The 57,298-nt window shown below is 54.4% G+C and carries 53 protein-coding genes (1 of these 53 cut by a window edge); 19 read left to right on the forward strand and 34 right to left on the reverse strand.

What is annotated here, in order from left to right; genetic code table 11:
• The first annotated feature begins 260 nt into the window (after positions 1 to 260).
• Complete coding sequence (locus HZU72_RS14140) at positions 261 to 1,244, forward strand: DNA cytosine methyltransferase (protein WP_022519921.1); 984 nt, start codon at positions 261 to 263, stop codon at positions 1,242 to 1,244.
• Between the two features lie 80 nt (positions 1,245 to 1,324).
• Here the strand turns inward: HZU72_RS14140 and HZU72_RS14145 are convergent, their stop codons facing one another.
• The 4 genes from HZU72_RS14145 to guaB all read right to left on the reverse strand — a co-directional run bounded on the left by HZU72_RS14145 (position 1,325) and on the right by guaB (position 8,140).
• A complete protein-coding gene (locus HZU72_RS14145) occupies positions 1,325 to 2,467 on the reverse strand; it encodes a response regulator (RefSeq protein WP_022519922.1) in 1,143 nt (380 codons plus the stop codon).
• A gap of 7 nt (positions 2,468 to 2,474) precedes the next feature.
• Positions 2,475 to 4,715 (reverse strand): sensor histidine kinase, encoded by a 2,241-nt coding sequence (locus HZU72_RS14150; RefSeq protein ID WP_089691621.1) that lies wholly within the window; start codon positions 4,713 to 4,715, stop codon positions 2,475 to 2,477.
• 280 nt (positions 4,716 to 4,995) lie between these two features.
• Positions 4,996 to 6,573 (reverse strand): glutamine-hydrolyzing GMP synthase, encoded by a 1,578-nt coding sequence (guaA, locus tag HZU72_RS14155; protein ID WP_022519925.1) that lies wholly within the window; start codon positions 6,571 to 6,573, stop codon positions 4,996 to 4,998.
• A 97-nt stretch (positions 6,574 to 6,670) separates the two neighbouring features.
• Positions 6,671 to 8,140, reverse strand: coding sequence for an IMP dehydrogenase (guaB, locus tag HZU72_RS14160; RefSeq protein WP_180093173.1), 1,470 nt, complete (start codon positions 8,138 to 8,140; stop codon positions 6,671 to 6,673).
• 169 nt (positions 8,141 to 8,309) lie between these two features.
• Between guaB and HZU72_RS14165 the strand changes: the two genes are divergently transcribed.
• Positions 8,310 to 8,723, forward strand: a complete 414-nt coding sequence (locus HZU72_RS14165; RefSeq protein WP_235976123.1) for a DsbA family oxidoreductase — start codon at positions 8,310 to 8,312, stop codon at positions 8,721 to 8,723.
• 3 nt (positions 8,724 to 8,726) lie between these two features.
• Complete coding sequence (locus tag HZU72_RS23870; RefSeq protein ID WP_328737266.1) at positions 8,727 to 8,900, forward strand: thioredoxin domain-containing protein; 174 nt, start codon at positions 8,727 to 8,729, stop codon at positions 8,898 to 8,900.
• A gap of 58 nt (positions 8,901 to 8,958) precedes the next feature.
• Here HZU72_RS23870 and HZU72_RS14170 read toward each other — a convergent pair whose 3' ends face one another.
• The gene (locus tag HZU72_RS14170) at positions 8,959 to 9,876 is read right to left on the reverse strand and encodes a LysR family transcriptional regulator (protein ID WP_180093175.1); all 918 of its coding nucleotides are present in this window, start codon (positions 9,874 to 9,876) and stop codon (positions 8,959 to 8,961) included.
• Positions 9,877 to 9,971: 95 nt separating this feature from the next.
• On the opposite strand from HZU72_RS14170, the gene HZU72_RS14175 reads away from it, so the two are divergent.
• From HZU72_RS14175 to pepE, 4 genes are read left to right on the forward strand one after another with little or no spacing between them, the layout of a single operon-like run.
• Positions 9,972 to 10,913, forward strand: coding sequence for a DUF1177 domain-containing protein (locus HZU72_RS14175; protein ID WP_180093177.1), 942 nt, complete (start codon positions 9,972 to 9,974; stop codon positions 10,911 to 10,913).
• Entirely contained in the window at positions 10,910 to 11,599 is a 690-nt protein-coding gene (locus HZU72_RS14180; RefSeq protein ID WP_180093179.1) for an AroM family protein, read from the forward strand. The genes HZU72_RS14175 and HZU72_RS14180 overlap by 4 nt, the downstream gene beginning before the upstream one ends.
• 49 nt (positions 11,600 to 11,648) lie before the next feature.
• Entirely contained in the window at positions 11,649 to 13,274 is a 1,626-nt protein-coding gene (locus HZU72_RS14185; protein WP_180093181.1) for an OPT/YSL family transporter, read from the forward strand.
• Between the two features lie 50 nt (positions 13,275 to 13,324).
• On the forward strand, positions 13,325 to 14,047 hold the full coding sequence (pepE, locus tag HZU72_RS14190; protein ID WP_180093183.1) for a dipeptidase PepE: 723 nt from the start codon (positions 13,325 to 13,327) through the stop codon (positions 14,045 to 14,047).
• Between the two features lie 150 nt (positions 14,048 to 14,197).
• Here the strand turns inward: pepE and HZU72_RS14195 are convergent, their stop codons facing one another.
• Both HZU72_RS14195 and HZU72_RS14200 read right to left on the reverse strand, forming a co-directional pair.
• Entirely contained in the window at positions 14,198 to 15,013 is an 816-nt protein-coding gene (locus HZU72_RS14195; protein WP_180093191.1) for an HNH endonuclease, read from the reverse strand.
• 48 nt (positions 15,014 to 15,061) lie between these two features.
• A complete protein-coding gene (locus tag HZU72_RS14200; protein WP_180093193.1) occupies positions 15,062 to 15,586 on the reverse strand; it encodes an opioid growth factor receptor-related protein in 525 nt (174 codons plus the stop codon).
• Positions 15,587 to 15,695: 109 nt separating this feature from the next.
• Between HZU72_RS14200 and xseA the strand changes: the two genes are divergently transcribed.
• Together xseA and HZU72_RS14210 are read left to right on the forward strand one after the other, a co-directional pair.
• Positions 15,696 to 17,045, forward strand: coding sequence for an exodeoxyribonuclease VII large subunit (gene xseA, locus HZU72_RS14205; RefSeq protein ID WP_180093195.1), 1,350 nt, complete (start codon positions 15,696 to 15,698; stop codon positions 17,043 to 17,045).
• A gap of 66 nt (positions 17,046 to 17,111) precedes the next feature.
• Positions 17,112 to 18,095: a hypothetical protein gene (locus HZU72_RS14210; protein ID WP_180093197.1), complete on the forward strand. Its 984-nt coding sequence runs from the start codon at positions 17,112 to 17,114 to the stop codon at positions 18,093 to 18,095.
• 73 nt (positions 18,096 to 18,168) lie between these two features.
• On the opposite strand, the gene HZU72_RS14215 is transcribed toward HZU72_RS14210, so the two are convergent.
• The 4 genes from HZU72_RS14215 to HZU72_RS14230 form a co-directional block, all read right to left on the reverse strand.
• Positions 18,169 to 18,312, reverse strand: a complete 144-nt coding sequence (locus HZU72_RS14215; protein ID WP_180093199.1) for a hypothetical protein — start codon at positions 18,310 to 18,312, stop codon at positions 18,169 to 18,171.
• Positions 18,313 to 18,660: 348 nt separating this feature from the next.
• Complete coding sequence (locus HZU72_RS14220; protein ID WP_180093201.1) at positions 18,661 to 19,716, reverse strand: DUF3618 domain-containing protein; 1,056 nt, start codon at positions 19,714 to 19,716, stop codon at positions 18,661 to 18,663.
• Complete coding sequence (locus HZU72_RS14225; protein WP_180093203.1) at positions 19,713 to 20,150, reverse strand: phage holin family protein; 438 nt, start codon at positions 20,148 to 20,150, stop codon at positions 19,713 to 19,715. The genes HZU72_RS14220 and HZU72_RS14225 overlap by 4 nt, the downstream gene beginning before the upstream one ends.
• A gap of 21 nt (positions 20,151 to 20,171) precedes the next feature.
• Positions 20,172 to 20,768, reverse strand: a complete 597-nt coding sequence (locus HZU72_RS14230; RefSeq protein ID WP_180093205.1) for a hypothetical protein — start codon at positions 20,766 to 20,768, stop codon at positions 20,172 to 20,174.
• A 496-nt stretch (positions 20,769 to 21,264) separates the two neighbouring features.
• Here HZU72_RS14230 and HZU72_RS14235 point away from each other — a divergent pair, with 496 nt between their 5' ends.
• Complete coding sequence (locus HZU72_RS14235) at positions 21,265 to 22,119, forward strand: SDR family oxidoreductase (RefSeq protein ID WP_022519933.1); 855 nt, start codon at positions 21,265 to 21,267, stop codon at positions 22,117 to 22,119.
• A 160-nt stretch (positions 22,120 to 22,279) separates the two neighbouring features.
• On the opposite strand, the gene HZU72_RS14240 is transcribed toward HZU72_RS14235, so the two are convergent.
• Positions 22,280 to 23,167 (reverse strand): MurR/RpiR family transcriptional regulator, encoded by an 888-nt coding sequence (locus tag HZU72_RS14240; RefSeq protein WP_180093207.1) that lies wholly within the window; start codon positions 23,165 to 23,167, stop codon positions 22,280 to 22,282.
• Between the two features lie 140 nt (positions 23,168 to 23,307).
• Between HZU72_RS14240 and HZU72_RS14245 the strand changes: the two genes are divergently transcribed.
• On the forward strand, positions 23,308 to 24,633 hold the full coding sequence (locus HZU72_RS14245) for an aspartate aminotransferase family protein (protein ID WP_180093210.1): 1,326 nt from the start codon (positions 23,308 to 23,310) through the stop codon (positions 24,631 to 24,633).
• Positions 24,634 to 24,682: 49 nt separating this feature from the next.
• Positions 24,683 to 25,249, forward strand: coding sequence for a carboxymuconolactone decarboxylase family protein (locus HZU72_RS14250; RefSeq protein ID WP_180093212.1), 567 nt, complete (start codon positions 24,683 to 24,685; stop codon positions 25,247 to 25,249).
• Between the two features lie 41 nt (positions 25,250 to 25,290).
• On the opposite strand, the gene argA is transcribed toward HZU72_RS14250, so the two are convergent.
• From argA to HZU72_RS14265, 3 genes are all read right to left on the reverse strand, one after another.
• Positions 25,291 to 26,604, reverse strand: coding sequence for an amino-acid N-acetyltransferase (argA, locus tag HZU72_RS14255; protein WP_180093214.1), 1,314 nt, complete (start codon positions 26,602 to 26,604; stop codon positions 25,291 to 25,293).
• Between the two features lie 224 nt (positions 26,605 to 26,828).
• Positions 26,829 to 28,094 carry an inorganic phosphate transporter gene (locus tag HZU72_RS14260; RefSeq protein WP_180093216.1) on the reverse strand — a complete coding sequence of 422 codons (1,266 nt, stop codon included), beginning with the start codon at positions 28,092 to 28,094 and terminating at the stop codon, positions 26,829 to 26,831.
• Positions 28,095 to 28,104: 10 nt separating this feature from the next.
• The gene (locus HZU72_RS14265) at positions 28,105 to 28,785 is read right to left on the reverse strand and encodes a TIGR00153 family protein (protein WP_180093217.1); all 681 of its coding nucleotides are present in this window, start codon (positions 28,783 to 28,785) and stop codon (positions 28,105 to 28,107) included.
• Between the two features lie 137 nt (positions 28,786 to 28,922).
• On the opposite strand from HZU72_RS14265, the gene HZU72_RS14270 reads away from it, so the two are divergent.
• A complete protein-coding gene (locus HZU72_RS14270) occupies positions 28,923 to 29,828 on the forward strand; it encodes a CYTH domain-containing protein (protein WP_180093219.1) in 906 nt (301 codons plus the stop codon).
• Positions 29,829 to 29,860: 32 nt separating this feature from the next.
• Positions 29,861 to 30,769 carry an ion transporter gene (locus HZU72_RS14275; protein ID WP_180093221.1) on the forward strand — a complete coding sequence of 303 codons (909 nt, stop codon included), beginning with the start codon at positions 29,861 to 29,863 and terminating at the stop codon, positions 30,767 to 30,769.
• A gap of 81 nt (positions 30,770 to 30,850) precedes the next feature.
• On the opposite strand, the gene HZU72_RS14280 is transcribed toward HZU72_RS14275, so the two are convergent.
• From HZU72_RS14280 to HZU72_RS14290, 3 genes are all read right to left on the reverse strand, one after another.
• Positions 30,851 to 31,627 (reverse strand): HAD family acid phosphatase, encoded by a 777-nt coding sequence (locus HZU72_RS14280; RefSeq protein WP_180093223.1) that lies wholly within the window; start codon positions 31,625 to 31,627, stop codon positions 30,851 to 30,853.
• 188 nt (positions 31,628 to 31,815) lie between these two features.
• Entirely contained in the window at positions 31,816 to 32,439 is a 624-nt protein-coding gene (locus tag HZU72_RS14285) for an L-threonylcarbamoyladenylate synthase (protein WP_022519943.1), read from the reverse strand.
• An 87-nt stretch (positions 32,440 to 32,526) separates the two neighbouring features.
• Positions 32,527 to 33,447 carry a PHP domain-containing protein gene (locus HZU72_RS14290; RefSeq protein WP_180093225.1) on the reverse strand — a complete coding sequence of 307 codons (921 nt, stop codon included), beginning with the start codon at positions 33,445 to 33,447 and terminating at the stop codon, positions 32,527 to 32,529.
• A gap of 144 nt (positions 33,448 to 33,591) precedes the next feature.
• On the opposite strand from HZU72_RS14290, the gene HZU72_RS14295 reads away from it, so the two are divergent.
• Positions 33,592 to 33,891, forward strand: a complete 300-nt coding sequence (locus HZU72_RS14295; protein ID WP_180093227.1) for a YciI family protein — start codon at positions 33,592 to 33,594, stop codon at positions 33,889 to 33,891.
• 158 nt (positions 33,892 to 34,049) lie between these two features.
• Positions 34,050 to 36,074: a bifunctional tRNA (5-methylaminomethyl-2-thiouridine)(34)-methyltransferase MnmC2/FAD-dependent 5-carboxymethylaminomethyl-2-thiouridine(34) oxidoreductase MnmC1 gene (mnmC, locus tag HZU72_RS14300; protein WP_180093229.1), complete on the forward strand. Its 2,025-nt coding sequence runs from the start codon at positions 34,050 to 34,052 to the stop codon at positions 36,072 to 36,074.
• Here the strand turns inward: mnmC and HZU72_RS14305 are convergent.
• The 13 genes from HZU72_RS14305 to ccmA all read right to left on the reverse strand — a co-directional run bounded on the left by HZU72_RS14305 (position 36,071) and on the right by ccmA (position 51,784).
• A complete protein-coding gene (locus tag HZU72_RS14305; protein WP_180093231.1) occupies positions 36,071 to 36,346 on the reverse strand; it encodes a YheU family protein in 276 nt (91 codons plus the stop codon). The two genes, mnmC and HZU72_RS14305, sit on opposite strands and share 4 nt — an antisense overlap.
• Entirely contained in the window at positions 36,343 to 38,391 is a 2,049-nt protein-coding gene (gene ligA / locus HZU72_RS14310) for an NAD-dependent DNA ligase LigA (protein WP_180093232.1), read from the reverse strand. The genes HZU72_RS14305 and ligA overlap by 4 nt, the downstream gene beginning before the upstream one ends.
• 167 nt (positions 38,392 to 38,558) lie before the next feature.
• A complete protein-coding gene (zipA, locus tag HZU72_RS14315) occupies positions 38,559 to 40,409 on the reverse strand; it encodes a cell division protein ZipA (protein ID WP_180093234.1) in 1,851 nt (616 codons plus the stop codon).
• A 640-nt stretch (positions 40,410 to 41,049) separates the two neighbouring features.
• The gene (gene smc, locus HZU72_RS14320; RefSeq protein ID WP_180093236.1) at positions 41,050 to 44,544 is read right to left on the reverse strand and encodes a chromosome segregation protein SMC; all 3,495 of its coding nucleotides are present in this window, start codon (positions 44,542 to 44,544) and stop codon (positions 41,050 to 41,052) included.
• Positions 44,545 to 44,568: 24 nt separating this feature from the next.
• Positions 44,569 to 45,807: a c-type cytochrome biogenesis protein CcmI gene (ccmI, locus tag HZU72_RS14325; RefSeq protein ID WP_180093238.1), complete on the reverse strand. Its 1,239-nt coding sequence runs from the start codon at positions 45,805 to 45,807 to the stop codon at positions 44,569 to 44,571.
• Positions 45,804 to 46,274 (reverse strand): cytochrome c-type biogenesis protein, encoded by a 471-nt coding sequence (locus HZU72_RS14330; RefSeq protein ID WP_180093240.1) that lies wholly within the window; start codon positions 46,272 to 46,274, stop codon positions 45,804 to 45,806. The genes ccmI and HZU72_RS14330 overlap by 4 nt, the downstream gene beginning before the upstream one ends.
• Positions 46,265 to 46,792, reverse strand: coding sequence for a DsbE family thiol:disulfide interchange protein (locus HZU72_RS14335; protein ID WP_180093242.1), 528 nt, complete (start codon positions 46,790 to 46,792; stop codon positions 46,265 to 46,267). The genes HZU72_RS14330 and HZU72_RS14335 overlap by 10 nt, the downstream gene beginning before the upstream one ends.
• Positions 46,789 to 48,822 (reverse strand): heme lyase CcmF/NrfE family subunit, encoded by a 2,034-nt coding sequence (locus tag HZU72_RS14340; protein WP_180093244.1) that lies wholly within the window; start codon positions 48,820 to 48,822, stop codon positions 46,789 to 46,791. The genes HZU72_RS14335 and HZU72_RS14340 overlap by 4 nt, the downstream gene beginning before the upstream one ends.
• Before the next feature lie 77 nt (positions 48,823 to 48,899).
• The gene (gene ccmE, locus HZU72_RS14345; protein WP_133730773.1) at positions 48,900 to 49,409 is read right to left on the reverse strand and encodes a cytochrome c maturation protein CcmE; all 510 of its coding nucleotides are present in this window, start codon (positions 49,407 to 49,409) and stop codon (positions 48,900 to 48,902) included.
• The gene (gene ccmD / locus HZU72_RS14350; RefSeq protein ID WP_022519956.1) at positions 49,406 to 49,597 is read right to left on the reverse strand and encodes a heme exporter protein CcmD; all 192 of its coding nucleotides are present in this window, start codon (positions 49,595 to 49,597) and stop codon (positions 49,406 to 49,408) included. Before ccmD ends, ccmE begins: the two co-directional genes overlap by 4 nt.
• Positions 49,597 to 50,364 carry a heme ABC transporter permease gene (locus HZU72_RS14355; RefSeq protein WP_180093246.1) on the reverse strand — a complete coding sequence of 256 codons (768 nt, stop codon included), beginning with the start codon at positions 50,362 to 50,364 and terminating at the stop codon, positions 49,597 to 49,599. Before HZU72_RS14355 ends, ccmD begins: the two co-directional genes overlap by 1 nt.
• A gap of 14 nt (positions 50,365 to 50,378) precedes the next feature.
• The gene (ccmB, locus tag HZU72_RS14360; protein ID WP_235976133.1) at positions 50,379 to 51,047 is read right to left on the reverse strand and encodes a heme exporter protein CcmB; all 669 of its coding nucleotides are present in this window, start codon (positions 51,045 to 51,047) and stop codon (positions 50,379 to 50,381) included.
• 116 nt (positions 51,048 to 51,163) lie between these two features.
• Positions 51,164 to 51,784 (reverse strand): cytochrome c biogenesis heme-transporting ATPase CcmA, encoded by a 621-nt coding sequence (gene ccmA / locus HZU72_RS14365; protein WP_180093248.1) that lies wholly within the window; start codon positions 51,782 to 51,784, stop codon positions 51,164 to 51,166.
• 197 nt (positions 51,785 to 51,981) lie between these two features.
• On the opposite strand from ccmA, the gene HZU72_RS14370 reads away from it, so the two are divergent.
• Together HZU72_RS14370 and HZU72_RS14375 are read left to right on the forward strand one after the other, a co-directional pair.
• Positions 51,982 to 52,362, forward strand: coding sequence for a LexA family protein (locus HZU72_RS14370; protein ID WP_235976124.1), 381 nt, complete (start codon positions 51,982 to 51,984; stop codon positions 52,360 to 52,362).
• Positions 52,362 to 52,979 carry an IMPACT family protein gene (locus tag HZU72_RS14375; protein WP_180093250.1) on the forward strand — a complete coding sequence of 206 codons (618 nt, stop codon included), beginning with the start codon at positions 52,362 to 52,364 and terminating at the stop codon, positions 52,977 to 52,979. Before HZU72_RS14370 ends, HZU72_RS14375 begins: the two co-directional genes overlap by 1 nt.
• Before the next feature lie 100 nt (positions 52,980 to 53,079).
• Here the strand turns inward: HZU72_RS14375 and HZU72_RS14380 are convergent, their stop codons facing one another.
• The 3 genes from HZU72_RS14380 to HZU72_RS14390 form a co-directional block, all read right to left on the reverse strand.
• Positions 53,080 to 54,402 carry a sodium ion-translocating decarboxylase subunit beta gene (locus tag HZU72_RS14380; protein WP_180093252.1) on the reverse strand — a complete coding sequence of 441 codons (1,323 nt, stop codon included), beginning with the start codon at positions 54,400 to 54,402 and terminating at the stop codon, positions 53,080 to 53,082.
• 26 nt (positions 54,403 to 54,428) lie between these two features.
• Positions 54,429 to 56,249 (reverse strand): sodium-extruding oxaloacetate decarboxylase subunit alpha, encoded by a 1,821-nt coding sequence (oadA, locus tag HZU72_RS14385; protein WP_180093254.1) that lies wholly within the window; start codon positions 56,247 to 56,249, stop codon positions 54,429 to 54,431.
• A 91-nt stretch (positions 56,250 to 56,340) separates the two neighbouring features.
• Positions 56,341 to 56,598, reverse strand: a complete 258-nt coding sequence (locus tag HZU72_RS14390) for an OadG family protein (RefSeq protein ID WP_180093256.1) — start codon at positions 56,596 to 56,598, stop codon at positions 56,341 to 56,343.
• Positions 56,599 to 56,757: 159 nt separating this feature from the next.
• Here HZU72_RS14390 and HZU72_RS14395 point away from each other — a divergent pair, with 159 nt between their 5' ends.
• Positions 56,758 to 57,298, forward strand: partial view of a tRNA dihydrouridine synthase gene (locus HZU72_RS14395; RefSeq protein ID WP_235976125.1) — the 5' portion only. 455 nt of this gene lie beyond the right edge of the window; 541 of the gene's 996 nt are visible here — the first part of the coding sequence; its start codon is at positions 56,758 to 56,760; its stop codon lies off the right edge, out of view.

The following is a 57,298-nucleotide window of genomic DNA, read 5'->3' on the forward strand; positions in this document are numbered from 1 at the left end:
ATGGCCATGGATGCTTCCTCCGTGAATAACAATTGTTGATAGTAAAGCGCGTAGCGGCTGGGGGGGATGCCCTCTTTTGCACCAAGAGCTGTGTTGTTTCAGTCTCCATTCAGTCGAAATCACTCTGCCTCAGAAGGCAAGGTCTACGGGCTTAAAATATACCTTTCATCCGAAATATATCCACGACAAAATAGGCAGGACAAATTTAAACCTGGTAACATGGCTCATCGTACAAAAACGTCTCAATTGAAGAAGGCTGTATGCTCAAGTTCGTGGATCTATTTTGTGGTGGTGGCTTTGGTGCCAGGGGAGCTGTCAAGGCAGGAGCTACTCCAATTCTTGCCGTTGATGCTTGGCAGCTTGCCGCATCCACATATAAGAGCAATTTTCCTTCTGCAGAAGTCATCTGCTCACCTATCGAAGACTTAGATCCAATTGAGCTGGCAAAAAAATACAAGCCTGATGTGCTATTAACTTCACCCGAGTGCACTTCTCACTCGATCGCTCGGGGAGCCAAGCCAGGTTGTGAGCTAAGCAAAGAAACAGCTATTGGCATAATTCCCTGGATCGAAACAATGAAGCCACGCTGGCTGATTGTGGAAAATGTGAACAGGATGAAAAAGTGGGGGCGGCATCAAGAGCTGGTTAGCGCTATTGAGTCATATGGCTATACCGTAAATGACTTGTTCCTTAATTCAGCCGATTTTGGAGTTCCTCAAGCACGCAAACGTATGTTTTTGGTTTGCGACCTGCAAGGGTCTGTTATTACTCAGGAAGATCTATTCGCGTTACGCCCTAAAAGTGTTAATTCTGCTCGTTCAATTATTGACTGGTCTGGCATTTACAAAAGCCGTCCTCTTTATAGGGAAAAGAGAGCACAAGCAACGATCGATAGGGCAGAGAGGGCTATTGAAGCTCTGGGAAGAGGAAAAGATTTTATTATCGTTTATTACGGGTCAGATTACGCTGGAGGCTGGCAATCGCTTGATGCACCACTTCGCACAGTAACTACCATAGACCGATTTGGCTTGGTTACATGGGAAAATGACACTCCATACCTTCGTATGCTACAACCACCAGAGCTGCTGCAAGCTATGGGTGCAGGCTCTAAACATCTCCTCTCACACGGCAGCCGACGGGACAAGGTTAAACTTTGTGGCAACGGCGTTTGCTCGCCGGTTATGGAAACTATTTTTAAAAAAATAACATCAATTGAAACTAAAAGAATAAAACTTGCTTCTTAATAAGAAGCGTTTATTTCATGAGCCATATAAATGGCTCACGATTTATATTCAATCTAAAGCTCATCCTAGTTAAAAATATTTTAAAAAATAAACTTTTCATCTATCTTATTCCACACTTCATCTTTTGCATAATCTGGGGTGCCAATTCTACCGTAATAGTTAGAAAAAATTTGCAAAAATTCTTCTCTATATGGATTGTCAAGCGAACAAATTGGTCTATACCCATCCTCCTCAACCATCGGCATATGTAATAAGTTCTGAAAATCAACAATGCAATCATCAATAAAGAAAGTTCCGGCTAAAAACCTATATCTCGCTTTGTGCTTATTGTTAACTATATCTTTAACCTTACTTCTTGCCTGATTTACAGGAACTTTACTACTTTTCCCTCTTTGAGCCTCTGGTATTTCATGATACATTTTCAACTCATTTTCCCAATTAATATAAAGCTCATGTTCTGTAAGAGGCGTAACTCGTGCCAACAAAACATTCTCAGCATTTTCTTGCACAAAATCGCAAGCAGGAGTAAGCACCATCCATAAAGTGTTGTCGTCTTTACGACAAATAATATCAGCAGGATTGCACCCACCTTTCTCGGGGGGAAATAAATACATTTCAAGAGGGTTAATTCGACTAGTATCACAACCTAATAATTCTTTTATACTATTTTGTGACAAATTTTTAGCGAGGTTTCTTGCAACTAAAAGAGCAATATCGGACTCTATCTTACCAGTAGTAGTTTCGTTAAGAGATTTTTCAAGATTCTCCCAAATGTAAGCGCGACTTTTATCTTCAATATACCGAGTCAAATGTGGTAAACGAGTTTCAAGTATAGATTTAACTGCGTCTCTAATATCCTGTGGAGGCGATCCTTTTTCGACCACTTTAACAACATGACTTTTTAAATGCTCTACTTTAGATGGATAACCAGTATAAAATATGACAGGAACGAAGATAGTTTCCTTCAGTGCCACTAATAGCTGCTCACCTCGCTGATCTTCTTCCTCAAGATTATCCATAGGATCAGGGTCGCTAAGATCTTCATGAACATCCAAAAAAACAAAATCAAATTTGCTCTCCTGTATAAGCTTTAAACCAGCACTAAATGATGTTTCAAAAATAAATTCAAATTCATCATCGTCCATTCTGGTAGATAATATCCTAGAAAGATCTTCATGCATTTCTGAATTATCATCTACGGAAAGCACTTTCCACTTAGGCATAGTCAGTTCACACTCTTTTATTCAATAAAATTCTAAACGTGGCACCACCAGAAACTCCAGTATCTAGCAGCTCAACAGAACCATTATAATATCCATGTATTATCTCACCTACCAAACTAAGGCCAAGACCGTCACCATTAGGTTTCTTTGAGAAGTATGGCTCAAAAACCCTATCCTTATACTTCACATCAATACCAGGCCCAGTATCAGAGAAGATAATTTCTAGAGCCCCCGTTTTTTTTCTTTCAACTAACACATGTATGCTACGACGATCTTTAGGCACTGATTTTAACCAATAAAGGCTATTAGTAATAAGGTTTATGAAAATTTCAGACAGTTCAGTGGTATCAACACTAACAAGCGTACTTGTTTCAGGAAGATGTATTGACACATTTGCTTCTTTAAGCTCTTGCTCATAATTTGAAAAATTTTCCTGAATAAGGCTTTCAATATAATATTTTTTTGGCCTACCCCGTTTTCTTCCGCCAAATGGTTCCGCTCTCTGAAAGACATCTCTTAGGATTGTAGAGTGGCTAACTATTTTCCCAAAGCTTTTTTCAAAAATTTTGAACTGAGCGTCGTCAGGATTATTTTTTATAAAATCCTCTGAAGCCTCTAAACCAAGACCTGCTTCAGTTTGAATTTTTGCTAAAGGTTGACGACCATCATGAAGTATTTTATCAACAATACCACCTAAAGTTGCCAAAGCATGGTACTGCGATAATACACTTTGCAACTTTTTAATTTGCTTTTTCCAATCATCTTCAGCTTTACTAATTAGCTGAAGAGTTTCTTCTTTGTTACTTTTATCGTCCTTCAAAGAAGCTGATATTTTTTCAAAATCAGGAGACTGAAATAACCCATTTTTATTTTGATCGTCATCATCTGACTTTTTTAAAGTTTCACGTTTCGATACATACCTAAGATTTTCGGTCTCATTCAACAAAAATCTCATAATATTTTGCAAATCAAAATATGCCGAATTATTATCCAAACCTTCTCTGTTACTTCGATCATGCAAATTAGGATTTTTATCTGCTGTAATAGTTATATAGCCAGTTATTTGATTATTTGACAATCTCTTTGTAGGTGCTTGAACACGACGTATATCTAACCTAAGCCAGTCATTATTAGGTTCGCCATATGGTAAAACTCGAAAGCCGTCCCGGTAAATATTTACTCCGGCTATTGCATCTAAATCTTTTCTGACACTCCTTATACCACCACCCAATTTCTGAACTAAATTTTCAAGCTCATCGCGATCCCAAATTCTTAATTCAAACTCAAATGGACCGCTATCAACTAACCTTTCATATTCTGTAAACTCTGATTTCACTGGCGTTTCCTTAGAAGTATGTAACTCCCATTCGCCAGCCGTTAAAACATTATAGAAAAATCCACTATACTCATGAGTATTACCTTCAGCCTCAATACTCACAGAAAAATAATATTCTCCATTATCATTTACCCATCCTTTGAGAATATAATGGGGATACTTAATTATCTCTGGAGGAGCTATTTTAGAATTGAAATCAGAATACGCTTCGGGTAGCTCTAGAAATATATTAAAATCTTGTTTTGCAAAGAAAGGAGAAAGAAGTCTTGAAAGTCCACGCTGAAGTGTTTCTATGTCATGCCTTTCCCAGGTGTGCTTTAACCCATTCATTTTTAAATAAGTACCGTGTGGAGAAGCATCACAACTTTCTTCCAAAAACTTTGACAAACACCAATCATGTGTAACTACAGTAGCAACTTGCTCTTCCGCAAGAAAAAGAATATCACTTAAAAATTTTTCATCATCATCAAATTGAGTCCAATCAAAAACGGCATATGATTCGTTAAAGGATTGGCTACTGGTTCTAGTAAAAAGCTCTAGCTCATCTGCAATTCGAGCAGTAGCAAATCTACCGATTCCCTTTTCACCAAGAACCCTTCTTCTTCCATTCTGGCTTTTCTTATAATCTTTCTTTGAGGAAGTCGCAATTACCATCCAAGATGTAATAATTGTATCCATATCCATACCATGGCCATCATCTACAACATGAATCGATCCTTCTCCCTTCTCAAGGGAGTCAGAGAACGATATTAATACGTTTTCAGCATCAGCATCGTAAGCATTTTTAACAAGCTCTATTAACGCCACAGTTTCACTACTAATTAACTCTTCGCCCAAAGTTTTTAATATACGAGCTTTAGGCCGTAAAGCAATTGCTGATTCTCTATTTTTATCTTTCGACGACCCACTCATATCACACACTCCTGAGAGAAAATAAATCAAAGCATATCAAATTATGATGATTTAAATTTAAAACCATTAAGAAATCATTAATAAAAAAGAAACAATTAAAATTTATCAAAAATAACCTAGCTTAATTTGATTTGCAAACTTTAGACTCATGATAATTAAAAAAATATCTAATATTGCCAAGAGCTGGTGCCGAGTAATGATGAAACCATAACCTGAAGTTACAAAAAAGCCACTCTATTTTGAGTGGCTTATGTTCACCTAACAGCGTTCACGAACAAACTCACTCCCACTCAATAGTAGCAGGCGGCTTGCTGCTCACGTCATAAGTTACCCGAGAAACCCCTTCCAACTCATTGATAATCCGGTTGGAAACCTTCTCCAACAGCTCGTAAGGCAGGTGCGCCCAGCGAGCGGTCATGAAGTCGATGGTTTCTACCGCGCGTAGCGCGATGACCCATTCGTAGCGGCGTCCGTCGCCGACCACGCCTACCGATTTCACCGGTAGGAATACGGCGAAGGCTTGGCTGGTTTTTTCGTACCAGCCAGAGGCGCGTAGCTCTTCGATGAAGATGGCGTCGGCATCGCGGAGGATGTCGGCGTAGTCCTTCTTCACTTCGCCCAGAATACGCACGCCCAGGCCGGGGCCAGGGAACGGGTGGCGGTAGACCATATCGTAGGGCAGGCCGAGTTCAAGGCCGAGTTTGCGCACTTCGTCTTTAAATAGTTCGCGCAGCGGCTCGACCAGCTTGAGCTTCATGGTTTCCGGCAGGCCACCTACGTTGTGGTGGGATTTGATCACGTGCGCTTTGCCGGTTTTAGACGCGGCGGATTCGATCACGTCCGGGTAGATGGTGCCCTGGGCCAGGAACTCGACGCCTTCAATCTTGCTGGCCTCTTCATCGAACACGTCGATGAAGGTATTGCCGATGATCTTGCGCTTGGCTTCCGGGTCTTTCTCGCCCTTTAGCTTGCCGAGGAACAGGTCTTCGGCGTCTACGCGGATCACCTTAACGCCCATGTGCTTGGCGAAGGTTTCCATGACCTGGTCGCCTTCCGCTTTACGCAGCAGGCCGTTGTCGACGAAGACGCAGGTCAGCTGGGTACCAATCGCTTTGTGCAGCAGCGCGGCAACTACGGAAGAATCCACACCCCCGGAGAGGCCAAGCAGTACGTGGCGGTCGCCCACTTGCTCGCGCACGCGCTGAACCTGGTCTTCGATGATTTGCGCGGGTGTCCACAGCTTTTCGGCTTTACAGATATCCAGCACGAAGTGCTCAAGAATGCGCTGGCCCTGCAGGGTGTGGGTCACTTCCGGGTGGAACTGAACGCCGTAGAACTGCTTCTCTTCCCAGGACATGGCGGCAATCGGGCAGCTCGGTGTAGAGGCGGTCACGGTGAACTGGGCGGGCGCTTCGGCGACCTTGTCGCCGTGGCTCATCCATACGTCCAGCAGGGTTTTGCCGCTTTTAGCGTCTACGTGGTCTTTGATGTCTTTAAACAGCGCGTTATCTTCGTCGATCTGAATCTGCGCGTAGCCGAATTCACGCTGGTTAGAGCCTTCTACCTTACCGCCCAGCTGCTCGGCCATGGTCTGCATGCCGTAGCAGATACCAAACACCGGCAGGCCCATTTCAAACACGCACTGGGGCGCACGCGGGGAGTCCAGTTCCGTCACGGATTCCGGGCCACCGGCCATGATAATGCCGTTGGGGTTGTACTCGCGGATCTCCTCTTCGGTGATATCAAACGCGCGGACTTCGGAATAGACGCCGATCTCGCGTACGCGGCGGGCGATCAGTTGGGTGTACTGCGAGCCGAAGTCGAGAATCAAAATCTTATGGGCGTGAATGTCACTCATGGCAGGGTCTCGGTTAAGCGGTGTGGGTGCCGCTGGTAAGGCCAAAAAGCAAGCGGCGAGCTGTTGTGCCCGCCGCCGTTTTAACTAACTACGCTGGTTAGCTCACCCGATAGTTGGGAGCTTCTTTGGTGATCTGCACGTTGTGGACGTGGGATTCGTTAAAGCCAGCGCCGGTAATTTGTACGAACTCCGGCTTGGTGCGCATTTCCTGAATATCGCGGCAGCCGGTGTAGCCCATGGAGGCGCGCAGCCCGCCCATCAGCTGGTGGACGATGGCGCTCATCATGCCTTTATAGGGAACGCGGCCTTCGATGCCTTCCGGCACCAGCTTCTCGGCGCCTTCGCTCTTATCCTGGAAGTAGCGGTCGGCGCTGCCCTGGCTCTGCGACATGGCACCCATGGAGCCCATGCCCCGGTAGGCTTTGTAGGTACGGCCCTGGTAGAGCTCGACTTCGCCGGGGGCTTCTTCGGTACCGGCCAGCAGGCCGCCGACCATTACGGCGCTGGCACCAGCGGCAATTGCCTTGGCCAAATCACCGGAGTAGCGCACGCCGCCATCGGCAATCAGCGGAATGTCGTACTCTTTGAGCGCTTCGGCCACGTTGGAAACCGCGGTGATTTGCGGTACGCCAACGCCGGCTACAATGCGCGTGGTGCAAATCGAGCCAGGGCCGATACCGACTTTAACGGCATCCGCACCCGCTTCGGCCAGCGCACGAGCAGCACCGGCAGTGGCGATGTTGCCGCCAATCACTTGAATCTGCGGGAAGTGCTCTTTGATCCAGCGAACGCGGTCGAGAACGCCTTGGGAGTGGCCGTGGGCGGTATCGACAATGATCACGTCCACGCCTGCTTCAGCCAGGGCTGCCACGCGATCCGGGGTTTCCGGGCCGGTGCCTACCGCTGCGCCGACTAACAAACGGCCATCGCTGTCTTTGGCGGCCATTGGGTAGGTGCGGGCTTTTTCGATATCCTGGAAGGTGACCAGGCCGCGCAGGTGGAACTCGTCATCAACGATCAGCATTTTCTCGATGCGGTGTTCGCGCATTTTGGCTTTGCTGGTTTCGAGGTCGGTACCTTCTTTAACGGTAACCAGCCGGTCGCGCGGCGTCATGATCGCTTCAACGCTGTCGCCGTGGTTAGGCTGGAAGCGCATGTCACGTTCAGTCACGATACCCACTAGGGTCTCGCCTTCTACCACGGGGAAACCGGAGAAGCCGTATTCACGGGCCATGGCGAGCAGGTCTTCGAGCTTGGCTTTCGGGCTAACGGTGACCGGGTCTTTCACAATCACGCTTTCGTGCTTTTTGACCTTGCGCACCTCAGCAGCTTGCTGGGTCATGGCCATGCTCTTATGGATGATGCCGATGCCGCCTTCCTGGGCCATCGCAATCGCTAGACGCGCTTCGGTAACGGTGTCCATCGCAGCAGAGAGGAGCGGAATATTGAGCGAGAGATTGCGGGTCAAGCGGGTTTTGAGGCTGACATCCTTGGGGAGAATATCGGAGAAGCCGGGAACGAGGAGTACGTCATCGAACGTTAGTGCTTCTTGGGCCATACGTAGCATAGCGGCAACACCCTGATTGAGAGGAAGTGGGGCGTGAAAGGTTAATCCCCCATTATAGCGTTTTGAGGGCCTTCCCAGCAATGCAGTCAGGCTGTTGTGCTTATACCAATTGCTAATGACGTATGCTGGTAGGCTGACAATGAGTTATTTTTTATTTAAAGGGGGCTTTTTGTCTCAACAGATTATTGTCTACACCGATTACGTTTGCCCCTTCTGCCTGCTAGCCGAAGAGGCCATTGTTCAGGCAACCGAGGGTATGGATGTGGAAATCCGCTGGCGGCCCTTCGAGCTGCGCCCTGCCCCGGTGCCCACGCTGAAGGTGGAAGACCCTTACTTGCCTAAGATATGGCAGGATTCGGTTTATCCCATGGCCAAAAAGCTCGGCGTGCCGATTAAGCTGCCCAATATTTCGCCGCAGCCACGCACCGACAAAGCCTTTGAAGTGTTCGCCATGGCCGAAGAGCTGGGCTTGGGCCACGCCTACTCCATGGCCGCGCTGAAAGCGTTCTTCCAGCAGGAGCGCGATATCGGCAACCCGGAAGTGCTGGCGGATATTGGCGAGTCGGTGGGCCTGGAGCGCTAGGCAGTGCTGGATGTGCTGGCCGAAGGCCGCTACCGCGAGCAGCATCAAACAGCTCAGCGGCATGCGGTGGAAGAAGCGCTGATTCAGTCGGTGCCTACCCTGGTCATCGATGGCGAAGTGATTCAGGGTGTACCTGATCCCGCCGCCCTCAAACGTTTTCTATTGGAGCGGGCGTAATCCTATGGCCTCCCTGCGATTTAGAGTTACTGACGACTCGTGGGGATACAAGACGTTATCATTCTGGGCTTGGAAGCAACGAACGATTCGCTTCTACCAGTTCCATCAGCACTTCGATGAACCCGGTGGCTGCAGGGGTAAGCTCTCGACGACGGGAGGTAAGCACGCCTATGTCGCGATAGAGCCTTTCCGTAATCGGCACAAGGCGAACATCGTCTCGACGAAACATGAGCTTAAGCGATGAAGGTAAGGCGCTCACTCCAATATTGTTAGCTACCATGCCCAGGATAGTTGACTGATACCCCGCTACCTGTACAGGCTCCATCGGCTTACCGGTGATCGCAAACCCTTGCTCGGTAAGCCTTCGCATACTGGTACGTGCCTTCATGGCGATAAACGGCCACTCCACGATCTGATGCCAACTCACCTCGCCTTCATCTGCTAAGGGGTGCTCCGGCGAACAGACAAAATAGAGGTAGTCTTTGTAGAGCGGATGGAAATTCACATCGTCCGAATTCACAGGAGCGACACTGACACCGAAATCGACATCCCCCGCCATCACCTGTTGATAGATAGGCTCATCACTCTCTTCCAAATACTCCAATCCTATCGTGGGGTAGCGCTTTTGGAACTCTGCCATGGCTGCAGGAATCAAGCTTCCCCCGACGGTTAACAGGGCCGCGAAACTGATCTGACCCTGCTGGCCCTTGGCAAAGGCACGCATGTTCTGCATGCCTCGCTCCAAGCGCAAAAGTACCCGCTCCGCTACGGGTAAAAACGCCTGCCCCGCCGCTGACAAGCTCACCCTTCGCGTGGTGCGTTCGAACAATCGCACGCCCAGCGTCTCTTCAAGTTGGCGCACAAGCTGACTCAACGAAGGTTGGGAAAGATGAAGCTTTTCGGCAGCTTCAGTAAAGCTGCCCAAATCGGCAACGGCGATTATTGCCTCCAACTGCCTGGCGGTCACGTTATTCATCGGCAATTCCAATTAATCCATCTTTAATTCAAATTTATCCAATCAATCCTCAAGCGTACTCTACTTATGTCTATTACCCCACCGAGGTAGCGTAAATGCTTAAGCAAGTTATCGATCTTCATGAAATTCTGGATACCCCGAGTGCGTCAGGTGAGCGAGTTCGGGAATACTTGATAGGTTGCGGAGCAGCGCCGGAAAGTATTCAGGTCACTCGCGTTACTTCCGATAAAGGCGCCAGCGATTTTCTGCACATCACCGTGGCAGGACACAGCGGCAAGCAAGCAGGCAAAGAGGCGCCCACCCTGGGGGTGATTGGCCGTTTGGGCGGTATCGGTGCCCGCCCGGACATTACCGGCTATGTCTCGGACGGCGATGGTGCCTTAGCGGCCCTGGCCGCCGCCGCCAAGCTGATTGGCATGGCGGCCCACGGTGATCGTTTGGCGGGCGACGTTATTATCACCACGCATATCTGCCCCGATGCCCCCACCCGTGAACACCATCCGGTACCGTTCATGGATTCGCCGATCAGCTTTGAAGATACCTGGGAGCACGAGATCGATGCTCAGATGGATGCCATCGTTTCGATCGACACCACTAAAGGTAATCGCGTCATCAATGTGCGCGGTGTGTCGATGTCGCCGACCGTCAAGCAAGGCTATATCTTGCGCACCAGCGAAGATCTAATGGATGTAATGTCCCGCGTAACGGGCCGTTTGCCACACATTTTTGCGCTGACTCAACAAGACATTACACCTTACGGCAATGGTCTCCATCACCTGAATAGTATTCTACAACCGGCGGTTGCCACCTCGGCTCCCGTGATTGGCGTGGCTTTGTCCACCGAAACCGCCGTAGCCGGTTGTGCGACGGGGGCAAGTCATGAAGTCGATATTGAACAGGCGGCTCGTTTTGCCGTTGAGGTGGCGAAGGACTTTACGGCGGGTATTTGCCAATTCTACGACGCTGAAGAATTCAGCCGTTTGATCGCACTGTATGGAGAACACACTCACTTCCAGCACAGGGGCGCTCGCAAATGAGTGCCGATACCTCGCGCTTGGGCATAGTGACGATTGGTCAAGCGCCGCGCACCGACCTCCATGAAGACCTCTCTACGCTGCTCGTTCCACACATAGACGTGGTCGAGCGCGGCGCGCTAGATGAATTGACGCTTGAAGAGATAGAGCAACGTTATCCCACCGGCAAACAGTCTCAGGTGCTGGTTTCGCGCATGCGCGATGGCCGCCAAGTCATCATTGCCGAACCAGACCTGGAACCACTACTCGATTTGGCAGTGCACTCCATGGCGAAGGAAGATGACGTCGACGCCATCGTGGTGCTCTGTACTGGTGAACTTCCCGACTATCGTGACCTTCCCATGCCAGTGCTGTCACCCAAAAGGCTGGTACGCCACGGCATTCAGTCTCTTTTTCCCCAAGGGAGACTCCTCATCATGAGCCCTGAGTCACGCCAAATGCAGAATGCGCGTACCCGCTGGGAAACAGCTGGATTCAATGTTGAAACACTTTATGCCTCGCCCTATGGGGCTTCGCGGGAGCTGGAACAAGCCGCTCATGAAGCCGCCTCGCTCAAGGGGGATCTGCTCTATTTAGACTGCATGGGGTACACGCTGGCGCAACGCCAGCGCATTGCCAAGCTTTCCGGTCATCGCACTCTCACGCCTCGTCAAATCGTATTCAGCGCCGCCAACCTGCTGCTGACGTGAATCGGCGAACCGATAAAACACTTTTCACAATAACGCGGATTGCTTTGAGATGAACAAAACAACCTTACCGGGAACGCCCGGTACAGATAGCACTCAGGAAACGCATCAACACCCACGCTTCTTTTCTCCGGGGCAAATGGTGGTCAACATCATTGTTTGTGTTCTAGGTGCCATCATCGGCATGGAACTGATCACTCGCGTGGGTATTACCCCTAACACCTCAATCATCGGCGCGCTGATCGCCATTTTACTCTCCTATATTCCTCTACAACTGTTCCGCCGCTACCGTTCGCTGGAGCGGCAAACACTGGTGCAGACAACCATTTCTGGCGCTACCTTTTCAGCCGCTAATGGGTTGTTGTTACCGCTGGCGATTCCTTTTCTTATGGGCGAGTCTCAAATGCTGGTTCCCATGCTGATTGGTGCCTCGCTGGCGGTGATTACCGATGCTTCCATTCTTTATTTCTCGTTCGACAGTAAGGTATTCTCGGCCCGGGCCGCTTGGCCGCCAGGACTAGCGACCGCAGAGGCACTTAAAGCAGCGGCCCAAAAAGGACATAGTGCCTTACTGCTATTGGTAGGCATGATCGGTGGTGGCGTAGGCAAAGCATTCGGCATCCCCGCCGAAATGTTCGGTATCGCCTGGATCGCTAACGTGTTTGCCATGTGTGCGTTAGCACTGGGGTTAATCATTCGCGGCTATTCTGAATCACTTTTTGGCTTCGATATCAGCGCCGCCTATATTCCTCATGGCATCATGATCGGCGCGGGCTTGATCGCGCTGCTGCAGATATTACGAGTGATGTACCTTGAGCGCCGTCAGGGCGAACACGACACGTCACCACAACGCCCCACCCGATCAGCGCTGCAGTTGCGCCGGGCAATGATTAGTGGCTTGACTGCCTATCTTATCGTGGCGTTGATTCTCGCCTTGGGAACTGGCATCTACACTGGCATGTCCTTGGGCATGTTAATCGGCTGGCTGGTGTTCGCTGCAATGGCTGCAATGGCATCTGAACTAATCGTAGGCATCGCGGCCATGCATTCTGGCTGGTTCCCTTCCTTTGCTACCGCATTGATTTTTTTGGTTATCGGCATGTTGATTGGCTTCCCCACCACCGCTCTGGGTGTGCTGGTAGCGTTCACCGTTGCGACGGGACCGGCGTTCGCTGACATGGCTTACGACCTAAAGGCGGGCTGGGTTATCCGTGGAGAAGGGAGTGATCGGGACTATGAGGTTGATGGCCGTCGCCAGCAATACTTCGCTGAACTGTTCAGTTTTGGTGTCGCGATCGTGATCGTCGCCTTCGCCTTCAATGCCTACTTCGCGGCTGACTTGGTACCACCGGTTGCGCGCGTCTACGTGGCGACCATCGATGCTGGCGCCAGCGCTGAAATCGCTAAACAGCTAGCGATCTGGGCAAGCGTTGGCGCTGTCGTTCAGGCGGTGGGGGGAATGTCGCGTCAAATTGGTGTGCTACTTGCCACCGGCCTCTTGATCACTTCACCGCTAGCGGGGATCGTGATTTACATTGCCTTGATTATTCGCTGGTTAGTGGTTAAACGCTTTGGCGACAATGGAAGTCAGAAGCTCTACATTCTGGGGGCGGGCTTCATTACTGGCTCGGCACTTTACAGCTTCTTCTCGTCTACCCTTAAGCTGGGTTCTAAATAAAACCACATTCAAGGCGTCATCTTGGCGCCCTTCATTTTAGGAGTTGCCTTATGTCACGACTGCTACTGCTCAGCAGTTCTCGCTCTGGCTCTACTGGCTACCTTGATCACGCTCAACCATTAATCGCCGATTTTCTGGGTGATAACCCAAAGCCGGTCAAGCGCGTACTATTCATTCCCTTTGCGGGAGTCGGCAAGACCTTCGATATCTACCTGGAACAGGTGCGACCCACCTTTGACGCACAAGGATTAGAGGTGGAAGGCATTCATCAAGCCGCCGACCCGAAAGCAGCCGTCCGCGACGCTGAAGCGATCGTCGTTGGAGGTGGGAACACTTTCGCCCTGGTCAAGCGTCTGTACGACGCCGACTTGTTAGACACCATTCGCCAGTGCGTTGCCAATGGCACCCCTTATATTGGCTGGAGTGCCGGGTCGAATATTGCTGGCCCCACTCTCTGCACCACTAACGACATGCCGATTGTTGAACCGCCGAGTTTCAGCACGCTTGCTCTAGTGCCGTTTCAGATTAACCCGCACTTTATTGCAGGCAAACCGGAGGGACATAACGGAGAAAGCCGCGAAGAGCGTTTGGAAGAGTATTTGGCCCTTAACCCTCACGCCTTGGTAGTGGCCTTACGCGAAGGTACCGCCCTTTCCCGTGAGGGACATTCACTACGCCTGTTAGGGGAATTAGATGGGTTAACATTCTCAGCAAACGGCCAGCAAGCACTCGCAGCCAACAGCCGGTTGGACCATCTGCTGACACCGTATTAATGCTAGAGTTAATATCTCTCTCGACCTGAAGCCCGTTATTACCTCATCAACACCCCTGACCCTTTTCGTCAGCCATCTCAACCATCGCGCTAAGCAAACCCTTGAGCGCGATGTGGGCAAGACCATAGGTGCTGCACTCATGGTTTGAATTCAGGTTCCATTATCAGGAGACAAAACCCTTTTGGCCTCATCCAAAGATAGCGTTTCTCCACCAAAATGAATGACGGCATGGCAGTTCGGACAAACCGGCACCAGATCTTTTTCAAAATTTACTTTATAATTTTTACCAATTTTGGAAATAGGAACAATATGATGAACATGAATAAAACTTGAATATACATCTCCATACCTTTCTCCAAAATCGAACTTACAGAAGAAGCAGCGAGCTCCATGTTTAGCAATACAGGCAGTTCTTGCCTTTCGACTTCTTTCATATTTATTAACAAACACCTTCAGCACTGCGCCTTCAACAAAATCTTCGGCACAATCTGACTCACCAGCATTTTTAAAAAACTCTTGATAATCTATTGGTAAGCACCCACTCCCATTAGTCCGCTTTTCTACTATCTCAACAGATTTACCTAAATCTTTTAAAAACTGTTTAAACTCAGCCAAATTATTTGGAAAATCTTTTAGATAGAATCTTCTTTCATTTAGCTCGTCCCAAGAACAGCCTATATCACCTGCAAGCCTTGCTCTATCTTTCTTTGCATCTATCCTGATCTTTACACAAGCTGGCTTATTCCGCCCAGGCCTCCTGATTGCAAATAGCGGCCTACCTTTAGATTTACTTTTCGATTTTCTTCCCGCACTTATCGCGGCGCCATTACCTAAAACAGACTTATAAATATCAATCTTTGGGTACATTTCTCGAAGAGTTCGCACGGCTACTTCAAGCCCCTCTACCTCTTTACCAGAAAGCCGGAAATATAACTCCCTAACAACCTCATCATCCCAAATTTTCATTATCTAACTCCCAACAAAAAAGAATAAAAGTAGAAGCGCAATCACGCTTCATACAGTGTGTTTGGCATCCGAGGCTGCGCGCCAGTAAGCCATCGACTGTGCGGAGACAATACCCTGAGTACTGCCAATATCAATCACTGCCTGCTGGAACGATGCCGCCAGTTTAGGTTGGTGACAAAGTGCCAAAGAACGAATCATCCGCGTGATGCGCAGGTGATTATGCCCACCTGCTTTGAGCCAAATATGCTCGCGGATATTGAGGCTCGGCTGGGCAGTAATGGTGAGGCCATCCCGAGTTAAACCCAAAAAACTCAGCATGACATCCAGCGAGGCTCGCTGTTGCTCACGTAACGCGCTATCGTCTTGAAATACTTCACGCTCGACATCAGTCAGCCGCGGGGCAAAATGGTTAAAGCGGCCAACCTCAGGGAGGGGAAAAAGCCACTGAATATAATCGTGGGTATGCTCTAGCCAGAAGTGAGATAAGGCCCAGACGGCATCGATATAGCGCCCCTTATGATCCGGTGCCTCGCCACGGTAAAAAGCGATCAGCGGTGTAAGCTGGTGGCTCATAGCATTTCCTCGTCATCTCCTGAGTAATACAATGATATTTTGTAATAACGACGCCATTTTACGCGACTAGCCGTAAAGATTCCCGGATTCCCTAAAACAAGGGATAGTAATGAACGCACCAACGCCCACTGCCCTCTCCGTCAGCCAACTCAACCAGCGCGCCAAGCAGACTCTTGAGCGTGATGTGGGCGAGGTGTGGGTGGAGGGCGAGCTCTCTAACGTTTCCCGCCCGGCGTCGGGGCATGTCTATTTCACGCTGAAGGACGACCGGGCGCAGATTCGCTGTGCGCTGTTTCGTCAGCGGGCGCGGTTTGTCTCTGCGCCGATGCGCGATGGTGATCAGGTCAAGCTGCGCGGGCGAGTGTCACTGTTCGAGCCCCGCGGCGATTACCAGCTAATTGCCGAGGCCGTGCAGGCGGCGGGGTTGGGCGAGCTGCTGGCAGCCTTTGAGCGTTTGAAAGCGCAGCTGGAAGGCGAAGGCGTGTTTGCCAACGCTCGGCCGCTGCCCTTCCCGCCCCGCAAGCTGCTGATATTGAGCTCCGCCACCGGGGCGGCCATTCGCGATGTGCTGGCGGTGCTGGAAGCGCGCTGGCCACTGGCGGACGTGACGCTGATTCCGGTGCCGGTGCAAGGCGCCGAAGCCGCCCCGGCGATGATTTCGGCCCTAGGGTTATTAAACCGCCAAGCGAAGCTAGACCCAGAACGGGATGTGGTGCTCATTACCCGTGGCGGCGGTAGCCTGGAAGACCTCTGGGCGTTTAATAACGAACACTTGGCACGGGCGATTTTTCACTCCCGGCTGCCGGTGATGTCGGCGGTGGGCCACGAGGTGGATATCACCCTGGCGGATTTTGCCGCGGATATGCGCGCGCCTACCCCATCGGCGGCCGCCGAGCGCTTGGTACCGGATCACAACACCCTTAAGCGCCAGCTAGAGCATCAGCACAGCCGTTTGCAGCGGGCAATGCAGGCGCGCTTAGAGCGAGACAGCCAGCGGCTGGATACCCTGCGCGCCAAGCTGCGCCACCCCGGCGAGCAGCTCAACCGTCAGCGCCAGCACTTAACCGCCCTCAATCAGCGCTTGAATCGCGCCATGCAGCAAGCGCTTACCCAACAAAAAGCCCAGGTGACACAGCTGAGCAGGCGCTTGGCCAGCCAGGATATGGCGCGGTTGCATCGCGCAGAAAGTGAACGCGTGAGCCAGTTACAGCGCCGCTTGGGGAGTGCGATGCAGCGCCAGTTGGAGAGCCGACAGGCCCGTTTGAAAGCCGCGGCGCGGGAGTTAAACGCGGTCAGCCCGCTGGCGGTGCTGGGGCGGGGCTATGCGATTGCCCAGGATGAGCAGGGCCAGGTCATTCGCCGTGCGGAAGATACCCAGCCCGGCCAGAAGCTGAAACTGAAGCTTGGTGAAGGCAGGCTAAGCGTGGAAGTTAAGCGGCGTCTAAAGTCCGGGGGTTAAAGACCGGGGGTTAAAGACCTAAGCTAAATGGCCGATATCTTCTAACAATGAGGAGAGGGTAGCGTCATGAAGATAGGATTTTCGTCTTTTACACTGATTAATCAGCGCCAAGATAAGCCGCAGTTTTTAACGCCTACCCGCATCGTCCCCCAAAAGAGCGAGCCTGCTGAAGACGACCCGTTCACAAAGCGGCTTAAAAAGCAGCAGGAAGCGTTGGAGAGCTTGGCGTCGCTACCTACGCCAAAGGAAGCCTCCCAGCAGCAGGCCAGCGATAAAGTGGGCTTCCTGCGCCAGCGGATTGAAATGCTGAAAGCCATGATGGCCTTCGCCTCTCCTGAACAGCTTAAAAACATGGCCAAGGAGCTCAAGAGCATCGCTCGTGAGCTTGCCGGTGCGGCTAAGCTGTTGAACAACCAAGGTGGCGGTGGTGCTGGCATGACCGCGATCCCGTCCGTGGTTCCAACAGCAGTTGCAACGACCGCAGTTCCTACGACAGCAGCTCAACCGGCTGTCGCCCAAACCAGTGAGGCCGAATTAGCCGGGCCCCAGGCGGGTGGCGATGAGAGCGCCCAGGCAACGGTTTCCAGTGACGCGCAGCAAGCCGAAGGCAGTGCGCAAACAGCCGAGGAAAACGCTGAGAAAAGTACTGAGGAAAAAGCTGAGCAAGAGGCCGAGAAAGCAGCGGGCGAGCCTGAAGGTGATGAATCCACCGAGCTTGGCGTATTACCTGGTCTGCCCTACCTCATTCAAAATGAAGACAATCGCTCAAAATCCAATGGTTCCAGCGCTAGTGAACACGCACTCCGCGGCGTACTGACTGACGCTCAAAAAGCGCTGCGCGAAGCGGTTAACGAACTTAAGATTCGGCTGAGAGAAGAAGACAAGGAAGCTCGTAGGGAGCTAAAGAAAGCAGAAGACATAATGGAAAAGACTGATCGAGCGGTTGCAGCATCCACTTCTGAGGCCCTCTACTCCTCATTGGGGCAGTTGCTGCCTACCTCGCTAGGTGACGTTGCCGTATCAACGTCCTCTATCAATATAGAGGTTTAGCGCTGATAGAAAAGGCGCTGCTCATCAGCAGCGCCTTTTCTGTATAGATCCAATCTAACCAATATTGCCTCGATTATTTCTTGGAATCACTACCTGACTTTTTATCGTCATCTGAATTTGGGTTTACATGATGGGTATCCGGCATCGGATTGGCCTCATCATGATGGTCATCCTGCTCTTTAGGCGCTTTTTTATCTTTCTCGGGAACTTGAGTCATCGCTTCTTCCTTATCGTATGTGGTCTTGGTTTCTTAAATCCCTTGGCGACACCGCCACTGGGACTCCCTGAATAGCGTGAACATAAGGGTGGGTGAATGCCTATCACCTGCTCTTAGAGCTGCCTTAACTGTAGCCCTTCTGTTGCTACTTTCAATCCATCACATGGCATAGAAAACCGAAGCCTTGAAATAAAATCAAATTAAAACAAAAACTTGCAACATAAAACCTTGGCAAACTGACGTATATTAGCAATAGCAATACAGCCAATGGACTGTCGCTATCGACTGGGTCTTTCTCGATTTTATATGCCCATGAAACAGTGGCCGCACTCAGGCGGCCACTAGGCATTACTTGGGCGTGCGGTTAGTGTCCGCCCCCTGGGTGTTACCAGAGGGCGTACTCGAACCCGCTAAGCCTGGGCTGTGCCTTTCAGGGCCATTTTGCTCAGCATTGAATCGCTCTGAACCGGGGCGTTCAGCAAAAGGGGTGGGGTCGCCTGGTAGGCCTGTCGCCCGATTCTGCGGCGCAATGATATTCGCGTCACTGGCGCTCGTTTCATTTGCATTGACACTTGAAGGCTGCGATCCGCCTTTATACAACTCGGCTTTCTCGTGTATCGCGTGTTGAGCTTTATCTGCCTGCGCTTGCCCAGTTTCAGCCGCTTTATGAAGCACGCGGTCACGATACTCGCCCATGTAATCGTCTTCTTTCTTGGTGGCTGGAAAAATACCGCCCAAGGCGGCGCCCAGCGCAAACCCTAGCGCGCCAACCACCAGCGGATGCTCCTGAATAAAATCGGAAGCTTGGCTCTCTGCACGGCGAGCACGCTGGCCCGTGTTGTGCAGATTGTCGTGAGCGTCATGCTGTAGATGAGACGTGGAATCTCGCATGTTATCCCCCATGTGGTGCGCCTTATCGCCCCACTGCTGCGCCGTTTGCTTGGCTTTCTGGCCCAGGTGTTGAGCGGAGTCTTTGGCTTTATGGGTCATCTCGCTCATACGGCCTTGGCCGTCGCTTGAGTGCTCCGCTCCACCGGCCGTACCTGCATGCATAGCAGCATTCGGATGGGTGCCCTCATGCACGGGAATACCCGGTGAGCCATGAGAACCGCTGTACCCATAGCGATGCTGGCCTTGATGAGGCTGACGCTGTGACAACATCATCCAGCCCAACCCTGCAGTGGTAACCAGAAATGGCAGTGGGTTCTGCTTAATAGTGGTGCCTAAATTAGCCACGAATTCGTTGGCACCGCCATGGCGAAGATACTCGTAGGACGTATTCAGCAACTGCTGTGGAGAAAAGCGCTCTTCGATCTCGTTCAGCGTGGTATCGAGGCGCTCGCGCGACTGATTGATATCCTTTTCAATCTCTTCGGAATTGCGCTGTTTATCATGATCCGTCATTTCAACTCCTCCTTGACGTTGTGCTGATGCTTCTGGGCAAATGCCTTGTCACTTTGCAGACTGTTCATCGTGCGATTAGGCATCAGGTTGCGTGCCTGCAGTTTCTTTTGGCCCGCTTTGAGCATGATGATGCCGACAACCGTCACCACTCCGCCCACAATCAGCGCCGATAGCCAGGGCGTGGTGTCAGGCGGCAGTATTTCATTGAGCAGAAACACCGCTGCGGCTAGCAGGGTTAAAAAACCGCCTAACAGCACCGCACCGGCAATGGCGATCGAAGCAATACCCGCCATGGCCTGATGGGTTTTCTCTGACATCTCGGTCTTGGCAAGCTCAGCTTCGTTGCGCACCAGCGAGCTAATCTCGTGCATTACCGTTGAGAGTAGCGATCCAACCGACGAGCCTTGCGACGTAGGTTTGTTTTCCGAATCCATTCTTTGCCTCCCTGCCCCTAGTTAGGGCATTCCATTTTCTCGACCCGCTGAACCTATTGCCCTATTACTCGGAACGGAGCTGCCTGAAAGACTTGATGCCTGGCTAACCGGTGATGCCTGCCCGGCAGGAACGTTTTCCTGCATCGGAAGGCCCGTAGAGTGCTCATCTGTCGCATTTGTATAACGCTGGTGCGAGTGCTGGCCTGAACTACGCAGGAAACGTGCTGCTAAAAAACCAGCGGCTATTACACCACCTATAAACAGCGCGGGTTCGCGGCGACTCAAACTCTGCGCCTCATCACAAACATTGCGAAAGTCTTTATCACGCAAGTTGTGCGAAAAACGTTCGGTTGTATCAGCAAACTTTCTCGCTTGTTTTGAGAAAAAGGGCTGCTGTTGGTTATCAAACTCATCGGCCATTTTTTGCAGAACGCCGGTTAACTTATGGGACTGTTCCGCTGCATTATCCCGCTGCTGGTTAAAATAGCCTTCAGCTTGGTGTTGGGCCGCCTCTCCGACCTCATGTGCGGTATCACGCCCTTGCTGCTTGAGCGACTCCGTTGAGTGGTTTGGCTGGGCGGGAGCGCCTGGGCTAGGCTGATTTCCTTGATCGATCATCTGTCACTTCCTCCTTGTCGTCTCACTTGTCAGCATCCGTGGTGAAACAAAATCAACGTCAGCGCACATCCGCAAGGTGTAATTAATCAGAACAATTATGTACTTAAAGAAAATAAGCACTAATACTTAACCAATTACACCGTTTTATTTAACAGATATGCCACCTACAAAACATAGCGGTCATTATTTTCCTGTCAATTTATAGCCATTTATTTATCTGCAAATATTTATTTTATTAACTTATGTTATTAAATTAAATATCATCAAATAACATAACTTTTGTTATAGAAACAAACAGCTAAAAAGTTATCGAAAAATATCCCCACTAGCGTTGGGTTTGCTTGTTTCTACGCCTTTGGTCTACGTTTAGGGGTGACGTACGCCCGAGGAGTGGGTAGGCGTCGGATGGCCCAAAAGTATCCATCCGTCTTGAACGGTTTTTGTGCCAACGATTTCTGTGCCAGCGATTTCTGTGCCAACAATGGAGTGACCGCACATGAGTGATCAACACCAACCACCCCAACACCAGGATAAGCAGCCTGGTGATGAACACGCCATGCGCCCGGAGCCCGAATACATTCGTGAAAGCTACCGGGGCGCCGATAAGTTACTGGACAAGGTCGCGATTATTACCGGTGGCGACAGCGGCATAGGGCGTTCAGTCGCCGTCCACTATGCCCGCGAAGGTGCCGACAGCGTGATCGTACATCTTAAAGAAACCAAAGATGCGGAAGAGACCAAACGGCTGGTAGAAGCCGAAGGTCGCCGCTGCTTGGTTTTGAAAGGCGATGTGGCAGCGCCAGCGTTTTGCCGTGAGATCGTTAAGCGCACCCTCGACCACTTCGGCAAGATCAATATCGTCATCAATAACGCCGCCGAGCAGTACGACTGGGATGACATTACCGAGATCCCCGATGATCAACTGCTGCGCACCTTCCAGACCAATATTTTCAGCCACTTTTATCTGAGCAAATCTGCCCTGCCGCATCTCAGCGAAGGCGACACCATTATTGCCACCTCATCGATCAATGCCTTTAAGGGCAACGATACGCTGATCGATTACACCGCCACCAAGGGCGCTATTCAGGGGCTGGTGCGTTCGTTGGCGATGTCGCTGATGGATCGTGGCATTCGCGTGAACGCCGTAGCGCCAGGGCCGGTATGGACCCCGCTGATTCCCGCCAGCTTTGAAGATGAGAAGGTAGCGTCATTCGGCGGCCAAGTGCCCATGAAACGCGCCGGGCAGCCCAGCGAAATGGGCCCTGCCTATGTCTATTTGGCCAGTGAGGAATCCTCCTACATGAGTGGCCAGACCATGCACCTGAATGGTGGCGTTATCTTAAATACTTAAGCGTTTCTTATTAAAATATAGCGCGCATTCCCAGGGTGGCTTTGAGCCACCCTTTTGTTAGAACACGGTGCATAAAAGCACTGCACCACCACAATATTCCCACTCGGTAATTATCTAAGGATTTATCTGACAGTAACGTTGGGTTAACAAGCCTCGCTTCTCACTGCCGCCTGGGGATAGCCGTCGAATAGGTATTGAGATGCGAGAGGTGCTCATCCGCTTGCTGCAAAGCCTCTAGCGTCTGAGGCCGGTCGAATTCCGCCAATAAACTGCACAGCACTTCAGAGACGGCTAACGCCGGGGTTAGCGTATGAAAGAAGCTATCGGTTTCCGTGGGGCATAGAATCGTCTGCGCTGACATCCCCACCAGCGGCGACACTTCACTATCGGTGATGGAAACAATCCCCACCCCCTTATCTTTTGCCAGTTGAGCCAGTTCCAGCGCATCCTTTGCATAAGGCTTGATGGAGATAACGAGCAATACATCCTCAGAGGTAGCGCGAATTAGCCCATCTCCACCGGTTCCTCCAGGCCCATCCAGATGAACCGAGCGCTCGCCCAGTAGGGTCATTACGTAATGGAAATGCCAGGCAACGGCATGGCAGGAACGTAAACCCAGCACGTATACCTTTCTCGCTGACCTTAGCCTAGTGGCGGTGCCTTCCAGCTGCCGCAGCGCATCGGGCTCGCACAACTTAGCAAGCTGGGCACTTAGCCCTTGAAGCATATGCGAGGCGGTATCGCTGGCTCCCCTTCCACTGCCTTCATCTACCCGCTGGCGAACCTTGGCCGCAAAGCCATCGCCCCGCTGACGTAACGCCGCGGCATGCTGCGCCCGAAGTTCGTCGTAGCCTGGCAGCCCCAAGAACTTGGCAAGCCGTGTCATGGTGGCGGGCTGCACACCCGCTAGGCGCGCCACCTCGCGCATGGACACCAGCGCCACTTCCTCCGGATGCTCAAGCACGTAGCGAGCGGCCTGCTGCAGCTGCGCAGACATGGCATCGTACTGGGCAATCATCTGCTCTCTCAGTGGATCGCTCGGCTGCATCGTGGTGGGCTCTTTTAGAAGAAATGATCTACATGTTTCATACTATATTTTAATGATTTATTTGTTGCAAACATCTTTACGAGTGTGCCAATCTCACTGTCATATGAATGGCTCACCGTTTGATAATGGGGGAAAAGTCTATGACGCGTATTCTTCACCGCGGTATCGGGGCGCAGCTACCTCATGCTGCGTCGGCGCAAGGCGTCTATATCACGGATACCACGGGGCGTCGCTACCTGGATGGATCGGGAGGCGCTGCGGTCACCAGCGTAGGGCACGCCCACCCGGAAGTGCTGGCCGCCATGCGCTCGCAAATCGATAGCCTCTGTTACGCCCACACCTCATTTTTCACTACCGCTGCCGCCGAAGCACTTGCCGAAAAGCTCGTGGATTTAGCCCCCGCAGGGCTGGATTACGTCTACTTGGTGTCGGGTGGGTCAGAAGCCGTTGAAGCGGCGCTGAAAATGGCCCGGCAGTACTTTGTAGAGATTAATCAGCCCCAGCGGCGGCATATCATTGCCAGACGCCAGAGCTACCACGGCAATACCATCGGCGCGTTGGCCACCGGTGGCAATGCCATGCGGCGCCAGCAGTTTCAGCCGATTCTGCCAGAAACCCACCATGTATCGCCCTGCTATGCGTATCGCGACAAGGGCACCGACGAGACGCCCGAGGCCTACGCGGCACGGCTTGCCGAGGAGCTTGAGGCAAAGATTCTGGAACTTGGCCCTGAAGAAGTCATGGCCTTCGTTGCCGAACCCGTCGTTGGCGCTACCTTAGGGGCGGTCGCCTCCGAGGCGGATTACTTCAAACGCGTGCGTGCCATTTGCGATAAATACGGCGTACTGCTGATCCTCGATGAAGTGATGTGCGGCATGGGAAGAACCGGCACCGTCTTCGCCTGCGAACAAGATGGAGTAGTCCCGGATATCGTCACGATCGCCAAAGGCTTGGGTGGCGGCTATCAGCCTATCGGCGCGGTGATGCTATCGGCCAACATCTACGCCAGTTTCGCCAATGGATCTGGGCTGTTTCAGCACGGACATACCTATTTGGGCCATCCTGTGGCCGCCGCGGCCGCCAACAAAGTGGTTGAGATCATCGCACGGCCGGAGACACTGGCAAATGTTAATGCCATGGGCATGAGACTGCAGAGCGGTCTTGAAGCGGCGCTCGGTGCATCGCCCCATGTGGGCGATATTCGCGGCAGAGGCTTGTTTCGCGGTATCGAGATTGTCGCGGATAGGGAAAGCAAAACGCCTTTCGATCCAGCTAGAAAGATTTACGCCAAGATCAAGCGGCAGGCCATGGCGCGTGGCCTGATCAGCTACCCGATGGGCGGTACCATTGATGGCATTCACGGCGACCATATCTTGCTGGCACCGCCCTATATCATTGCGCCTGACGAAGTAGACCTGATCATCGAGCGTATTGCCGAGGCCGTAGACGCTGCCATCGCAGAGTGATGACACACTCAATAACGATTTGAATAACTAGTTTGAAAGGAGATCACCCATGCCCTCTTCTCCCTGCCCGCCTATTTCCGACACCGACTGGCCTGAGGAGATCGCTGAATTACGCGAAGGCTTTGCTGGCGCACTCAATGTCTATCGCACCATGGCCCATCACCCGGCCTTGCTCAGAGCGTGGGCGCCCTTGCGCCAACACGTTGTTAATGAGAATGCGTTAGGCCCGGAACTGACCGAAGTGGTGATTTTACGCGCGGGTTTGCGTATGGGCTCAGCCTACGAGTGGGCCCATCATGTTAGTCGTGCACTCGCCCTGGGATTCTCCGAACAGCGGATCACGGCTATTCGCGGTATTCCCGAAGGCGTTGACGGTCTTATCGTCAACGCCGTGGATGCGTTATTCGATGAGCGCATGCTGGCCAAGGAGCAGGAAGCAGAACTGGCCGAGGCGATCGGGCGCAAGGCCGTGATCGACCTGATCGCCATGGTGGGTTTTTATTCGGTATTGGGCTATCTGCTCAAAACCTACGACACACCGATTGACGACACTATTCAACAAGAAGCGCAAAAGCAACCGGAGCTGTTTTCGCTAATGCCAAGTTCGACAAGTTAAACCAGGACTGCTAATTAGCCACCCAATTTTCAATACGCGAATTACGCTAATTGCTTAACCAACACCTTCGATTTACGGGCGTGGTTGTAGGTTTCGCGTTTCAGCGGGGGAAGGTCTTCCAGGCTGGCGGCGCGGAAGCCGTGTTCCACAAACCAGTGGGCGGTATGAGTCGTCAGCACGAACACTTCAGTTAAGCCGCGCTGGCGGGCGCGGCGCTCCATGGCTTCCACCAGGCGCTCGCCCCGCTCGCCACCGCGGTAGCTGTCGTGCACCGCCACGCAGGCGAGTTCGGCAATGCTGGTATCGGTGAAGATGTGCAGCGCGGCGCAGCCAATCACCATACCGTCGCGCTCGATCACCATGTAGTCATCGATTTCATGCTCCAGGCGCTCCCTTGAGCGTGCGACCAGCATGCCCCGCCGCTCTAGAGGCTCCAGCAGTTCCAGCAAGCCCGCTACATCGTTGAGCGTGGCCGGGCGCAGCTGTTCGTAGCGGTGCTGGGTAATCATGGTGCCCACGCCGTCGCGGGTGAACAACTCACCCAGCAGGGCATCGTGGTTGCGCCAGGAGAGCAGGTGCGTGCGCGCCACGCCTTTCCTTGCGGCGGTGCAGGCAGCCTGTAAGTGGCGGGCTAGCTCGCTACCTGGCACTGCGGCGCTTAAACGCGGCTCGGCTTCTGCTGGCGAAAGCTGGCGCAGTAGCGCCCCCTGCTCATCTTCCAAGCCTTCTGACTCACCGAGTAGAATCAGCTTGTCGGCTTTCAGCGCCACGGCGGCGTGTTGAGCGACTTCAGAGGCGTCTAAATCGAACACCTCACCGGTACTGGAGAACCCCAGTGGCGGCAACAGCACCAGTGAGCCTTTTTCCAGCAGGCCTTCAATGGCGCTGGCACGCACCCGACGCACTTCACCGCTGTGGTCGAAATCCACCCCTTCGCGCACGCCTAGGGGCTTAGCAGTCACCAGGTTGCCGGAGATCACGCTCAGTTCCACACCGTGCAACGGCGTGCTGGGCAGGCCAAGGGAGAGCCGCGCTTCCAGCCATAGCCGCTGGTGGGCAGCTACCTGCTCAACATGGGCCATCACCGCGCGATCCGCGACCCAGCGCCCATCGATGCGCGTGGGCTCTACGCCGGCGGCGGTCAACGCTTCATGCACCTGGGGGCGAATGCCGAACACGACAACCAAACGCACGCCCAAGGTATGCAGCAGCGCCAAATCCTGAATCAGTTGCTCCCCTCGGCCAGACGCCATGGCTTCGCCTTCAATTAAGATGACAAAGGTTCGCCCTCGGTGGGCATTGATGTAGGGGGAAGCGTTACGAAACCAATCAACAAAGGGGAAGCGCGTATCCAAGGGCCGCTCTCCGGCAGCAGGTGAAAGAAACAATCTCAAAAACAATCTCAAAAACAATCTCCAGTTACTTTACCAGAGCACGAAAAACAGCGGCACCTTCAAATGCAAATCTGCTCGATCTAATGCAGATAAACATGAAGATGCCGCTGTGATCTTATCGCTCAGATGCTTCTAAAGCCTTTCGAGCCTTGGCGTACTACGTTACGAGTGCTGTTTATTATTCGTTAACCGAACATGCCCTTGAACATAAAGAAGAACAGAATCGCAAGGCCCGCACCGGCAGGCAATGTGATCAGCCAAGACGCCGCAATCGTACCAATAACCCGTAGGTTAAGGGCGGCCATGCCGCGCGCCAGACCAACGCCTAAAATCGCACCTACCAGTGTGTGCGTCGTGGAAATTGGCAAACCGGTACCCGAGGCCAACACCACGGTAGTGGCTGCCGCCAGGGTAGCGGCAAAGCCACGGCTGGGGGTCAGCTCGGTAATCCCCGTGCCCACAGTGGCAATCACTTTATGACCATAGGTGACCAGACCCACCACGATACCGCCACCGCCGAGTACCAGCACCCACCAGGGCACCAGCGCGGAGCCGCCAATTTCGCCGCCGGTTTGCACCACGCTGATGACTGCCGCTAGCGGGCCTACCGCATTGGCCACATCGTTGGAGCCGTGGGCAAAGGCCATGGCACAAGCAGTGAAAATCATCAAAACGCCGAACACACGCTCAACGTTGGCATAGCCAAAATGATCATTGGTATTGTGCTCAAACTTGATACGCCGTTGCAAAATCAAGCCGATGCCCATAATCACTAGGCCCAGGAGGATAGACAGTAGCAGGCTCTGATTAAAGGTCAGATCCAGCCCCACGTGGGATAACCCTTTGGTCAGCGTGACCATTGCAACGATGAAACCTACCAGAAACACATAGCCAGGTACGTAGCGTTTGGCAGCTGTGAACGGGTTGGCGTCCTCGAATATCAGGTGGTGTACCGATTTAAACAGCACGAAACCGATGGTGCCTGCCAACAAGGGGGAGACCACCCAACTAGCGGCAATCGTGCCTACCGCGCCCCAGTCCACCGTGGCAGGGCCTAGCCCTGCGACCGCAAAGCCTACGATCGCGCCGACAATCGAGTGCGTCGTGGAAACCGGCCAGCCTTTCATGGAGGCCACCAGCAGCCATGTTCCCGCCGCCAGCAGTGCTGCCAGCATGCCGTAGACCAGCAATTGTGGGTCGTCCTGTAGCAGTTCGGGGTCGATAATACCTTTACGGATCGTATTGGTTACTTCGCCACCGGCTAGCCAGGCACCCAGGAATTCAAAAATGACCGCAATCAGGATGGCCTGCTTGATGGTGATCGCTTTCGACCCCACCGAGGTTCCCATGGCATTGGCCACGTCGTTGGCACCAACGCCCCAGGCCATGAAAAAGCCAAACAAACAGGCCAGGATGATAAAGATTTCACCGTGCTGGGCAATAATCAGCATGAAAGTCCCCTTAGCGGGCAGTCAGGATCTGCAGACGGCTACCCACGCGCTCGGCGCGGTCGGATAGTTCGCCAACCCATTCAATGATCTTGTAGAGAAAGATCACGTCCACTGGTGGTAGCTGGCTCTCAAGCTTGAACAGCTGGCGGCGAATGGTGATCTGTTGGTCGTCGGCTTGGTGTTCGAGGGTGTGAAGCTCACGGATCATCTTCTGCATCACATCCGAGACGTTTTTGCCAAAGCCGGACTCAAGTAGATCCTTGAGCTCTTCTAACGCTTGACGTGCTTGTGCCACGCAGGCGACGCTGGTTCGAATGTAGTCGCGCATCGGCTCGGCCAGCTCATCCGGCACGCGCATTTTACGCCCCAGCATAATGCCGGTAATGTCACGCACCTTGTTGGCGATCTTGTCCTGCACGCTGATCAGATCAAGCAAATCGGAGCGCGACACCGGAAGAAACATGGTGTTGGGCAGGTTCAACCGCAGTTCTGTTTTCAGCGTATCGGCGTCATGCTCTAGGCGGGTGACGTTTTCGCGCAGCTCAGCCGCTTTGTCCCAGTCATCAGCCAGAGTTGCTTCAAAAAACGGCAACAGCTGATCGGCACACTCATTCGTCTTGACGATATGGGCCAATAACGGCTGGAATGGCGAGCGGCCAAACATCGAAGAAAAAGGATTGGAGGTAACCATAATGCCTTTTAGCCTGTTTTCGGGGAGCCTGGAAATGGCGGCGCCAGTATAAAGAGTGCGCCCGCCGCCGTCATGAAAAGTTCACAAATGTAATCAAATATTCATCTAAATGTCACGATAACGAGGTGGCTAGCGTCATGAAAAGCCCAAACCCCATGGAAGTGGAACTTAAACTGGCCCTTGCCCCGACAGGGCCTGCGGCGCTTACTCAACACCCGTATCTTGCTTCACACGCCGAGCGTAAACAAACGCTGACCAATACCTACTTTGACACCCCTCAGAGTGATCTGGCGAAAGCACATATTGCGCTGCGACTTCGCCAGGTGGATGGTCAGGTGCTGCAAACGGTGAAAACTGCTGGCCAAGGTGGCGGCGGGCTTTCCCAGCGCGAAGAGTGGGAGTGGCAGGTGGCTGGCCCGCAGTTGGATCTCGCTTCAATTGCCAAGCTCCCCCCTTTTCAAGGCGAACTTAGCGGTGTGCTAGATGCCCTCGCCCCCCAACTCAGCACCGATTTCACACGGCGCAGTTGGCAGCTAAAAGAGGGCAGACAAGGTCAGGAGAGCCATATCGAGCTGGTATTGGATGAAGGCGAAATTATTAGCGGTGGCTACCGCACGCCAATTCGCGAAGCAGAGCTCGAATTAAAAGGCGGCGAGCCCGAAGCTCTGTGGGCGCTGGCATTAACCCTTGCTGAACAGGTACCGCTGCGGCCCTCGGACAGTAGCAAGGCGGCCCGTGGCAATGCGCTTAGTACCCAACACTGGCCGCTCCCCGAAGCGCACTCCCCAGCAGAGTGGCTGCACCGTGCCACGCTGGCGCTGGATGCCTACCACGACAGCCAGCAAGCCAGCTTTCTAAACGATGCCCAACAGGCGCTGGCTACCCTCGCCGAGCACCGCGAACTGGATGCCACTGCACGCGCTTATGCCCAGGCGATGCCTGGCGCGCTCGATGCAGACGGCCAGCCCAATGCGGCCTATGGTAAAGCGGCGTTAGCGCTCGCCCATCGCCTGGCGTACCAAACCACGCTACGCTCTAATTAGTACGGCATTGAGGCTCACTTCAGGATGATGCGATGAATTTTCACCTAACCCCCGGCGCGGAAGGCCTACGCACCCGCCTGTTTCATATCATATTTGAATCTGACACACCGGGGGCAAAAGCTTTTGATATCGCCTTGATCGTGGCGATCCTGATGAGTGTCGCGATCATCATGCTAGGCAGTATCGAGACTTATGCCGAGCGGTACGGCGACTTATTCTTCTATCTTGAGTGGGTCTTCACGCTATTGTTCAGCATTGAGCTGATCTTGCGCATTTACTGCCTGGAAAAGCCGACGCTCTATTTAAGAAGCTTTTACGGGATCGTCGACTTGATTGCTGTGCTGCCCACCTGGCTAGTGCTTTTGGTACCAGGCGCCCATGGGCTGGTGATTGTTCGTCTGCTGCGGGTACTGCGCATTTTTCGCATTCTTCGCCTGATGGAGTTTGTCGGCGAAGCGCGTCTTTTGATGGATGCGTTGAAGCGCAGTATGCGCCAGATTTTGCTGTTTTTTAGCGCCATTTTAATGGTGATCACCCTGTTCGCGGCGTTGATGTACACCATCGAATCCCCCGAGGCGGGTTTCACCAGTATTCCAATGTCGATGTACTGGGCCATCGTCAGCATGACCACCGTCGGCTACGGTGACATTGTGCCGGCCACGCCGCTAGGCAAATCGATCACGGTCATCCTGATGCTGCTTGGTTACTCGATCATCGCTGTACCCACCGGGGTGTTTTCCGCCCAGGTGATTCGCTCGATCCGTGAAGAGCGTTACTCCGAAGAAGCCTGCCCCGGCTGCGGTCACGAACGCCATGAAAAACGCGCTCGCTACTGCCTACGCTGCGGCACCTGGCTGGACGAAGACAGCGAAGACCCGCGCAAGAAGGACGACGACAAAAAAGATGAACAGGAAGGCAAAAACGCGCCCCAGGACAGCTGAACTAAGTTGCTAAACCAAGTGTAGCTAAGTCTGGGGCGCGTAGCGTTCATTTAATACAGGAGGGAGTGGTTATCTCACCGATCACTCCACTTCGTGGGGGGCATCCCAGGCGTCTAACTCAGCCTCGCTCCAGGCGCCATAGGTCGCATTGGGGAACACAATCCAGTCCTTGCCAAACCGCTCGGAATTCTCCTCAACAAGCGCATGCTGCTGGTCAAGGTCGGCGCCCGCGAAATCACCCGCGAAATCGTGAAGGGAATCACCTAGCTGCATCACCAGGGTGTGGTTATCCACCACTTCCGCGCGGCGTTCCGCCTTGGCAGGCCCCAGCAACATCACGCTTTGTTCAGAGACTTGGGGTAGCTCTAGCGCTTCCAAGGTGGCGATAGTGTCGGCCTCGTTCTCCTGGTAGCGGTCAGAGACGTAGAAAATGGACACGCCCTGCTCGTCCGCGTAATCCAGGAACGCTTTGGCACCCGGCATCAAACGCGGTTCGCCTTCACGCTCCCAATGCTTCCAAGTATCCCAGGTGGTGTAGTCGTGACACGCCTGCATGTCGCGAACCAACAGCGGGCTATTATCCAGCACCGTTTCATCCAGGTCGGTAATGATAGCCAAGTCGTCGCTGCCACCATGCGCCTCAATCTGATCCTCAAGCCGGTAGGTGGCGAGGGCAAAACCCTGACGCTGCAGAGCAGCGGCTTCAGCAGACTGCTGTTGATAGCGCAGACCCATTGCATAAGCTTCCTGGGCACACATTTCTGCGTCATCACTATTTGCATAGCTGGTCAGTGGTAAAGCGGTAAGGCTGGCTAGAGCAGCAAGGGTGCAGAGGCGAGAAGGGAATGGCATCGTCATTGAATGATCTCCTGGGCTAGGCGATCTCAAAAAGACGAGGCGATTCCTCGCCTTAAAGGATCACGATTTATTATCGAAAAGAACCGTTAGGATCATATTTTATTTTCATTGAACATTCAAATAATGAAAAATAGGCAAATTCCCTGCTCATTAAAGCTAAAAGCAGGGATTTGCTCTGAAAAGCGTTTTTAGACGACGAAAGGCGAAATATCCCCACGCCCTTCACGGATGATTTTCGGCGGCAGTTCGCGCAGGTCGATGACGCTGGTGGGGTCTAAATGGCAGGCGCCGCCGTCGATAATGGCATCCAGGTGTGCCCCAAAACGCTCGCGGATCTCTTCCGGGTCGTTCATGGGCAGGTCATCACCCACAGGAATCAACGTTACGCTCATCAACGGCTCGCCTAATGCGGCCAGTAACGCGTGGGTGATGCGGTGATCCGGTACGCGCACGCCAATGGAGCGACGCTTGGGATGTAGTAGCAGGCGCGGCACTTCTGAAGTGGCATCCAGAATATAGGTGTAAGGGCCTGGAGTATGGGCTTTCAGCAATCGAAATACATCGTTATCCACCTTGGCGTAGGTGCCAATTTCCGAGAGGTCGGAGCACACCAGGGTGAAGTTGTGTTTATCGTCCAGTGAACGTAGCCATTTTATCTTCTCAATGGCTTTCTTCTCACCCAGATGGCAGCCAAGGGCATAGCCCGAATCAGTGGGGTAAGCAACCACACCGCCTTTACGAATGATCGCAATCGACTGATCGATGAGGCGTTTCTGAGGGTTTTCCGGGTGAATCTGAAAATATTGGCTCATTGGTAACTCCTGTCCGTAGGCACTGCCTATACAGCATAGCCGACTTGGCTTTTAACTGACCGGGCTTTGAAATGACCCGGCTGTGATTTAACCGACCGCCAGCAGGCCGGGTGACGCATCGCGCAGGTGCAGCAGCCGGGGATGCTGCCATATGGGGGGCGCCGCCGTGCGCGGCACTAGGCTCATGCTGCCGGGGGCCGCATGACTGCCTGGGAAGTGAAAATCGCTCCCCATAGAGGCGTAAAGGTCACGCTCCACTAGCTGACGCGCCAGGTCGCGGGTGCTATCCGGGTTCTGCTGGCCGCTGACTAGCTCAACCGCTTGGCCACCCGCCGCCTGGAAGGTATCCATCAAAAGGCCTCGCTTGCGCCGGGTTAAGCCGTGGCGCAGTGGATGGGCAATCACGGCCACACCGCCGGAATCGACAATCCAGCTTACGGCTTCGCTGATTTCCGGCCAGTGGGCTTTAATATCGCCCTTTTTGCCGCTGCCCAAATAGCGCTTGAAGGCGCTGGCCCAGTCCGGCACCACGCCTTCCGCTACCAGCGCGCGGGCAAAGTCCGGGCGGCCTAGCGGGCGGTCACTGCCTGCGTGCAGGCGCGCTTTTTCCAGCGCGTTGGATAAACCGACTTTTTCCAGCCTTTCGGCGATCACTGTTGCACGCTGTATCCGTGCTTCACGCTGCTGAATCAGGCCTTCCACCATTGGCCCCTGTAAGCCACCGGGCATCAACGCCACCACATGGATATTGACGCCCTGCCAGCGTGTGGATAACTCACAGCCGGGGATAAGACACAGCCCTGCTTGCTCCGCCGCGCGGCCCGCTTCTTCAATGCCGTCCATGGTATCGTGGTCAGTGAGCGACATGTGCGTCAGCCCGCGTTCGGCACACAGGGTTACCAGTTCGGTGGGCGTTAACGCGCCATCGGAAGCGGTTGAGTGCATGTGCAAATCAACTGGGTAGCGCTGATCGGCATCAAAGGTATAGGGAAGTCGAGGCATAAGCATGACGCCGTGTGGCCAGTTTGTCAGAATGCGCTTTTCAGCTGAGAATGAACCCTTCGCAATGGGTAAGATATGGTGCGCGCTTATGCCAGTGCGGTCAATTAACGGTCACTTTGCATCCTCGTCTTATCAAGGAGTTATACCCAAATGCTGTATGCCATTATGAGTGAAGATGTACCCCATAGCTTAGAGCGCCGCTTAGCGGCTCGGCCAGACCACTTGGCACGTCTGGAAGCGCTGCGCGATGAAGGCCGCATGGTACTGGCGGGCCCTCACCCTGCCATCGACGCTGAAAATCCTGGCGATGCAGGCTTTTCCGGCAGCTTGGTAGTGGCGGAATTCGACAGCCTGGAAGACGCCAAGGCATGGGCCGACGCCGACCCATACATTATTGCAGGGGTGTATGCCAAGGTAATTGTTAAGCCGTTCAAGAAAGTTATGCCTTGACGCCAATAGGCAAGTGTGGAGAGTTCGTCGGCTTTTTCACAGAGCCTGTGGAAAACTCTGTGCAAACCCGGCGGACGCTTTGCGCTAAGCCAGAGATAACGCCAGCGCTAACAAATTGATCATTTTTTAACCACCTGTTCATCAATACGGATACCTGCGTGACCCAACGTTCAAACGCTTTGCCCCCGCTGGCAGCATTAACGACGCCAACCCTTACCTGGAACGAGGGAGCCCCCCACGCAACAGCGTTTGATGACATCTATTTCACCCGTGGCGATGGGCGCGCAGAGACCGAGCATGTCTTTCTGGGTGCCAACCACCTGCCCGAACGCTTTGCTGCCTGGGAAGCCGCGCGGTCCTTTGTGATTGGCGAAACCGGCTTTGGCACCGGGCTCAATATGCTCTGCGCCTGGGCCTGTTTTGAACAACATGCGCCTTCTTCTGCACGACTGCACCTGTTATCCACAGAGAAGTTTCCCCTTGAGCTAGCTGCCCTTGAACAAGCATTAGCTAGCTGGCCCTCGCTGGCGACTTATACACAGGCGCTCTGTGCCCAGTGGCCCGCTGCGGTTAGCGGTATTCACCGCCTTCACCTAACCGACCGCGTCACTCTTGATCTGCATTTTGGCGATACCACCGATCGCCTGGAGCAGTTGGATGGCCAGGTCGACGCTTGGTTTTTAGACGGTTTTGCACCTTCCAAAAATCCTGATATGTGGCAACCCGAGCTATTTAACGCCATGGCCGCCCGTTCACGCCCCGGCGCGACTTTCGCCACTTTTACCTGCGCAGGCATCGTTAAGCGGGGCCTGAAAGCGGCGGGTTTTAACTGGAAGAAAGTGCCGGGCTATGGCCGCAAGCGGGAAATGCTAGCGGGTAGTATTGAGACGCCTCCCATCGATCAGCGTCGTCAGTCAACGCCCTGGTTTACGCCTCCGACTGTGGCAGCTGAAAAGCGCGTTGCGATGCATGTAGCAATAGTCGGTGCAGGCCTTGCTGGAAGCAGCGTGGCGGCAGCGCTGGCTAAACGCGGGATGAAGGTGACGATTGTTGAGCGCGAAGCCCCCGGCGCGGGCGGCTCAGGCAATCGTCAGGGCGCGCTGTATGTAAAGCTCGCTGCCGAGACCAATCATCAAAGCCGGGTTTATCTTGCGGGGCTCCTGTACAGCCAGCGCTGGCTAACGCAGCAACATGCTAATCAAACCTTATGGCATCCCTGCGGCGTGGTGCAGTTGGCAAGCAGCGATAAAGAGGCGCGCCGCCAGCAGCGTTTTATCGAGCAACACCCGCTGCCACCTGAAGTCGTCACGGGCATGGAGAACCCGGCGTTAACCGAAACGGCGGCAATCACCGTCAGTGCACCTCACGGGCTTTATTATCCACAGTCGGGCTGGGTAAGGCCTAAGGCGCTGTGTGAGCACTTGCTTAGCCAACCAGGCATTAGCTTGCAGCAAGGCGACGTTTGCTCCCTTACCCAACTAGAAAACGGCTGGCAGCTTAACTTGGCCGATGGCAGTACGTTGGGGGCGGATCAGGTGGTGATTGCCAGCGCGCATTTGGCCAACCGTTTTGCGCAAACGGCTGAGCTGCCGCTACAGTCGGTGCGCGGCCAAATTAGCGAGTTAACGCTACCCGATGAGGTAGCGGGCCCTAAACGCGTCGTATGTGCTGGCGGCTATGTGGCGCCCGCTTTAGATGGTGTGCTGACCTTCGGCGCTAGTTTTGTACCTAACAATGCGACCACTGATGTGACGGACGACGACCATCAGCGCAATATCGATGAGCTGCGCCAGACGCTGCCCGCGCTGATAGAGTCGTTGGAACAGGCAGGCATTGAGCTGAGCCCTGAGAACCTTAAGGGTCGTGCCGCCGTGCGTGCAGCAAGCCCCGATAAAACCCCTTACGCTGGGCCGGCGCCGGTGGCAGAAGCGTGGCGGGCGGATTATTCGCTGCTGAGCAAGGATGCCACCCGCGTGGCGGAGATACCTGGCAGGCACCACCCCGGCCTGTGGGTATCCACCGCCCACGGCTCGCGGGGGTTAGCCAGCGCGCCGCTCTGTGCCGAGGTAATCGCCTCACGAATCTGCGATGAACCAATGCCACTGGAAGCGCCGCTGGTCGATCACCTGCATCCGGGGCGGCGAATTATTAGTGGGATTATTCGGGGCGAGAACCGTTATTAAATATCGCCCTCTTCCTCGTCGTCGGCGATATCGCGGCCAAACGAGCGCCACTGGGCTAGGGTCATCACTTCAGTCATCTCTAGCTCAAGGTCATGGGCGATAATCAGCTCATTGCGCTCAAGCTGCTTTTTCAGCTCGGCTACCCAGCCGTGCATACCCTCACCCGTGGTATCGGTGGTGTCGTAGCCCTGGCGGGTCACAAACGCCTCCAGCAGGGCATTGAGGGTGTCCGCTGGCAGCATTCGGGCGGGTACTTCAATAAAACGGCTCATTCACGCTGCTCCCACTCTGCCAGACGTTCGATAAAAGTGGCTTCGTCCACGACTTCCACGCCCATCTGTTCAGCTTTGGTAAGTTTACTGCCCGCCGCTTCGCCTGCGACCAGGCAGGTAGTCTTCTTCGATACACTACCCGCGACCTTAGCACCCAACGCCTGCAAGCGTGCTTTGCCTTCGTCGCGGGTCATACTCTCCAATGAGCCGGTGAGAACCCAGGTCTGGCCTTCCAGCGGCGTAGGGCCTTGGGTGACTTCCGCTTCTTGCCAGGTAATGCCCGCATTAATCAGCGCGGCAATGGTTTCCTGGTTGTGCGGTTGGCGGAAGAAAGTATGCACATGGGCGGCGACAATCGGGCCGACATCGTTGACCGCTTCCAGCGCTTCCAACTCAGCGGCTTGAATGGCCTCAAGGGTACCAAAGTGGTTGGCGAGATTGGCCGCCGTCGCCTCGCCTACTTCACGAATACCTAAGGCGTAAATAAACCGCGCCAGCGTAGTCGATTTAGCGGTTTCAAGCGCGTTGACCAAGTTGGTGGCTGACTTCTCGCCCATACGCGGCAGGCTTTGAAGCTGTTCAACAGACAAGTGAAACAGCGCCGCCGGCGTTTCTACCCAGCCCAAATCAACTAACTGCACAATCAACTTTTCGCCCAAGCCGTCAATATCCAGCGCTTTGCGACTGGCGAAATGCTTGAGTGCCTCTTTACGCTGCGCCGCGCAGTAAAGCCCCCCCGAACAGCGAGCTACCGCTTCGCCTTCAATACGCTCGATATCAGAACCACACACCGGGCAATGTTCGGGAAAAATGATCTCCCTTGCATCCGCTGGTCGCAGCTCGGTATGCACGCTCACGACTTGAGGAATCACATCACCGGCCCGACGAACCGATACCGTATCGCCGATCATTACATCCAAGCGTTTGATCTCATCGGCGTTGTGCAGCGTCGCGTTAGACACCGTCACACCGGCCACGGTGACTGGTTCCAGGCGCGCCACGGGAGTAATCGCCCCAGTTCGGCCGACCTGGAACTCCACATCGTTAAGCGTGGTGACCTCTTCCTGAGCCGGATATTTGAACGCCACCGCCCAGCGCGGCGCGCGGGCAACAAAGCCAAGTTCACGCTGGTGGCGAAGATCGTTCACCTTGATCACCACGCCGTCAATATCGAAACCTAAATGGTCTCGCCTTTCGCCTAACTGGTCACAGTAATCGGCAACGGCTTGGGGGCCTTTGACTACCTTCAGCTCTGAGCTTGCGCGAAAGCCCCAATCTTTGAGCTTTTCCATCTGGCGACTATGCGTAGGAATTACACTGTCATCCAAATTTGCCATATCGATACGGGCAACTTGATAAGCGTGAAACTCTAGTGGGCGTTTTGCCGTGATGCGTGGATCCAACTGGCGCAGGCTACCTGCCGCCGCGTTGCGCGGATTGGCAAAAACCTTGCTGCCCTCTTCCCGGGCGCGCTCGTTCAGCGCCTCAAAGCCCGCATGGCGCATTATTACTTCGCCGCGTACTTCTAACAGCGCGGGCACGTTTTTTCCCATCAACTTGAGCGGTACCGAGCGCAGCGTGCGCAGATTAGAAGTAATGCCTTCGCCGGTGCGGCCATCGCCTCGGGTCGCACCGCTCACCAGCATGCCCTGCTCATAAACTAACGAGACGGCCGCGCCATCCAACTTTGGCTCGCAGGTAAACTCAAGGTCGTCTGCCGTGCATTCGAGGCGTTCGGCCACCCGTTCAGCAAAGGCAAGGATATCGTCACGGCTAAAGGCGTTATCCAACGACAGCATGGGGATCGCGTGGGCCACCGATGGAAAGCCATCCGCAGGGGCAGCGCCCACACGCTGGGTGGGTGAATCGGGGGTGACCAACTCCGGATGCTCAGTCTCCAACTGCTGTAAACGCTGAAACTTGCGATCGTAGTCGGCATCCGTCAGCGTCGGTTCATCCAGCACGTAGTAACGGTAGTTGGCCTCGTCCAGGGCGGCCCGCAGTTGGGTAATCTCTTCCAGAGATTGAGAATCAGACTGACTCATTGGGGTGGGTTCCAGTACTAGCTAAAAGCGGCAGCGAAAACGCAAAAGCTAAATTTCAAAAACATAAAAATGACAAAACAACAGCGTATTGAACAGAAACACCCGCCTTCTGGCAAGAAGGCGGGTGTTCCACAGCAAGTGCTGCTTCGTCGGTTAGTAGGCGACGATTAGCGGGCTTGCAGTTGACGATGCAGGCGATGGCGGCGCTCAAACTCACGCACCCGCTGGCGGGCAAATTCGATCGTTTGTGCGGTCATCACGCTGCGGTTTTCGTCTTTTAGCTCGCCGCCCATATGGCGAACCACCACCATGGCGGTTTCTACCATCGCCTCAAAGGCAGCGGCACTATCAATGGCGCCAGGTAGCGGCATCAACAGCGTGATACCGGGCGTCATAAACTCTCCCATCTCTTCAATGGGGAAAGTACCCGGTTTAACCACATTCACCATCGAGAACTGAAGCTCACTATCATCGCTCTCGGTTTCAAAGCGGTGGAAAACACCCATTTCACTGCTATAGCGCAAACCGCACACCATCATCAGCTCAAGTAGTTTGGTGCCATCGAAGCCTTCTGGATCACGGGACAGAACGCTAATCACCACGACTTCTTCGGCACTGGACAGCGTCTCTTTGGCGTGTTCACCGTTTACATCATGGCGCAGGGCTTTTTCTAACGTTGGGTGTACGCGGACTCGCTCGTTCATCCCACGCTCGCTGGCCGTTTGGCCTTCATAAGCGTCAGCCTCGAAGCCTTCTTCAAAACCCTCTTCGTGGGCTGCATACTCATTGCTTGCGTAGCGATGCGCTTCATCATCAGCAGCACGCTGCTGAGCGGCTAGCCTCTCGGCAGCCGCCGCACTAGCTGCAGCTTCTTCACGAGCTTGGGCCTGCTCTTGAGCAAGGCGGGCACGCTCTGCGTCAGCGGCTTCTTTGGCTTCACGCTTCTGCTCTGCTTCCAGCGCTTTACGCTCGGCCTTCTGTTGGGCCAAGGCTTGATCACGCACCGCTTTCTCAGCTTTCTTGCGCTGCTTTTCTTTACGCCGCGCAATCAAACGACGCTTCAGCGAGCGCCCCATGCCTTCAAAGTCGACCAGGCGATACTCATCGACTTCGTCATCATCCAACTCGTCGTATTCGCCCGCGGTATCAGAACGCAACTGACGCCGTTTCGGTGAATGCCCATTGGCGTGTTTAGCAAATACGGCATCTTCTGGCTCAGCCCGCAGTACAGGCTCTTGGCTGTGCTCTGGCTCCTGTTGAGTGCGAGGCTGTGCTGCCATTTCGCTGTCTGTTTCAGTGGCAACTGTGTCACTGGCGGTGAACGAGGTAGCATCTGAAGCAGCAGGCCGAGACGCTTCAACCCCTTCCTCTGCCACTGGAGAACTAGGCGTTGCAGCAGAATACGCAGGTTGCTCGATTTGTGGTTCCGGCTGCGAAGGTACTGTCGCCTTGACCTGTGGCCTCTCAGTTTGAGAAGAGTCAGTTTGAGGAGAGCCAGTTTGTGCAGAGTCAGTCATTGAGATACTGGGCTCGCGGCGCTCATGTTCAGTGGGCGCATTGTGGGCAGCATAGCTAGCAGAAGACTTCGCCGCAGAAGTGACTGGCGGCTCTGTCTTAACTGCTACGCTTGGTGCTGGCTTAGCAGTTGATGCTGCTTTACCGAGTTTATCTGCCTTATCAGCTTTGCGCTTGGCGGCTTTAGCAGAGGCGGAACGTCTAAACTCTGAAAGCACTCTAGAAGGCCCAGGATGCTCTTGACGTTCTAACTTTGGTTTATTACCTAAGCCACTATAGTCTGCGGGTTTAACAACTCGAGCACCGCCATTTGGAAGTTCCCAATTGATCTCCGCGGCTTTAGCAGCCTCCTCGGGATCATCTAGCGAACTACCGGATAGGTCTTTCTCCGCCTGATCCAGACGGGGTACACGACGCTGCCGTTGAAGTCTTCGCGCACCGTCAATAACGATGAGCGATACCAACGCCAGCCCTAAAATGATTAGCCACTCTCTTAGTTCCATGTCGAACGTTCCATGGTCGTCTTGCCGGTTGCTAAGGCACGGTGTCTAAAATGTCATGCCTGAATATAGGTAACGGCTATTGAATAATTACCTGCTATCAATAAAGCCAAGCATAGCGCGATTACTACCAAAAGGGCCAATTTTTGCTGCATTTAACGCGATTTTCACGTCTTGGCAGAATTCTGCCTCTCTTTAGGCCAGAGAAATCTGACCTTAACTTCAAACAAAAGTGCCGCAATCATTAGATCTAACATCTATAAATAGCTTTATAAAGGAATCCGAGAAGCAAGAAAAGCCGTTTTGACAACCGACACACCCGGCATTGCGTATTGCCTCTATAAGCCGTTTAACCATCTCAAGCACGCTATTAGTAGGGTTAATATAGTTAAGAAGAACGCTTTAGGACATTTTTTTACGCATTTTGCCAACAAAAAGTTTATCTACTTGACGTTTGTCGCTTCAGCTTTGCTCACTCTACTATCGCCAATAGTGCTTTAGCTAACACTGCTTTCGACAATAGCCTCCTTGGAAAAACGCTCTCAACAGAAGTGCTCTTCCAAGAACTCTGCTGCTTAGTCTTCGTTCTCCCAGGTCTCAATCAGAATGCTTTCACTGCTGCTTGGTAGGATAGGGAGTTAGTTTAATCGACCAGCGCCGCCGCTTCTTCAATACCCACCGAAACTAATCGCGATACGCCGGGCTCTTGCATGGTGACACCCATCAAGCGTTCGGCGGCTTCCATGGCAATTTTGTTGTGGGTGATGTAGATAAACTGAACGTTTTCAGACATCTCTTTCACCAGCCTGGCGTAACGGCCCACGTTGGCGTCATCCAAGGGGGCATCGACTTCATCGAGCATACAGAACGGCGCGGGGTTAAGCTGAAAGATCGCAAATACCAGCGACAGCGCGGTCAGCGCCTTCTCGCCGCCCGAGAGCAGATGAATGGTGCTGTTCTTTTTACCCGGTGGGCGGGCCATGATCGCTACGCCGGTTTCCAGCAGATCATCGCCGGTTAGCGTTAGCCATGCAGCACCGCCGCCGAATACCCGTGGGAAAAGGGTTTGTAGCCCAGTGTTAACCTGGTCAAAGGTTTCGCGGAAACGCACACGGGTTTCTTGATCAATACGCTTAATCGCCCTTTCGAGGGTTTCCAGCGCTTCGGTCAGCTCAGCGTGCTGCGCTTCCAGATAATTTCGCCGTTCGGCCTGCTGGTCGTACTCCTCGATGGCGGCGAGGTTGATCGCCCCCAAGCGGCGAATCTTATCCGTGGTGCTTTCCAGGCGATCCTGCCAACGGGTTTCCGTCGCTTCCTGGGGCAACTGTTCGGCGAGGGTCTCGACGTTATGGCCAAGCTCAGTAAGCTGCTCATCCTGGGTGGCGGCTTTGAGCGCCAGCGCCTGCACGTCCATACGCCGCTGCTGGAGCTGCTCGCGGCTCTGTTCCAGGTTGCGCTCGTGCTGCTGGCGGGCCAATTCGTCATTACGCAGCTGTTCTGCCAGCGCCTGGGCTTGCTGACGAGTGGCATTTAAGCGCCCTTCCTGCTGCTCGCGCTGATGAAGCAGCTCTTCAAGCTCTTCCCCGGCCAGCTCGTCGGGCTCGATCAGCATTTCTCGTGACTCTTCCAGCTCGGCAATACGTAGCGAAAGTCGCTCTTCAGAGTCACTTGAACGCGCCTGCTGGGAGCGCAGGCTATCACGCTCGGCACTTAAGCGTTCGCGCTCCAACGCCAACGCCTGCTGTTGTGCTTTGAGCGGGGCGTGCTGCTGGGTCAAGTGGTCACGCGCTTCACGCTGCCGGTTGCGCTGTTCGGCGCTGGTTTCCCGCGCTTGCGCCGCGCTTTCCAACTGTTCCATCGCCACATGCCAGCGGGCACGCTGCTCGTCAATAGTAAGCGCTAACTCCGCTTCGTCTTCTTGCAGCTGGGCAAGCTCTTCATCGAGCTCAGTGGCGCGACTCTCCAGATGTTCCAAGCGCTGGGCCAGGCTACGCTCTTTTACCGCCAGCTGTTGCAGGGTGGCGGCGTGGGCGCGCTCCTGTTCGGCCTGCTGCTCACGGGCCTGCTCCAGGGTTTCAATGGTTTCATTGGCCGTTTCGCACTGCGCTTCGGCCAACGCCAGCGCCTCTTCTTCACTTTCGCGCTGGGCGGTCAGTTCGGCGTAGCGGCGGCGCGTTAATAGCAGCCCGTCGATACCTTCGCCATTGGCCTGCTGGTTCAGCCAGCCGCGGCCCCGCCAAACGCCATCCTGGCTCACCACGCTTTCGCCGGGGGCGAGATGCGCTACCTGCGCCTCCGCTTGTTCTACCGTTTGCGTATAGTGAATACTTGCTAACCATTCACCCAACGCACCAGCGCCTTTGACCAAACTATCTAATCGCTGACCAGAGGTTGAAGCGGCTGGCGGAGTCTGATCAATCAGCCGCCACTCCGTGGCTAAGGCTTCAGGTAAAGCAGCCAGCTGGTGGCGGTTCACCAGGCGGGCATTGAGCCAGGGCGCGAGCAACCAGGACACCAGCGTTTCCCAGCCGGGCTCAACCTGCAGTGCTTCTCCCAGTTGCGGGGCATCCGCTAAACCGTACGCTTCTAAGGTCGTGCCAATAGCAGGATCGTGATCCACCAGGGCGGCATCGATCAACGCTTGAAGTGAGGCTAACTCCCCCTGGCGCTGACTGAGTTCAGCGCGCTGATTGTCCCGCTTCTGAGTGGCCTGCTGGTAGGCTGTTTTGGCATCGCCGTAGCGCTGCTGCCATTGATCGCGCTGGGTTTGAAAACCTTCCGACTGCTCCTCGGCCTCGGTCAACTGCGCCTGGCATACAGCGTGCTCTTCACGCAGCGCGGTGAGATCGGCTACCTCGCTGCGCTGCTGACGACGGCGCTGATTTTCCGCTTGTAAGCGCTGAATACGCTGTTCAAGGTCGCGCAACTGATCTTGGCTGCGGTCTGCATCGCGGCTGGCATCCCGCCAGCGGGTTTCGGCATCTGCCCACTGCTGCTCGGCGGCTTCCAGCGCGGGAGATGCGTCGGCCAGCGCCTGCTCCAGGCTTTCTAGCTGCTCCTCCAGCGCTTCGTGTTCGGGGAGTAGATCGTCAAAGCGCTCGTCAATGGCGGCTAAACGCTCCTGATCTCCTTCGCTAACACGGCGCTGCTCGTCCAATTCTCGCCGAGCCGTGGCGATATCACTGGCCAGCTGGGTTTCACGGCTACGCCGGTGAGCCTGATCCTGCTCTAAACGGGCGATGCGCGTAGTGGTTTCAAAGAACTGCTGCTGATGGCGATCAAGCACCTCAGAAAGTTCGTCGTGCTGCTCCCGGGCCTGCTCCAGGCGTGTTTCGCACTGGCGGACGCCGAAGACATCTTTTTCTACCGCGATTTCCAACTCGCGGACGCGGCTCTCTTGATGCGACTGCTCGGCACGCAGGGCGCACCCACGCAACAGCGCCAGCTCGCCCTTGAGTCGATACTCCTGCTCCTTGAGATCTTGATAGCGTTTGGCGGCTTCGGCCTGACGCTTGAGGCGCTCTAGCTGTTTATCCAGCTCTTCGCGAATATCGTCCAGACGCTCCAGGTTCTCCTGGGTGCGCCGCATGCGGTTTTCGGTTTCCCGGCGGCGCTCTTTGTACTTGGAGATACCCGCGGCCTCTTCAAGCGTCGAGCGCAGGTCGTCGGGGCGGGCTTCGATAAGCCGCGAGATCATCCCCTGGCCGATAATCGCGTAGGAGCGCGGCCCCAGGCCGGTACCCATAAACAGGTCGGCGATATCGCGTCGACGGCATTTCTGGCCGTTAAAGAAGTAGTTGGATTGTCCGTCGCGGGTGACTAGACGCTTAACGGCAATTTCCGCGTACTGGGCGTAAACGCCGCCCATCCCGCCATCGCGGTTGTCGAACTTGAGTTCTATGGACGCCTGGCTGATCGGTTTACGGCCGGTGGAGCCGTTAAAGATAACGTCAGCCATGGATTCGCCGCGCAGGGTTTTGGCGGATGACTCCCCCATCACCCAGCGCACGGCGTCAATAATGTTGGATTTACCGCAGCCATTGGGGCCTACGATGGCGGTCATATTGCCATCGAAGGGCACCGTGACGGGATCCACAAAGGATTTAAACCCGACTAAGCGAATCGACGTTAAGCGCATACCGAAGCGGCATTCCCGTTGCGATTATTCAAAGACACGGTTAATCACCACTTCGGCCGCTTCGTCGTCTGCAATCGGCCCGATGCTGACACTCTCAAGGTCGCCGAACAGATCTCCGGGCTGGGGCGTTGCTTGGCCAGAGGGAGAAACACGCACCACTAATCGGGCTTCCTGTACCTGGGAGATTTGCGCCTGGGGAGACATCGCGACACTGTTATCCAGCGTCACGGTCATGGGCAGCTCGGACACTTGCGCCCGCACCACGGCCAGGGGCGGCAACTCGCCCTCAATATCGCGGGCGGTAATAAAGACGCTGGCATCGCCATCCACACGCCCGACGAGCTCCTCATCCAGCGAGACACGCACACGAATGCCGGTGCCCTCGGCGACGGCCTCTTCGGGTTCAACGCCCAATCGCTCCTGAGCCACGCGAATGCCATCGCGCAGCGAGGACACGGTGTTGGGATCCTCGATATTGGCAATTGCCCGGCGCCAGTGGTCAATAGCCTGCTCGTAATCGCCGTTGTCGAAGGCATTAATGCCCAGCAAGCCCAGCACGGTGGGCTGGCGGGGATCCTGCTCCAACGTCTCGTCGACCAACGCTTGAACTTCGTCGGTAAGCTCGCGCTCAGCCATAAAGAAACGAATTTGCGCCAACTGCGCAAGCAGCGGTGGAATGCGCCCTTCAATCTCGATCAGGCGCTCCAGGGCGTCCACGGCCTTGGGCATTTGTCCGGTTTCACGGTAGAGCGGAAACAGCTCGCTCCACACATTGGGGTTATCCGGCTGGCGTTCGGCCTGCTCCTCCATGCGCTCGATGTACATGGCAAGCGACCCATCAGGGTCATTCTGCACTTCTTGCTGCACGGCCAGTAGCACCAGGTCGCCCTCGGCGCCCTTTTGCTGATACCAAATAACGCTAACAGCGACCACCGCGAGCATCACCACGGGCACGACAATACGGCCGGCGCTGGCAGCCTTTAGCGGCCGACGCTCGCGAAAAGCAGTGTCTTCCAGCAGGCTTCGCTCAAGTTCCAGCCGGTCTTCCTCAAAGCGTGCGGCATCTATGTCGCCGCGTTCAAGAGCCGCTTCCAGTGACGCCAAGCGGCGCTTGAAAATCGCCACGTTCTGCTCGGCGGAGGTGTCGTTGGCTTCAAAATCGCGCTGCTGGTCATGCAGGGCACGCGCGTTTCTTAGCGGCGAAACCAGCAGCCACAGCGCGGGGAGCAGTAGAATGGCAATGGCTATCCAGAGCAGCGTCATGAAGACCTCTTACGGTTAGTCAGCGCGTCTATGCGCTGGCGTTCTTCGGCACTCAACGCTTTAGCAGAGGCGTTGCGGCGGGCCCGAATCATCAGCACAACCACCATCGCGCCTAGCAACACCAGGGCAATGGGCAAGCCCCAAAGCAGGTAAGTACGGCTCTCTAAACGCGGATTGTAGAGAATATATTCACCAAATCGCTGCACCATGTGGTTGATAATTTCGATATCCGACTGCCCCTCTTGCAGCAGTTGATAAACCCGCTCGCGCATATCTGCCGAAATGGGTGCATCGGAGTCGTTTATGGCTTGGTTTTCACACAGCGGGCAGCGCATGGAGGCGGTTAAATCGTGGTAGCGCTTCTCCATGACCGGGTCGTCAAATTCGCGCAGTTCGATACCACCCGCCGCTGCACCAAACGCTATGACCAGCAGTAGTAGCGCTGCCATGGTTCGCATTAGCGCCATTTTTCCACCTCCGGAAGAATTCGCTCGCGCACGTCTTGCGGTGATACGTAGCCTTTATGGTGATAGCGAATGACCCCGTCGGCATCGACCAGGAACGTTTCCGGGGCGCCGTAGACGCCAAGATCAAACCCTAGCTCGCCTTCCGGATCAAAAATATTAACTTCAAACGGATCGCCAAATTCGCTGAGAAACTGCATGCCTTTCTCGCGGGTATCGCGGTAGTTGACCCCGACCATGCGAATGCCGTTATCAGCCAGTTCCAGCAGTTGCGGCATCTCCTGCTTACAGGCGGGACACCACTCGCCCCACACATTCACCAGCGTTACTTCACCCTCTAACAGCGTTTGGTCAACGCGGCGATTCTCATCACGCAGCGTGCTGGCCTCAAAAGTCGGGAACTCCCGCGCCATCAGCGCTGAATCCCGCTGGGAGGGATCCAGCGAGAGGCCTTGGTAAAAGAACAGCGCCAGGGCTAAAAAACACACCGGCAACAGTAATAGCAGTAGCCGTCGCTTCATGCCGTGGCCTCCCGTGCGCCATTTTGAGTACTGTTCTGAGTACTACCGCCTTGGCTGGCCACTTTGGGCGCTTCACGGGTGGCTGCAGTGCGGCGGTAGCGCTTATCGAGCACCGCCAATACACCGCCGAACGCCATTAGCAGTGCGCCCAGCCAGAGCCAACGGACGAACGGCTTATACTGCACCCGCATCGCCCAACTGCCATCGCCAAGGTTTTCACCCATGGCTACATAGAGGTCGCGGAACAGCCCTGGGCGCAGGGCCACTTGCGTCATCGGCATACCGGTGGCCAGATAGAGGCGCTTTTCGGGCCGCATGGTAAAACTGCGGCCCGAGTCGCCGCGCTGCACTTGTAGAATCGAGGTGTCCGCCAGGAAGTTAGCACCACGACGCTCGGTTAACTCGGTCATGGTGAACTGATAGCCCGCGACTTCGACCGTGGTGCCCGGCGACATGCGCACGTTGCGCTCAATGTTGTAGTTGGACACTACCGTCACGCCGACGATAGTGACCGCTACACCTACGTGCCCCAGCACCATGCCCCAATAAGCCAGGGAGAGCTTACGAACACCGGCCAAAAACGAACTGGCATGGCGGGTTTTATCGAACACGTCGCGCACCATCGGCAGCACGATCCATAGTGCGGAGACAATGCCCAGGGAGACAAACAGGTTCCATTCGCCGCGGTACAGCAGTGGCATTAATATGCCGATCACCAAGGCGGCCACACCGGCTAACCACAGTTTACGAATCAGGTCGCGTGCTGCCATGCTCTTCCAGCGCGTTACCGAGCCGAGTCCCATAAAAATACACATCAACACGGTAAGTGGCACAAACAGGGCATTAAAGTAAGGCGGGCCCACGCTGATTTTTCCCAGCCCCAGAGAATCCAGAATCAGCGGATAGACGGTACCCAGCAGCACGGTGACGGTCATAATCACCAGAAAGATATTATTAACCAGCAGCAGCGCATCCCGGGAGAGCCAGTTAAAGCCTACTTTATGACTCACCCGCGGCGCGCGTAGCGCAAACACCAGCAACGACAGCGTTACCGTAATCGCCAGCAGCATCAGGATAAAGAAACCGCGGGCCGGGTCGTTAGCGAACGCATGCACAGAGGTCAGCACCCCAGAGCGCACCAGGAAAGTGCCCATTAGCGACAGCGAGAAGGTCGAGATCGCTAGCAGCACGGTCCAGCTTTTAAACGAGCCGCGCTTCTCGGTGACCGCTAGTGAGTGAACCAGTGCGGTTCCCGTCAGCCAGGGCAGCAGTGAAGCGTTTTCGACCGGATCCCAGAACCACCAGCCGCCCCAGCCAAGCTCGTAATAGGCCCACCAACTGCCTAACGCGATACCCACGGTCAGAAAGGCCCAGGCCAGATTCGTCCAAGGCCTTGCCCAGCGCGTCCAGGCCGCGTCTAAACGCCCGCCCATCAGCGCCGCAATGGCAAACGCAAAGACCACGGAAAAGCCCACATAGCCCATGTAGAGCATCGGCGGATGCACCACTAGCCCAAAGTCTTGCAACAGCGGGTTAAGGTCGGCGCCATCCTGGGGCATACCGGGCAGTAGCCGCTCGAAGGGGTTCGATGTCATCAGAATAAACAGTAAGAAGCCGACGCAAACCATACCCATCACGCCCATTACTCGCGCGACCATATCCCGCGGCAGGTTGCCGGTAAATAGGCTGGCCGCAAACCCCCAGCCCGCGAGCATAAAGCTCCACAGCAGCACTGACCCTTCATGGTTACCCCACACCGCGCTGAACTTGTAGTACCAGGGCAGCAGCGAGTTGGAGTTGTTGGCCACGTTCGCCACGCTAAAGTCGTCCAGCATATAGCTGGCGGTCAAACAGGCGTAGGCAATGGCAATAAACACAAACTGCCCCACCGCCATGGGTTGACCATAGGCCATCCACAGCGGACGCCGGGTGGCAGCACCGGCCAGCGGCATCACGGCCTGCACCGCCGCCATCAGCAGCGCGATAATGAGGGCAAAGTGGCCAATTTCAGGGATCAGTTTGATAAGCATGTGTGCTCCGCTTGGGGCTTATTTGGTAAAAGCCTAACCCTGGTTTTACTGTTTTGGTGTACTAAATTCTGCTGGTACTAGTATTCGCTTGCTTGGGGTACGCCTTCTTCGTCCAGGCGTTTACCCACTTCGGCGGCTTTGGCCTGGTAGTCGGCTGGCGAATAGCCCGCCTCTTCAAGTGCCTGGGCGACTTCAGGGGGCATATAGTTCTCATCGTGGCGCGCAAGCACCTTATCGGCGTACAAACGACCATCGGCCTGAAGCTCTCCTACCACTACTACGCCTTGGCCTTCGCGAAACAAATCGGGCAGGATGCCGCTGTAGTAGACCTCCAGGTCATCAACGTAATCGGTGACGACAAACTCGACGTCCAGGCTCTCAGGGTCACGGGATACCGAGCCCTCTTTCACCATGCCACCGGCGCGAATCTGCCGCTCCATGGGCGCGTCGCCCTGGGCGATCTGAACCGGGCTAAAAAACAGATTGATGTTAGCGCGCAGCGCGTACAGGGTCAGCCCCACGGCGATCGCGGCCAGCGACACAAGGCCTAGAATAATAAAGAGTTTCTGTTTACGTTTAGGCGTCATTGGGCGTTCCCCCTTGCGCTGTTTGCGCGTCTTGCGCGGCGTTTCAAGCCTTTGATCAATTGGCGCTGTTCAGCACGCGCATGCCATACGGTGGCGAGCAGCAGTAGCGCTGTCACGCCCCAGGCAGACCATACATAAGGCGCGTGGCCACCCATGGCGAGAAATTCGGAAAATGAGTCAAATGCCATTAGCGGGCCTCCTCTGCTGGTACTTTCACCACTTGGCCGGCCACCAATTCCTGTACCCAGTGTTTGTTAGCTTCGCGGCGCAAAATTTCACTGCGTGTGCGCATAAGTGTTAAGGCAATGAAAAAGCAGTAGAAACCCAGCACCATAATGACCAGAGGCAGCCACATTTCAGTAGGCATGGCCGGGCGAGAGGTCAGCGTAAATGAAGCAGGCTGGTGCAGTGTGTACCACCAGTCCACCGAGTATTTGATGATGGGAATATTAATCACCCCCACCATGGCTAGCACCGAGGCTGCCCGTGAGGCGCTATCGCGGCTGGTAAAAGCACCGCGCAGAGCAATCACGCCCAAATACAAAAACAGCAGGATCAGCATTGACGTTAGCCGTGCATCCCACATCCACCAGGTTCCCCAAGTGGGCACGCCCCATACGGCACCGGAAAACAGCGCGACAAAGGTCATGGCCGCGCCAAGAGGCGCCATCACCGCCGCCGCCATATCGGCGACTTTAATTTTCCAGACCATAAACACCAGACCGGAAACCGCCATGGCAATGAAGATAGACTGAGCCAAAAAGGCCGCCGGCACATGGACGTAAATAATTCGGAAGCTATTACCCTGCTGGTAATCCGCTGGCGCAAACGCCAACCCCCACAGCGAGCCTGTGACGATCAACAGCGCCGCCGCGGCCCAAAACCAGGGCTGTAATTTGGCACTAATGCCGTAGAACCACTTGGGTGATCCCAGCTTATGTATAAAGGCCCACATAGCGTGTCCTGTCCTTAACCGTTAATACTGATACGCAGCGATGCGGCAATCGCCCACGGCGCCAACATGAGCGAGGCGGCGAGCAGCGCGCCCAGGATGGCCAGGTGTGCGGAGACACCCTCTCCAAAAATGGCCGCCTGCACCGCGCCTGCACCAAAAATGAGTACCGGGATGTACAGCGGCAGCACCAATAGCGAGAGCAGCACTCCGCCCCGTGCCAAGCCAACGGTTAACGCCGCACCGATGGCACCAATCAAACTCAAGCTTGCCGTACCCAGTGCAAGCGACAGCGCCAGCACGGCATAGCTGCCCGCCGGCAGCGCCAGCATAATACCCAATATCGGCGCCATCAGCGCCAACGGTAGGCCCGTGAGCAGCCAGTGCACGGCCACTTTGGCCAAACTAAGCGCGGCTAACGGCTGCGGCGCTAATAGCAGTTGCTCCAGACTGCCGTCGTCATAATCGCTACGAAACAGGCTATCTAATGAAAGCAGCGCGGCTAACAAAGCTGCGACCCACAGCAAACCTGGAGCAATCACCGCTAACAGCTCAGGGTCGGGCGAAATAGCGATCGGGAACAGCGTGATCACCAGGGCAAAAAACACCAGTGGGTTGAGCACTTCGCCACGGCGTCTTAGCAATAGCGTTAAGTCACGCACGAGCGTGGCCTTCACTGCGGTCATTAGCCCACCATTATGCTCACGCAGTGGCACTGCTGAAACCTGTTGAGCGGTCTCCGAGCTTTGTGAAGAGCCGCTATTTGAAGCGCCATGTAAAGAGCTGTGCAACCCTTTCTCCTTTACCCTAGGGATATCCGTCTGAGCAACGGTGAAGCGGTTAACTCGTGGTGTGTCGTTACTAACACGCAGCCCCCCGCCTGAGCGTGGGCAACCAGCTGTCTTTCTAGATCAACGACGCCGTGGCGATCAATCGCGGTAAAAGGCTCATCCAGTACCCATAGGGCGCGCGGCGTTAACGTTAAGCGCGCCAGGGCGACACGGCGCTGCTGCCCTGCTGAGAGTTGCCCTGCTGGCACATCTTCAAAGCCTGCCAACCCAACCTGTTCAAGGGCTTCCAAGCGCTGATCTTCATTACCGCTTTCCCCGCTTAACGCCTGATACCAGGCTAAATTTTCTAACGGGGAGAGCCCTGATTTAATGCCTGGTGCATGCCCTAAATAGAGCAAATTCGCGAGAAAATGTTCACGTGCCTCGTTCATCGCAGCGCCATTCCAGAACAGTTCGCCCTGGTAGTCACTGAGCTGCCCGGAGAGAATTTTCAGAAGGCTGGTTTTACCACTACCATTGGGCCCTTCAATTCGCACTATCTCACCGTTGCGAACCTCCAGATCCAACCCTTGAAACAGCCAGCGGTCATCGCGTTCACAGGCAAGCTGTCGGGCTTGTAGACACAGGCTCAAGCGTCTCTCCTGGCATATTGATTTCGCGTCGAACTCTACACGTAAAGCCCCTTTCTCGCCACTCACACAATGCGGCGCTGGGTCGCAGCGTGATCTCCATCAATATGTCGTAAGACCAATTATCTCTGGCACTGTATGCAAAAACAGGTCTACAATGAAAACCACTGTATGAAAGAACATGCAATGGAGATTCCCTGATGACCCTATCGATGGCAGCACCTACCGCTACGTTCGGCCGTAGGCAACCGGCACCGCGACCTTACGCAATGGCACCTAGCGTTACCCGACGCAATACCTATGCACTCAAAGTGCGTGGCAATGCACTGTGTGATTGCAACTTGTTCGATGGCGATGTCATTATTATCCGGCGCTATCAACATGATACCCAGACAGAAACTGCCGTTGCCGAAATTAACCAGCAAACAATCGCCCTGAGGCAGCTCTCTATCAGTCGCTTTGGCGTAGAGCTATGGCCAGAAGATACTTTGCAGCCAGCGCTATTTTTGCACAACCGAGATATTCAGGTGCTCGGCATGGTAATGGGTGTGAAAAGTGAGACTACCTTCACGGAGCATTAATGCGCTATCGGGTTCCCGAGCTACCCACAGGGTCGTGGCACACGGCTGACATTGAAGTAGAAAAGAGCCAATTTATCACCTGGGTCTGCCACGCTCCCGATATCAACGCATTCACTAACCTGCTGAATGCGGCGAAAACTGCGCACCCTAGTGCCAGCCACCACTGCACTGCTTACATTGCCGGGCCACCCGGCGAGCAAAATCTGATTGGCTTTTCCGATGATGGCGAGCCCGGCGGCACCGCTGGCCGCCCCATGTATCAGGTTCTCCAGGGGAGCCAACTGGGCCAGATCGGCTGCGTGGTCATTCGTTATTTTGGCGGCACCAAGCTTGGCACCGGAGGCTTGGCCCGCGCTTACGCCCAGGCGGTTAGTCATGCCCTTGAAGCACTACCTACGCGGGAAGTGGTTGAGCGCGACGTCTATACCCTGCGACTCACCTTTGCCAATGAAGCGATTGCCCGCACCTGGTGCGAAGAGCACGACATCCCTATTGAGCAAGCCGACTACGATGGTGATGGCGTTCGCCTGACCATTGGCTGGCCACGAGACTACCCGCTTGACCTTGCCCCACTAGAAAACCGCTTGAAGAGTGCTATCGACATTCTCACTGACTAGATAGCCCCTAGGAATAGCCCATCAAAAAAACGCGACATACTGAAAGTGTCAGTATGCCGCGCTCGGATTGATCCCTATTTAAGCCTTAAGCCATTCAGCATTAACCCAGGTATTTAATCATTACCCCGGCCGCGACTGCCGACCCAATAACACCCGCCACGTTGGGGCCCATGGCATGCATCAGCAGGAAGTTATGCGGGTTGGACTCCAGCCCCACCTTGTTCGCCACCCGCGCTGCCATAGGCACGGCGGAAACGCCCGCTGCACCGATCAATGGGTTGATGGGCATTTTGCTCACCAGGTTCATCAGCTTGGCCATTAATACCCCAGCGGCCGTGCCGATACCAAAGGCGACAATACCCAGACCTAATATCCCCAGCGTCTCAAAGGCCAGGAAGCTCTCGGCCATCAGTTTGGAGCCTACTGATAGCCCCAGGATAATCGTGACGATATTGATCAAGGCGTTTTGCGCGGTATCCGACAAGCGCTCGACTACGCCACACTCACGCATCAGATTACCGAAGCAGAACATACCGAGTAGCGGTGCCGCATCGGGTAGAAACAGCGCGACCAGAATCAACAGCATCAGCGGGAAGACGATTTTTTCCAGCTTGGAGACCGGCCGCAGCTGGGTCATCTTGATTTGACGCTCTTTATCGGTGGTCAGCAGACGCATGATGGGTGGCTGTATCAGCGGCACCAACGCCATATAGGCGTAGGCAGCCACCGCGATAGCACCCAGCAGCTCCGGCGCCAGCACGCTGGAGACGTAGATGGAGGTCGGGCCATCCGCGCCGCCAATAATACCAATGGCTGCGGCCTGATTGAGCGAGAAATCCATGACGCCCATCGAGGTTAGCGCCACGGCACCAAACAAAGTGGCAAAAATACCAAACTGAGCGGCTGCACCTAAAAACAGCGTGCGCGGATTGGCCAGCAGCGGACCGAAGTCGGTCATGGCGCCCACACCCATAAAGATAATCAGCGGGGCGATACCCGAACCAATTGCTACTTTATAAAAGTTGTAAAGCATGCCATCGCTATAGCCGACACCCACAGCGATATCACGTGCGGCACGCACCTGATCCGGTGCAACGCCATCGTGGGCTATCACTTTTAACGATTCACGCCAGGCTTCCGCATTCGCTAACGGGTCCAGCGTCGCGCCCAGCGCTGCCGCTATCTGCTGTAGCACTGCGGGTTTCGCCACCTCGATCGCTTGGTCAAGCGCTGAAATCGCCAACCCTGCTTCGGGAATATTGGCCAGAATGCCGCCAAAGCCAATCGGCACCAGCAGCAGAGGCTCAAACTTCTTATAGATGGCCAGGTAGAGCAGCAATAGCCCCACCATGATCATGGCCGCTTGGCCTAGCTCAAGGTTATACAGCCCAGAGCCTTCCCATAACGTTACTAATTTATCCATTACTTTTTATCCAGTACTGGGGGCCCTTAGAGCTCGATCAGCGCATCGCCTACGGCTACGCTGTCGCCCTCACTGACGTTAACCTTAGACACAGTGCCTGCGCTGCTGGCACGCACTTCGGTTTCCATTTTCATCGCTTCCAGGATGATGACGACATCACCTTCAGCGACTTTATCGCCAGGACGGACATTGACCTTGAAGATATTACCGGCCAGCGGGGCATCGATGCTCACTCCACTACCTTCACCACTGGGCGCGGGCGCGTCCTCTTTGGGTGCGCTGGCTGCCGTTTGCTCTTGCACTTCGCCCAGCTCACCGCCTTCAGACACCTCCACTACGAAGGCTTTGCCGTTGAGCTTAACGGTGTAGGTTTCCGGGCCACTGCTAGCGACAGGCGCTTTGCTTTCCACCTTGGCGGGTGTCTTTTCAGCACTTGCGTCAACTGCCTGAGGGGCAGGTTCGAAGGCATCGGGATTGTCGCGGTTTTTAAGGAACTTCAAGCCGATCTGCGGAAACAGCGCGTAGGTCAGAACATCATCCACTTCACGCTTGCCTTCGGCCAAACGAATGCCTTCAGCGCTGGCCTTCTCTTTCAGCTCGGCAGCCAGCCTATCCATTTCCGGCGAGAGGTTATCCGCCGGGCGACAGGTAATCGGCTCGCCGCCTTCCAATACGCGCTTTTGCAATTCGGCGTTGAAGGGTGCTGGGGCAGCACCATATTCACCTTTGAGCAGCGCCTGAACTTCCTTGGAGATCGACTTGTAGCGCTCGCCCATCATCACATTCATGACCGCCTGGGTGCCGACGATTTGCGAGGTAGGCGTCACCAGCGGAATAAAGCCAAGATCTTCGCGCACGCGGGGAATCTCGCTTAGCACGTCGTCCAGCTTATCGCCCGCGCCCTGCTCTTTCAGTTGGCCTTCCATGTTGGTCAGCATGCCGCCGGGCACCTGAGCAATCAGGATGCGCGAATCAATACCGCGCAGCGAACCTTCAAAGGCGGCGTACTTCTTACGTACTTCGCGGAAGTAACCGGCAATATCTTCCAGCAGCTCAAGATCCAGACCGGTATCGCGGCCGGTGTCTTTCAGCATTGCCACCACTGACTCGGTGGGACTATGACCATAGGTCATCGACATGGAAGAAATCGAGGTGTCGACGTTATCGATGCCCGCTTCTACCGCTTTCAAAATAGTCGACGTGGAGAGGCCGGTGGTGGCGTGGCAATGTAAATGCACCGGAATCGATAGCTCTTTCTTCAGCCGGGAGACCAAATCAAACGCTGTGTAGGGCGTCAATAGCCCCGCCATATCCTTGATAGCCAATGAATCCGCGCCCAAACCGGCAATGGTCTTGGCGAGATCGACCCAGCTATCCAGGGTATGTACCGGGCTCACGGTGTAAGAGATCGTGCCCTGTGCATGGCCTTCCACGTTACGCACTGCCTGAATGGCGCGCTCAAGATTGCGCGGGTCGTTCATGGCATCAAATACGCGAAAAACGTCAACACCGTTGGTTTTCGCCCGCTCAACAAACTTATCGACAACGTCATCGGCGTAGTGGCGGTAGCCCAGCAGGTTCTGACCACGTAGCAACATGGCCTGAGGCGTATTAGGCATAGCCTCTTTTAATGCACGAATGCGCTCCCATGGATCTTCGCCCAAATAGCGGATACAGGCGTCGTAAGTGGCCCCTCCCCAGGTTTCCAGCGACCAGTAGCCAACGCGATCCAGCTTTTCGGCGATCGGCAGCATATCGTCCAGCCGCATACGTGTGGCGAATAGCGATTGGTGGGCATCGCGCAGCACGACATCAGTAATGCCTAGAGGGCGTTTTATTTCGTTCATTGTCATGGCTCACAGTAGGGAGTTGTAAGTTTGTAGTAAAAATAACAAAAAAATAGCCACAAGAGGGCCAAAATGAAAAAAATCGAGAAAGTTAACGACGTCGGGTAGAGCGATAACGATGCACTGCAGCACTGATCACCGCCATGACCTCGTCATTTTGCGCAGAGGGAACCGAAGATGGCGACGATTTTTTGCCCGTATCAACAGCCACAGGAGCGGGCTGAAAACGCCCAACAAGCTTAGACATCAGCGTAACACTAATGACCAAAACAGTAAGAAAAACAAACACTACGCCCATACCGAGCGCCATCAACGCCAGCCCTTCTTGCAATAGTTCTAGATCCTGCATAAAGCGATCTCCTTGAAGCTCGGTGTCTTGAAGCACAGCTCAAGTACCATTTTTACGCACATCATGACGCCAATACGGTGAAAGGCGCTTGGCGCAGTAAGGGGAATGCACTAACCTGCCACACCCAGAATAGAATGCAATGGCGCGATAGTGGAAGTCATGGTTGTTAATTTACTACAAAACGGCAGAATCGGCCTAGCCCCGATGGAAGGGGTAATCGACGCCCTGACTCGTGATCTGCTGACCCGGCATCCCGGGTTCGACTGGACGGTCACCGAGTTTGTACGTGTAGTCGATGCGCGCCTGCCGCCAAGAGTGTTTTATAAACACTGCCCCGAGCTTGCGCAACCGCCTGTGGCCACGCCAAGCGGCATTCCCGTGCACTTGCAGTTACTGGGCTCTGACCCAGCCGCCCTGGCGGCTAATGCGCGCCAGGCGCTTCGCCTGGGCGCGGTAAGCGTCGATCTTAATTTCGGGTGCCCTGCCAAACTGGTTAACCGGCACGATGGCGGCGCTTCGCTGTTACGCCAGCCTGATCGCGTCTATAAGGCGGTTAAAGCCGTTCACGACGCTTTGGAGGGGGAAGCCCCGGTGACCGCCAAAATTCGTCTGGGCTTCTCTAATCGCCGTTTAGCGGTGGCCTGCGCCCAAGCCACCGAAGCGGGCGGAGCAGCACAACTGGTCGTTCATGCACGCACCC

The organism is Vreelandella sedimenti, from assembly GCF_013416325.1.
Taxonomy (GTDB): Bacteria; Pseudomonadota; Gammaproteobacteria; order Pseudomonadales; family Halomonadaceae; genus Vreelandella; species Vreelandella sedimenti.

Bases quoted from the DNA above. Each gene is read 5' to 3' on its own strand.
- HZU72_RS14140 (WP_022519921.1), top strand. From the start codon at position 261: ATGCTCAAGTTCGTGGATCTATTTTGTGGTGGTGGCTTTGGTGCCAGG.
- HZU72_RS14145 (WP_022519922.1), bottom strand. From the start codon at position 2,467: ATGCCTAAGTGGAAAGTGCTTTCCGTAGATGATAATTCAGAAATGCAT.
- HZU72_RS14150 (WP_089691621.1), bottom strand. From the start codon at position 4,715: ATGAGTGGGTCGTCGAAAGATAAAAATAGAGAATCAGCAATTGCTTTA.
- guaA (WP_022519925.1), bottom strand. From the start codon at position 6,573: ATGAGTGACATTCACGCCCATAAGATTTTGATTCTCGACTTCGGCTCG.
- guaB (WP_180093173.1), bottom strand. From the start codon at position 8,140: ATGCTACGTATGGCCCAAGAAGCACTAACGTTCGATGACGTACTCCTC.
- HZU72_RS14170 (WP_180093175.1), bottom strand. From the start codon at position 9,876: ATGAATAACGTGACCGCCAGGCAGTTGGAGGCAATAATCGCCGTTGCC.
- HZU72_RS14175 (WP_180093177.1), top strand. From the start codon at position 9,972: ATGCTTAAGCAAGTTATCGATCTTCATGAAATTCTGGATACCCCGAGT.
- HZU72_RS14180 (WP_180093179.1), top strand. From the start codon at position 10,910: ATGAGTGCCGATACCTCGCGCTTGGGCATAGTGACGATTGGTCAAGCG.
- HZU72_RS14185 (WP_180093181.1), top strand. From the start codon at position 11,649: ATGAACAAAACAACCTTACCGGGAACGCCCGGTACAGATAGCACTCAG.
- pepE (WP_180093183.1), top strand. From the start codon at position 13,325: ATGTCACGACTGCTACTGCTCAGCAGTTCTCGCTCTGGCTCTACTGGC.
- HZU72_RS14195 (WP_180093191.1), bottom strand. From the start codon at position 15,013: ATGAAAATTTGGGATGATGAGGTTGTTAGGGAGTTATATTTCCGGCTT.
- HZU72_RS14200 (WP_180093193.1), bottom strand. From the start codon at position 15,586: ATGAGCCACCAGCTTACACCGCTGATCGCTTTTTACCGTGGCGAGGCA.
- xseA (WP_180093195.1), top strand. From the start codon at position 15,696: ATGAACGCACCAACGCCCACTGCCCTCTCCGTCAGCCAACTCAACCAG.
- HZU72_RS14210 (WP_180093197.1), top strand. From the start codon at position 17,112: ATGAAGATAGGATTTTCGTCTTTTACACTGATTAATCAGCGCCAAGAT.
- HZU72_RS14215 (WP_180093199.1), bottom strand. From the start codon at position 18,312: ATGACTCAAGTTCCCGAGAAAGATAAAAAAGCGCCTAAAGAGCAGGAT.
- HZU72_RS14220 (WP_180093201.1), bottom strand. From the start codon at position 19,716: ATGACGGATCATGATAAACAGCGCAATTCCGAAGAGATTGAAAAGGAT.
- HZU72_RS14225 (WP_180093203.1), bottom strand. From the start codon at position 20,150: ATGGATTCGGAAAACAAACCTACGTCGCAAGGCTCGTCGGTTGGATCG.
- HZU72_RS14230 (WP_180093205.1), bottom strand. From the start codon at position 20,768: ATGATCGATCAAGGAAATCAGCCTAGCCCAGGCGCTCCCGCCCAGCCA.
- HZU72_RS14235 (WP_022519933.1), top strand. From the start codon at position 21,265: ATGAGTGATCAACACCAACCACCCCAACACCAGGATAAGCAGCCTGGT.
- HZU72_RS14240 (WP_180093207.1), bottom strand. From the start codon at position 23,167: ATGCAGCCGAGCGATCCACTGAGAGAGCAGATGATTGCCCAGTACGAT.
- HZU72_RS14245 (WP_180093210.1), top strand. From the start codon at position 23,308: ATGACGCGTATTCTTCACCGCGGTATCGGGGCGCAGCTACCTCATGCT.
- HZU72_RS14250 (WP_180093212.1), top strand. From the start codon at position 24,683: ATGCCCTCTTCTCCCTGCCCGCCTATTTCCGACACCGACTGGCCTGAG.
- HZU72_RS14260 (WP_180093216.1), bottom strand. From the start codon at position 28,094: ATGCTGATTATTGCCCAGCACGGTGAAATCTTTATCATCCTGGCCTGT.
- HZU72_RS14265 (WP_180093217.1), bottom strand. From the start codon at position 28,785: ATGGTTACCTCCAATCCTTTTTCTTCGATGTTTGGCCGCTCGCCATTC.
- HZU72_RS14270 (WP_180093219.1), top strand. From the start codon at position 28,923: ATGAAAAGCCCAAACCCCATGGAAGTGGAACTTAAACTGGCCCTTGCC.
- HZU72_RS14275 (WP_180093221.1), top strand. From the start codon at position 29,861: ATGAATTTTCACCTAACCCCCGGCGCGGAAGGCCTACGCACCCGCCTG.
- HZU72_RS14280 (WP_180093223.1), bottom strand. From the start codon at position 31,627: ATGACGATGCCATTCCCTTCTCGCCTCTGCACCCTTGCTGCTCTAGCC.
- HZU72_RS14285 (WP_022519943.1), bottom strand. From the start codon at position 32,439: ATGAGCCAATATTTTCAGATTCACCCGGAAAACCCTCAGAAACGCCTC.
- HZU72_RS14290 (WP_180093225.1), bottom strand. From the start codon at position 33,447: ATGCTTATGCCTCGACTTCCCTATACCTTTGATGCCGATCAGCGCTAC.
- HZU72_RS14295 (WP_180093227.1), top strand. From the start codon at position 33,592: ATGCTGTATGCCATTATGAGTGAAGATGTACCCCATAGCTTAGAGCGC.
- HZU72_RS14305 (WP_180093231.1), bottom strand. From the start codon at position 36,346: ATGAGCCGTTTTATTGAAGTACCCGCCCGAATGCTGCCAGCGGACACC.
- ligA (WP_180093232.1), bottom strand. From the start codon at position 38,391: ATGAGTCAGTCTGATTCTCAATCTCTGGAAGAGATTACCCAACTGCGG.
- zipA (WP_180093234.1), bottom strand. From the start codon at position 40,409: ATGGAACTAAGAGAGTGGCTAATCATTTTAGGGCTGGCGTTGGTATCG.
- smc (WP_180093236.1), bottom strand. From the start codon at position 44,544: ATGCGCTTAACGTCGATTCGCTTAGTCGGGTTTAAATCCTTTGTGGAT.
- ccmI (WP_180093238.1), bottom strand. From the start codon at position 45,807: ATGACGCTGCTCTGGATAGCCATTGCCATTCTACTGCTCCCCGCGCTG.
- HZU72_RS14330 (WP_180093240.1), bottom strand. From the start codon at position 46,274: ATGGCGCTAATGCGAACCATGGCAGCGCTACTACTGCTGGTCATAGCG.
- HZU72_RS14335 (WP_180093242.1), bottom strand. From the start codon at position 46,792: ATGAAGCGACGGCTACTGCTATTACTGTTGCCGGTGTGTTTTTTAGCC.
- HZU72_RS14340 (WP_180093244.1), bottom strand. From the start codon at position 48,822: ATGCTTATCAAACTGATCCCTGAAATTGGCCACTTTGCCCTCATTATC.
- ccmE (WP_133730773.1), bottom strand. From the start codon at position 49,409: ATGACGCCTAAACGTAAACAGAAACTCTTTATTATTCTAGGCCTTGTG.
- ccmD (WP_022519956.1), bottom strand. From the start codon at position 49,597: ATGGCATTTGACTCATTTTCCGAATTTCTCGCCATGGGTGGCCACGCG.
- HZU72_RS14355 (WP_180093246.1), bottom strand. From the start codon at position 50,364: ATGTGGGCCTTTATACATAAGCTGGGATCACCCAAGTGGTTCTACGGC.
- ccmB (WP_235976133.1), bottom strand. From the start codon at position 51,047: ATGACCGCAGTGAAGGCCACGCTCGTGCGTGACTTAACGCTATTGCTA.
- HZU72_RS14370 (WP_235976124.1), top strand. From the start codon at position 51,982: ATGACCCTATCGATGGCAGCACCTACCGCTACGTTCGGCCGTAGGCAA.
- HZU72_RS14375 (WP_180093250.1), top strand. From the start codon at position 52,362: ATGCGCTATCGGGTTCCCGAGCTACCCACAGGGTCGTGGCACACGGCT.
- HZU72_RS14380 (WP_180093252.1), bottom strand. From the start codon at position 54,402: ATGGATAAATTAGTAACGTTATGGGAAGGCTCTGGGCTGTATAACCTT.
- oadA (WP_180093254.1), bottom strand. From the start codon at position 56,249: ATGAACGAAATAAAACGCCCTCTAGGCATTACTGATGTCGTGCTGCGC.
- HZU72_RS14390 (WP_180093256.1), bottom strand. From the start codon at position 56,598: ATGCAGGATCTAGAACTATTGCAAGAAGGGCTGGCGTTGATGGCGCTC.